This window comes from Isoptericola sp. NPDC056573 (assembly GCF_042793335.1).
Taxonomy (GTDB): Bacteria; Actinomycetota; Actinomycetes; order Actinomycetales; family Cellulomonadaceae; genus Isoptericola.
Genome location: NZ_JBHTUY010000003.1, coordinates 22,071 through 78,435, shown reverse-complemented (window position 1 = coordinate 78,435; position 56,365 = coordinate 22,071). Strand labels below are relative to the sequence as shown.

49 protein-coding genes, 1 tRNA gene and 1 riboswitch (1 of these 51 running past the window's edge) are annotated in these 56,365 nt (G+C 74.9%); of the genes, 24 read left to right on the top strand and 26 right to left on the bottom strand.

The window, feature by feature from the left end:
* Positions 1-515, bottom strand: partial view of an ABC transporter permease subunit gene (locus ACFQ8E_RS05465; protein ID WP_430549568.1) — the 5' portion only. The gene continues 379 nt to the left of window position 1, outside the view; 515 of the gene's 894 nt are visible here — the first part of the coding sequence; the start codon lies at positions 513-515; the stop codon falls past the left edge of the window.
* Positions 516-520: 5 nt separating this feature from the next.
* Positions 521-1,384, bottom strand: a complete 864-nt coding sequence (locus ACFQ8E_RS05460) for an ABC transporter substrate-binding protein (protein ID WP_430549567.1) — start codon at positions 1,382-1,384, stop codon at positions 521-523.
* A 219-nt stretch (positions 1,385-1,603) separates the two neighbouring features.
* Here ACFQ8E_RS05460 and ACFQ8E_RS05455 point away from each other — a divergent pair, with 219 nt between their 5' ends.
* From ACFQ8E_RS05455 to ACFQ8E_RS05445, 3 genes are read left to right on the top strand one after another with little or no spacing between them, the layout of a single operon-like run.
* Positions 1,604-1,984, top strand: a complete 381-nt coding sequence (locus ACFQ8E_RS05455; RefSeq protein ID WP_430549566.1) for a YciI family protein — start codon at positions 1,604-1,606, stop codon at positions 1,982-1,984.
* Complete coding sequence (locus tag ACFQ8E_RS05450) at positions 1,981-2,331, top strand: YciI family protein (protein WP_430549565.1); 351 nt, start codon at positions 1,981-1,983, stop codon at positions 2,329-2,331. The genes ACFQ8E_RS05455 and ACFQ8E_RS05450 overlap by 4 nt, the downstream gene beginning before the upstream one ends.
* Positions 2,332-2,352: 21 nt before the next feature.
* Complete coding sequence (locus ACFQ8E_RS05445; RefSeq protein ID WP_430549564.1) at positions 2,353-3,621, top strand: RNA polymerase sigma factor; 1,269 nt, start codon at positions 2,353-2,355, stop codon at positions 3,619-3,621.
* Between the two features lie 18 nt (positions 3,622-3,639).
* On the opposite strand, the gene ACFQ8E_RS05440 is transcribed toward ACFQ8E_RS05445, so the two are convergent.
* The 5 genes from ACFQ8E_RS05440 to ACFQ8E_RS05420 form a co-directional block, all read right to left on the bottom strand.
* Positions 3,640-4,131: a dsRBD fold-containing protein gene (locus ACFQ8E_RS05440; RefSeq protein ID WP_430549563.1), complete on the bottom strand. Its 492-nt coding sequence runs from the start codon at positions 4,129-4,131 to the stop codon at positions 3,640-3,642.
* A gap of 91 nt (positions 4,132-4,222) precedes the next feature.
* Positions 4,223-4,492 (bottom strand): Rho termination factor N-terminal domain-containing protein, encoded by a 270-nt coding sequence (locus ACFQ8E_RS05435; protein WP_430549562.1) that lies wholly within the window; start codon positions 4,490-4,492, stop codon positions 4,223-4,225.
* Between the two features lie 209 nt (positions 4,493-4,701).
* A tRNA-Met gene (locus ACFQ8E_RS05430) sits at positions 4,702-4,778 on the bottom strand.
* Between the two features lie 170 nt (positions 4,779-4,948).
* A complete protein-coding gene (locus tag ACFQ8E_RS05425; protein WP_430549561.1) occupies positions 4,949-8,017 on the bottom strand; it encodes a UPF0182 family protein in 3,069 nt (1,022 codons plus the stop codon).
* A 118-nt stretch (positions 8,018-8,135) separates the two neighbouring features.
* Positions 8,136-9,305, bottom strand: a complete 1,170-nt coding sequence (locus tag ACFQ8E_RS05420) for a PDZ domain-containing protein (protein ID WP_430549560.1) — start codon at positions 9,303-9,305, stop codon at positions 8,136-8,138.
* Between the two features lie 235 nt (positions 9,306-9,540).
* On the opposite strand from ACFQ8E_RS05420, the gene ACFQ8E_RS05415 reads away from it, so the two are divergent.
* Positions 9,541-11,025 carry a zinc-dependent metalloprotease gene (locus ACFQ8E_RS05415; protein ID WP_430549559.1) on the top strand — a complete coding sequence of 495 codons (1,485 nt, stop codon included), beginning with the start codon at positions 9,541-9,543 and terminating at the stop codon, positions 11,023-11,025.
* A gap of 51 nt (positions 11,026-11,076) precedes the next feature.
* Here the strand turns inward: ACFQ8E_RS05415 and ACFQ8E_RS05410 are convergent, their stop codons facing one another.
* The gene (locus ACFQ8E_RS05410; protein ID WP_430549937.1) at positions 11,077-11,616 is read right to left on the bottom strand and encodes a SprT-like domain-containing protein; all 540 of its coding nucleotides are present in this window, start codon (positions 11,614-11,616) and stop codon (positions 11,077-11,079) included.
* A gap of 143 nt (positions 11,617-11,759) precedes the next feature.
* On the opposite strand from ACFQ8E_RS05410, the gene ACFQ8E_RS05405 reads away from it, so the two are divergent.
* On the top strand, positions 11,760-12,857 hold the full coding sequence (locus tag ACFQ8E_RS05405) for a ThiF family adenylyltransferase (RefSeq protein WP_430549558.1): 1,098 nt from the start codon (positions 11,760-11,762) through the stop codon (positions 12,855-12,857).
* A gap of 130 nt (positions 12,858-12,987) precedes the next feature.
* Here ACFQ8E_RS05405 and ACFQ8E_RS05400 read toward each other — a convergent pair whose 3' ends face one another.
* From ACFQ8E_RS05400 to ACFQ8E_RS05390, 3 genes are all read right to left on the bottom strand, one after another.
* Positions 12,988-13,359 (bottom strand): WhiB family transcriptional regulator, encoded by a 372-nt coding sequence (locus ACFQ8E_RS05400; RefSeq protein ID WP_429762635.1) that lies wholly within the window; start codon positions 13,357-13,359, stop codon positions 12,988-12,990.
* Between the two features lie 489 nt (positions 13,360-13,848).
* Positions 13,849-14,355 (bottom strand): hypothetical protein, encoded by a 507-nt coding sequence (locus tag ACFQ8E_RS05395; RefSeq protein ID WP_430549557.1) that lies wholly within the window; start codon positions 14,353-14,355, stop codon positions 13,849-13,851.
* 110 nt (positions 14,356-14,465) lie between these two features.
* Positions 14,466-16,502, bottom strand: coding sequence for an ATP-dependent DNA helicase UvrD2 (locus ACFQ8E_RS05390; protein WP_430549556.1), 2,037 nt, complete (start codon positions 16,500-16,502; stop codon positions 14,466-14,468).
* Positions 16,503-16,575: 73 nt separating this feature from the next.
* On the opposite strand from ACFQ8E_RS05390, the gene ACFQ8E_RS05385 reads away from it, so the two are divergent.
* The gene (locus ACFQ8E_RS05385; protein WP_430549555.1) at positions 16,576-16,845 is read left to right on the top strand and encodes a mycoredoxin; all 270 of its coding nucleotides are present in this window, start codon (positions 16,576-16,578) and stop codon (positions 16,843-16,845) included.
* 21 nt (positions 16,846-16,866) lie between these two features.
* Here the strand turns inward: ACFQ8E_RS05385 and nudC are convergent, their stop codons facing one another.
* Positions 16,867-17,868: an NAD(+) diphosphatase gene (gene nudC / locus ACFQ8E_RS05380; protein WP_430549554.1), complete on the bottom strand. Its 1,002-nt coding sequence runs from the start codon at positions 17,866-17,868 to the stop codon at positions 16,867-16,869.
* 143 nt (positions 17,869-18,011) lie between these two features.
* Here nudC and ACFQ8E_RS05375 point away from each other — a divergent pair, with 143 nt between their 5' ends.
* The 3 genes from ACFQ8E_RS05375 (at position 18,012) to cynS (ending at position 20,490) form a co-directional block, all read left to right on the top strand.
* The gene (locus tag ACFQ8E_RS05375; protein ID WP_430549553.1) at positions 18,012-18,935 is read left to right on the top strand and encodes a macrolide 2'-phosphotransferase; all 924 of its coding nucleotides are present in this window, start codon (positions 18,012-18,014) and stop codon (positions 18,933-18,935) included.
* A 195-nt stretch (positions 18,936-19,130) separates the two neighbouring features.
* Positions 19,131-19,991, top strand: coding sequence for a formate/nitrite transporter family protein (locus ACFQ8E_RS05370; protein WP_430549552.1), 861 nt, complete (start codon positions 19,131-19,133; stop codon positions 19,989-19,991).
* 49 nt (positions 19,992-20,040) lie between these two features.
* A complete protein-coding gene (gene cynS / locus ACFQ8E_RS05365; RefSeq protein WP_430549551.1) occupies positions 20,041-20,490 on the top strand; it encodes a cyanase in 450 nt (149 codons plus the stop codon).
* Between the two features lie 3 nt (positions 20,491-20,493).
* Here cynS and ACFQ8E_RS05360 read toward each other — a convergent pair whose 3' ends face one another.
* Together ACFQ8E_RS05360 and ACFQ8E_RS05355 are read right to left on the bottom strand one after the other, a co-directional pair.
* Entirely contained in the window at positions 20,494-24,246 is a 3,753-nt protein-coding gene (locus ACFQ8E_RS05360; RefSeq protein ID WP_430549550.1) for a UvrD-helicase domain-containing protein, read from the bottom strand.
* Positions 24,243-27,653, bottom strand: coding sequence for a PD-(D/E)XK nuclease family protein (locus ACFQ8E_RS05355; protein ID WP_430549549.1), 3,411 nt, complete (start codon positions 27,651-27,653; stop codon positions 24,243-24,245). Before ACFQ8E_RS05355 ends, ACFQ8E_RS05360 begins: the two co-directional genes overlap by 4 nt.
* A gap of 254 nt (positions 27,654-27,907) precedes the next feature.
* Here ACFQ8E_RS05355 and ACFQ8E_RS05350 point away from each other — a divergent pair, with 254 nt between their 5' ends.
* On the top strand, positions 27,908-28,132 hold the full coding sequence (locus ACFQ8E_RS05350) for a DUF3107 domain-containing protein (protein WP_430549548.1): 225 nt from the start codon (positions 27,908-27,910) through the stop codon (positions 28,130-28,132).
* A gap of 6 nt (positions 28,133-28,138) precedes the next feature.
* Here ACFQ8E_RS05350 and ACFQ8E_RS05345 read toward each other — a convergent pair whose 3' ends face one another.
* The gene (locus ACFQ8E_RS05345) at positions 28,139-28,813 is read right to left on the bottom strand and encodes a ferritin-like fold-containing protein (protein WP_430549547.1); all 675 of its coding nucleotides are present in this window, start codon (positions 28,811-28,813) and stop codon (positions 28,139-28,141) included.
* A gap of 301 nt (positions 28,814-29,114) precedes the next feature.
* Here ACFQ8E_RS05345 and ACFQ8E_RS05340 point away from each other — a divergent pair, with 301 nt between their 5' ends.
* Together ACFQ8E_RS05340 and ACFQ8E_RS05335 are read left to right on the top strand one after the other, a co-directional pair.
* Complete coding sequence (locus ACFQ8E_RS05340; RefSeq protein WP_430549546.1) at positions 29,115-30,788, top strand: DEAD/DEAH box helicase; 1,674 nt, start codon at positions 29,115-29,117, stop codon at positions 30,786-30,788.
* A 117-nt stretch (positions 30,789-30,905) separates the two neighbouring features.
* Positions 30,906-31,202 carry a DUF1905 domain-containing protein gene (locus ACFQ8E_RS05335; RefSeq protein WP_430549545.1) on the top strand — a complete coding sequence of 99 codons (297 nt, stop codon included), beginning with the start codon at positions 30,906-30,908 and terminating at the stop codon, positions 31,200-31,202.
* A 10-nt stretch (positions 31,203-31,212) separates the two neighbouring features.
* Here the strand turns inward: ACFQ8E_RS05335 and ACFQ8E_RS05330 are convergent, their stop codons facing one another.
* From ACFQ8E_RS05330 to ACFQ8E_RS05315, 4 genes are all read right to left on the bottom strand, one after another.
* Positions 31,213-32,400, bottom strand: a complete 1,188-nt coding sequence (locus ACFQ8E_RS05330; RefSeq protein WP_430549544.1) for a CynX/NimT family MFS transporter — start codon at positions 32,398-32,400, stop codon at positions 31,213-31,215.
* Positions 32,397-33,161, bottom strand: a complete 765-nt coding sequence (locus tag ACFQ8E_RS05325; protein WP_430549543.1) for a FadR/GntR family transcriptional regulator — start codon at positions 33,159-33,161, stop codon at positions 32,397-32,399. Before ACFQ8E_RS05325 ends, ACFQ8E_RS05330 begins: the two co-directional genes overlap by 4 nt.
* A 64-nt stretch (positions 33,162-33,225) precedes the next feature.
* Positions 33,226-33,864: a MarC family protein gene (locus ACFQ8E_RS05320; protein ID WP_430549542.1), complete on the bottom strand. Its 639-nt coding sequence runs from the start codon at positions 33,862-33,864 to the stop codon at positions 33,226-33,228.
* Complete coding sequence (locus ACFQ8E_RS05315; RefSeq protein ID WP_430549541.1) at positions 33,861-34,724, bottom strand: PHP domain-containing protein; 864 nt, start codon at positions 34,722-34,724, stop codon at positions 33,861-33,863. The genes ACFQ8E_RS05320 and ACFQ8E_RS05315 overlap by 4 nt, the downstream gene beginning before the upstream one ends.
* A gap of 173 nt (positions 34,725-34,897) precedes the next feature.
* Between ACFQ8E_RS05315 and ACFQ8E_RS05310 the strand changes: the two genes are divergently transcribed.
* The 3 genes from ACFQ8E_RS05310 (at position 34,898) to ACFQ8E_RS05300 (ending at position 38,481) form a co-directional block, all read left to right on the top strand.
* Positions 34,898-35,764, top strand: a complete 867-nt coding sequence (locus tag ACFQ8E_RS05310; RefSeq protein ID WP_430549540.1) for an alpha/beta fold hydrolase — start codon at positions 34,898-34,900, stop codon at positions 35,762-35,764.
* Positions 35,765-35,822: 58 nt separating this feature from the next.
* Positions 35,823-37,382, top strand: a complete 1,560-nt coding sequence (locus ACFQ8E_RS05305; protein ID WP_430549539.1) for an aminopeptidase P family protein — start codon at positions 35,823-35,825, stop codon at positions 37,380-37,382.
* Between the two features lie 148 nt (positions 37,383-37,530).
* Entirely contained in the window at positions 37,531-38,481 is a 951-nt protein-coding gene (locus tag ACFQ8E_RS05300; protein ID WP_430549538.1) for a hypothetical protein, read from the top strand.
* 78 nt (positions 38,482-38,559) lie between these two features.
* Here the strand turns inward: ACFQ8E_RS05300 and ACFQ8E_RS05295 are convergent, their stop codons facing one another.
* Positions 38,560-39,357, bottom strand: coding sequence for a general stress protein (locus ACFQ8E_RS05295; protein WP_430549537.1), 798 nt, complete (start codon positions 39,355-39,357; stop codon positions 38,560-38,562).
* Between the two features lie 101 nt (positions 39,358-39,458).
* Here ACFQ8E_RS05295 and ACFQ8E_RS05290 point away from each other — a divergent pair, with 101 nt between their 5' ends.
* Positions 39,459-40,730 carry a magnesium transporter MgtE N-terminal domain-containing protein gene (locus ACFQ8E_RS05290; RefSeq protein ID WP_430549536.1) on the top strand — a complete coding sequence of 424 codons (1,272 nt, stop codon included), beginning with the start codon at positions 39,459-39,461 and terminating at the stop codon, positions 40,728-40,730.
* The gene (locus ACFQ8E_RS05285) at positions 40,723-41,226 is read left to right on the top strand and encodes a DUF1003 domain-containing protein (protein WP_430549535.1); all 504 of its coding nucleotides are present in this window, start codon (positions 40,723-40,725) and stop codon (positions 41,224-41,226) included. The genes ACFQ8E_RS05290 and ACFQ8E_RS05285 overlap by 8 nt, the downstream gene beginning before the upstream one ends.
* A 33-nt stretch (positions 41,227-41,259) precedes the next feature.
* Here ACFQ8E_RS05285 and ACFQ8E_RS05280 read toward each other — a convergent pair whose 3' ends face one another.
* The gene (locus tag ACFQ8E_RS05280) at positions 41,260-42,057 is read right to left on the bottom strand and encodes a maleylpyruvate isomerase family mycothiol-dependent enzyme (RefSeq protein WP_430549534.1); all 798 of its coding nucleotides are present in this window, start codon (positions 42,055-42,057) and stop codon (positions 41,260-41,262) included.
* A gap of 109 nt (positions 42,058-42,166) precedes the next feature.
* On the opposite strand from ACFQ8E_RS05280, the gene ACFQ8E_RS05275 reads away from it, so the two are divergent.
* The 4 genes from ACFQ8E_RS05275 to ACFQ8E_RS05260 all read left to right on the top strand — a co-directional run bounded on the left by ACFQ8E_RS05275 (position 42,167) and on the right by ACFQ8E_RS05260 (position 46,654).
* Positions 42,167-42,745 carry an AAA family ATPase gene (locus ACFQ8E_RS05275; protein ID WP_430549533.1) on the top strand — a complete coding sequence of 193 codons (579 nt, stop codon included), beginning with the start codon at positions 42,167-42,169 and terminating at the stop codon, positions 42,743-42,745.
* Positions 42,746-42,754: 9 nt separating this feature from the next.
* On the top strand, positions 42,755-43,909 hold the full coding sequence (locus tag ACFQ8E_RS05270) for a P-loop NTPase (RefSeq protein ID WP_430549532.1): 1,155 nt from the start codon (positions 42,755-42,757) through the stop codon (positions 43,907-43,909).
* Between the two features lie 74 nt (positions 43,910-43,983).
* Positions 43,984-45,222, top strand: coding sequence for a galactokinase (galK, locus tag ACFQ8E_RS05265; protein ID WP_430549531.1), 1,239 nt, complete (start codon positions 43,984-43,986; stop codon positions 45,220-45,222).
* Between the two features lie 121 nt (positions 45,223-45,343).
* Entirely contained in the window at positions 45,344-46,654 is a 1,311-nt protein-coding gene (locus ACFQ8E_RS05260; protein ID WP_430549530.1) for an alkaline phosphatase, read from the top strand.
* Between the two features lie 95 nt (positions 46,655-46,749).
* On the opposite strand, the gene ACFQ8E_RS05255 is transcribed toward ACFQ8E_RS05260, so the two are convergent.
* Together ACFQ8E_RS05255 and ACFQ8E_RS05250 are read right to left on the bottom strand one after the other, a co-directional pair.
* Positions 46,750-47,571 (bottom strand): exodeoxyribonuclease III, encoded by an 822-nt coding sequence (locus ACFQ8E_RS05255; protein WP_430549529.1) that lies wholly within the window; start codon positions 47,569-47,571, stop codon positions 46,750-46,752.
* A 57-nt stretch (positions 47,572-47,628) separates the two neighbouring features.
* Positions 47,629-48,111 (bottom strand): VOC family protein, encoded by a 483-nt coding sequence (locus tag ACFQ8E_RS05250; protein ID WP_430549528.1) that lies wholly within the window; start codon positions 48,109-48,111, stop codon positions 47,629-47,631.
* 126 nt (positions 48,112-48,237) lie between these two features.
* Between ACFQ8E_RS05250 and wecB the strand changes: the two genes are divergently transcribed.
* Both wecB and ACFQ8E_RS05240 read left to right on the top strand, forming a co-directional pair.
* Positions 48,238-49,629 carry a non-hydrolyzing UDP-N-acetylglucosamine 2-epimerase gene (gene wecB / locus ACFQ8E_RS05245; RefSeq protein ID WP_430549527.1) on the top strand — a complete coding sequence of 464 codons (1,392 nt, stop codon included), beginning with the start codon at positions 48,238-48,240 and terminating at the stop codon, positions 49,627-49,629.
* Entirely contained in the window at positions 49,626-51,035 is a 1,410-nt protein-coding gene (locus ACFQ8E_RS05240; protein ID WP_430549526.1) for a glycosyltransferase family 2 protein, read from the top strand. The genes wecB and ACFQ8E_RS05240 overlap by 4 nt, the downstream gene beginning before the upstream one ends.
* 3 nt (positions 51,036-51,038) lie before the next feature.
* On the opposite strand, the gene ACFQ8E_RS05235 is transcribed toward ACFQ8E_RS05240, so the two are convergent.
* The 3 genes from ACFQ8E_RS05235 to glyA form a co-directional block, all read right to left on the bottom strand.
* Positions 51,039-51,902 carry a polyphosphate kinase 2 family protein gene (locus ACFQ8E_RS05235; protein WP_430549525.1) on the bottom strand — a complete coding sequence of 288 codons (864 nt, stop codon included), beginning with the start codon at positions 51,900-51,902 and terminating at the stop codon, positions 51,039-51,041.
* An 85-nt stretch (positions 51,903-51,987) separates the two neighbouring features.
* The gene (locus ACFQ8E_RS05230; protein ID WP_430549524.1) at positions 51,988-52,848 is read right to left on the bottom strand and encodes a bifunctional 5,10-methylenetetrahydrofolate dehydrogenase/5,10-methenyltetrahydrofolate cyclohydrolase; all 861 of its coding nucleotides are present in this window, start codon (positions 52,846-52,848) and stop codon (positions 51,988-51,990) included.
* Positions 52,845-54,128: a serine hydroxymethyltransferase gene (gene glyA / locus ACFQ8E_RS05225; RefSeq protein WP_430549523.1), complete on the bottom strand. Its 1,284-nt coding sequence runs from the start codon at positions 54,126-54,128 to the stop codon at positions 52,845-52,847. Before glyA ends, ACFQ8E_RS05230 begins: the two co-directional genes overlap by 4 nt.
* A gap of 40 nt (positions 54,129-54,168) precedes the next feature.
* A riboswitch (ZMP/ZTP riboswitch) is annotated at positions 54,169-54,256 on the bottom strand.
* 598 nt (positions 54,257-54,854) lie between these two features.
* Between glyA and ACFQ8E_RS05220 the strand changes: the two genes are divergently transcribed.
* Positions 54,855-56,219, top strand: coding sequence for an ABC transporter substrate-binding protein (locus tag ACFQ8E_RS05220; RefSeq protein ID WP_430549522.1), 1,365 nt, complete (start codon positions 54,855-54,857; stop codon positions 56,217-56,219).
* Positions 56,220-56,365 lie beyond the last annotated feature (146 nt).

Here is a 56,365-nt window from a genome sequence, read left to right as displayed (position 1 = left end):
GCGAGGTACGCCGTGTAGCAGACGACGATCGACAGGCCGCCGAGGAAGGCGGCGCTCACCGGCAGCCACGGCAGGCGCAGGGCGGGCAGGCCGAAACCCACCAGCAGCAGCACGAGCAGCAGCGGCACGCCGCGGAACACGTCCACGTACGCGACGGCGAAGATCCGCAGCGGGAACAGCGCCGGCACCCGCGAGGTCCGCACGACGGCCAGCAGCAGCCCGACGACGAGCGCGACCACGCTCGCCACGACCCACACCCGCAGGTTGAGCCACAGCCCCGCCGCGACCTCGGGCAGCACCTCCCAGGCGCGCTCCGGGGAGAAGAACGCCTCGCGCGCCCGCTCCCAGCCGGGCGCCGTCGTCACCACGTACACGACGGCGGCCAGCACGAGGGCCGTGGCGACCCCGGCCACCAGCAGCGCGCGGCGGTGCTGCGCCCGCCGGTACGCCGTGCGGGCGCGTGCCCGCTCCGACGGCTGCCAGCCGCCGGTCGGCGTCGTCGCGGGTCCGGTCACGGGCGTCAGGACAGCTCGGGGACGTCGTCCGACTTGAGCCAGGTGGTGCGCAGCTCGTCGAGCGTGCCGTTCTCCTCGAGCGTGTCGACGGCGGCCGAGACGCACGCCGTGAGCGACGATCCCTTGTCGAGCACGAGCCCGAGCTGCTCCGGCTCGCCCACGGGCGGCAGCGTGCCGATCACGTGCGTGTCGGGGAAGTAGACGGTCGAGGCGGCGACGCCCTGGTCGACGTCCATCACCATGGCGTCGATGGTGCCCGAGCTCAGGGCGGTCATGCCGTCGCCGGCGGCGTTGAACGGTGTCACCTCGACGTCGTCGCCCCACGCGGCGTCGGCGACGGCGAGCGACGTCTGCGAGGCGGTGACGCCGATCTTCGCGCCCTTGAGGTCCGCCAGGCTGGCCGCCTCGGAGAACTCGCCCTCGTCGGCCACGATGACGCCCTGCCGGCTGGTGAGGTACGGGCTGGAGAAGTCCACGGCGTTCTTGCGCTCGTCGGTGATCGTCGTCTGGTAGGCGGCGACGTCGAACGGCTTCACGGCCGGGCTGATGATCTGCTCGAAGGTCACGGACGTCCACTCGACGTCCTCCTTCGCGAACCCGAGCTCGTCCGCGACGGCGTACACGAGCGCGGACTCGAAGCCCTCCCCGCTGCTCGGCTCGCCCACGTACCAGGGCTCGAACGGGTCGCTCGCGCCCACGGTCAGGGTGCCGTCGGTGAGGGTCTGCATGCCCTCGGGCGTGCAGTCGGTGGCGCTGCCGGACGCGGCGGGGGCACCGTCGCCGCCGTCGTCCGACGACGAGCAGCCGGCGAACGCGAGCGTGGCGGCCGACGCGAGAGCGACCGCGAGGACAGGACGGGAGGTGCGCACGGGTGGAGCCTTTCCGACGAGGGGGGACCGACGAAGACGGAGGGGTCACGCCGCCGACGAGCCTATGCCGACCACGGGTCCGTGCGGCATGGCGGTCGTCACAGGGCAACCTCGTCGCGGTTGTCGATCTTCCCCGGGTTGTCGAACTGCACGGTCCTCGCGCGTCATCCAGGTGCACGAGCAGGTGTACGACCCGCCACGAGGAAGGACGATGAAACCATGACCACGTACGTCGTACTGCTGCCCGGCGTCGAGGACGTCTGGGAACGCGCGAGTGCCGAGGAGCGCGCCGCCGTGTACGCGAGGCACGAGGAGTTCGCCCGGCTGCTGGCCGAGCGCGGGCACCGCGTCACCGGAGGTGCCGAGCTCACGCACTCCCGCACCACCAAGCAGGTGCGCCGCGACGCCGCGGGGCGGGTCGTCGTCACCGACGGGCCGTTCGCCGAGACGGCGGAGCAGCTGTCCGGGTTCTACCTGGTCGAGTCGGACGACCTCGACGACCTGCTCCAGATCAGCGCGACGCTCGCCGGGTCGTCCGGCGACGCCGACGGCGTCGTCGAGGTGCGCGCCGCCGTGGACCACGAGGAGGGCAGCGCATGAAGGTCGTCGTCCTGCTCACGCAACCGGACCACTACGAGATCTGGGGCGCCGCCGACGACGCGCACCGCGAGCGCTTCTACGCCCGGTTGGAGGCGTTCGACTCCGCGGTCGCCGAGCGGGGCGCGGTCGTCGCGGGCGAGGGCCTCGGCCACCCCGCCGCCGCCCGCACGCTCGGGCCGGGCGCGGGCGGCGACCGCGCCGTCACCGACGGCCCCTTCGCCGAGGCGGCCGAGCAGCTCGGCGGTTTCTACGTCGTCGAGTTGCCCGACCTGGACACCGCCGTCGAGCTCGCGCGGCTGCTCCCGGACGAGCTCACGGTCGAGCTGCGGCCGGCCGTGGCCGGGTAGACCGGCCCCGGAAGGACGCCCGTGACAGTCCTCGAGGACCTGATGCGCGACGAGTGGGGCCGGCTGCTGGCCCTGCTCGTCGCGCGGTTCCGTCGCCTCGACCTGGCGGAGGACGGGCTCGCGGACGCGTTCGAGGCGGCGGCCCGTACCTGGCCGCGCGACGGCGTGCCGGCGAACGGCCCTGCCTGGCTCCTCACCGCCGCCCGGCGCCGGGTGCTCGACCGGCTCCGGTCCGAACGGGTGCTGGCGCGATCGATGCCGCTGCTGGAGGTGGAGGCCGACCTGGCCACCCGCGCGCAGCGGGTGATGGCGGACGCGGGCGAGCCCCTGACCGACGAGCGGCTGCGCCTGGTGCTCCTGTGCGCCCACCCGCGGCTGTCGCGCGAGGCGGCCGCGGCGCTCTCGCTGCGCCTGGTGCTGGGCGTGCCCACCGCCGACGTCGCCCGCCTGTTCCTCCAGTCGACGCCGACGATGGCGGCACGCCTGACCCGGGCGCGCAAGAGGCTCGCGGGCGAGCGGTTCGCGCTGCCGTCCGCCCGGGAGCTCACCGACCGCCTCGGCGTCGCGGCCGACGTCGCGTACCTCGCGTTCACCGCGGGCTACGCGCCCACCAGCGGGGACGACGTCGTGCGGGGCGAGCTCGCCGGCGAGGCGGTGCGGCTCGTCCGCGTGCTGCGCGACGTCCTCCCCGCGCCGGGCAGCGCCGCGGGCGGGCGGGGCGCGCAGGACGACGGCGCCGGAGACGACGGCGTGGCGGCACGCGAGCTCGACGCCCTCCTCGCGCTCGTGCTGCTCCAGCACTCGCGCCGCGACGCCCGGGTGCGCGACGGAGCCCTGGTGCTGCTGCCGGACCAGGACCGCTCCCGGTGGCACCAGGGCGAGATCGCCGAGGCTCTCGACCTGCTCACGCCCCTCGCCACCGCTCCCCCGACGCCGTACCTGCTCCAGGCCCTCGTGGCCGCCGAGCACGCGATCGCCCGCACCCCGGACGCGACCGCCTGGGACCGCATCCTCGCCCGCTACGACGAGCTCCTGACGCTGACCGACACCCCGGTCGTGCGACTCAACCGCGCGGTCGCCGTGGCGGAGGTCTCCGGGCCGCACGCCGGCCTCGACGCCCTCACGGGGGTGGCGCTGCCCGGGCACCGGCTGCCCGCCCTGCGGGCGGAGCTCCTGCGCCGCGCGGGCGACGCGGACGGCGCCCGCCGGGCCTACGACGCGGCGCTGGCCCTGTGCGGGCACGGCGCCGAGCGCGACCACCTGCGCCGCCGTCGCGCGCAGCTCGCCTGACCGACCCGGGCCGGGCGGTCACGGGTGCACGTGCGCCTGGTGCCCCGTCTGCGCGGAGATGTCCTGTTCCGCCTGCTCGAGCAACGCGTCCGCGAGCCGTCGCAGGGCCCGCGCCGCGGCGACCTCGTCCCCGATGACCGGGACCTGCAGGTCGCCCGGGTCCTTGCGCGCGTGCCCGACGCCGCGCAACGAGCCGACGTCCGGGCCGGGCGTCAGCATCGCCTCCGCCGTCGTGCTCCCGGCCGACTCCACGAGCGAGACCCGCACGTCCCAGGTGAGCGCCCGCGCGGGCGACCGCCGCGGCGGCGCCGGCTCCGTCCCGCCGCCGTCGTGCTGCACCAGGGTGTCGGCGCCGGGGAAGACCAGCGTCTCCTCGCCCGTGTCCGACCAGCGCACCTGATAGGGCGGCGAGCCGTCCTCGTGCGGGCAGCCGACGACGACGCCGTCGCGCACCGCCCCGCCGACCACCCCGGACGCCACCACGATCCGGTCGCCCACCGTCGCTCTCATCGCCGCCTCCTCGCGTCGTCGTCGGGTGCCCGCCGTCCCGGCGGTGGCTCCTTCCATCATGCGCCCGGCACGGGCCCCTGGCACGGCGCGGTCAGTGCGAGCGCAGCGCCTCGACGAGCTCGGCCTTGCGCATCGACGACCGTCCCTCGATGCCGATCTCCGCCGCCCGCTTGCGCAGGTCGGTGACCGTCCAGTCGTCGTAGGAGCCGGACTTCCCGCCCTTGGCACCGACCTTCTTCCGGCCGCGCGCCGCGGCGGCGTTCGCGATCCGCGCCGACTTCTCCTTGCTGTTGCCCTCGTCGCGCAGCTCCTCGTAGAGCTCCTTGTCCTTGACGCTCGGCCCTGCGTCTCGTCGCGGCATCCTGCGGCTCCTCCCGATCACACCCGTCCGTCGGGTCATGGCGCCGCGCGTCGTCTCCACGCGGCGACTCCACCGTGGCCACGACCTCGCTCGGTCGCATCCCGAGGGCGACGAACCGGGGGGCATGGTGCCGGGGGGCGTGGCCCGGACACGACGAAGGCCCCGACCGGATCCCGGTCGGGGCCTTCGTGGATGTCGACGACATCCCGTGGTAGCGGGGGCAGGATTTGAACCTGCGACCTCTGGGTTATGAGCCCAGCGAGCTACCGAGCTGCTCCACCCCGCGTCGACTCCCTGAACATTACGGCGTCACCGGGCACGAATCAAATCGCATCGGGCGAATGGGACCGAGGTCACACCCGCGACCGCCTCCGGCCTGCGACGACGCCCGTCCGACGACGGCGGGGCCGCCGGTCCCGACGGACCGACGACCCCGCGCCTCGCACCACCCGCCGGTCAGCCGGCGGACTCGATCTCCTTCTCCGCCGCGACGGCGTCCTCGATCGCCTGCTGCAGGCGGTCCTGCGCCTCGCCGTACGCGGTGAAGTCGCCGGCCTTCAGCGCCTCGTCGCTGGCGGTCATCGCGTCGTTCGCCTCCTGGAGGGCGGCGTTCAGTCGCGACTGCGCGTCACCCGACGGCGTGGTGCCACCGCTCGGTTCCGTGCTCGGTTCCGTGCTCGGCTCCGTGCTCGGCTCCGTGGACGGCTCCGTGGCCCCGTCCCCGCCGTCGACCGGCGCGGTGGGCACCTCGGACTCGACCTCGCCGTCGGCGTCGCCGGCCGTCGCGCCCGAGTCGCCGCCGAACACCTGGTCCAGGGCCTCGTCGAGCGTCTCCGCGTACCCGGTCTGGTCGCCGAACGCGACGAGCACGCGGCGCAGCAGCGGGTACGCCGTGCCCCCGGCGGACTGGATGTACACCGGCTGCACGTAGAGCAGGCCACCACCGACGGGCAACGTCAGCTGGTTGCCGCGCACGACGTTCGAGGAGCCGCGCTCCAGGATGTTCAGCTGCTCGGAGATCGTCGGGTTCGAGTCGAAGTTGTTCTGCACCTGACCCGGGCCGGGCACCGTCGAGTCACGGGGCAGCTCCAGCATCCGTAGCTTCCCGTAGCCTTCCGCCACCTCGCCCGCGGTCGACCCGGCGTTGCCGTCGGCGGCCAGGTACCCCGTGAGGATCTCGCGGTCGGTGTTACCGCCCGGGATGAACGTGCTGGTCAACGAGAACGCCGAGCTCTGCTGCCCCGGCATCTGCAGCGACATGTAGTACGGGGGCTGCTTCGCGGCGTTCGCGCCGTTCGCGCCGCCGCTGGCCACCGGGTCCGCCGGGTTCGCCCAGAAGTCCTGGCCGGAGAAGAACTGCCCCGCGTCCTCGACGTGGTACTGCGTCAGCAGCGTGCGCTGGACCTTGAACATGTCCTCGGGGTAGCGGATGTGGCTCATCAGGTCGCCGGAGATCTCCGACATCGGCTTGACGGACGTCGGGAACACGTCGGACCAGGCCTTCAGGACGGGGTCCTCGGTGTCCCAGGCGTACAGGTCCACCGAGCCGTCGTAGGCGTCGACGGTCGCCTTCACCGAGTTGCGGATGTAGTTGACCTCCGGCGGCATCTCGACCGGCACGCCCTGGGCCGCGAGCGTCAGGGAGTCCGCCGTCGCCTCCTGCATCGGACGGCTGGTCGAGTACGGGTACGCGTCGGACGTGGTGTACCCGTCGACGATCCACTTGACGCGCCCGTCGACGACGGCCGGGTACATGCCCTGGTCGAGGGTCAGCCACGGGGCGACCTTCTGCACGCGGGTCATCGGGTCGCGGTCGTAGAGGATCTGCGACTCGTCGTTCACCCGCTCGGAGAAGAGCATCTCCTGGGAGCCGAACTTCAGCGCGTACAGGAGCTTGCTGCCGAACGAGCCGACCGACGGGCCCGCGGTCACGTCCTCGGTGGGGAAGGTGGTGTTGACCTGCTGGCCGCCCTCCTCGTCGTCGGCCTGGTAGTCGAGCTCCCACGGCGTCGCGTCCTCCGGCGCGCCCACGATGGAGTACTCCGACGTGGACGGGCTGAAGTAGATGCGGGGCTCGTACCCCTTGTCGGTGAGCGCGCCCTGCGTCGGGATGCCGCCCTCGTAGAAGGCCGGCTGGCCGTCCGGTCCGGGCTGGTTGCCGTACGCGGCGACGACGCCGTACCCGTGGGTGAACACCGTGTGGTCGTTCACCCAGTTGCGCTGGCCGTCGCCCAGGCCGTCGAGGTTGAGCTCGCGCACCGCGATCACGGTGTCGCGGGACTCGCCGTCGATGTCGTACCGGTCCACCGACAGGTTGTCGGCGAAGTTGTAGTACTGCTTGTTCTGCTGCAACTGGCGGAACGACGGGCTGACGATCTGCGGGTCGAGCAGGCGCACCGACGCGGTGGTGTCCGCGTCCTCGCGCAGCGCGCCCTGCTCCGCCTCCGTGGTGGCGTCGTAGGGCTGGGTCTCGATGTCGTCCAGCCCGTACGCCGCGTGCGTGGCGTCGATGTTGCGCTGGATGTAGTCGGCCTCGAGCTCCTGGGCGTTGGGGTTCACCTGGAAGCGCTGCACGACGGCCGGGTAGATGCCGCCGATCGCGATCGCCGACACGACCATGAGGCCGACGCCGATGGCCGGCAGGCGCCACGTGCCGCGGACCGCCGCCACGACGAACAGCAGCGCCACGAGCACCGCGACACCCGTGAGGATCTCCTTCGACGGGATGACGGCGTGCACGTCCGAGTAGGACGCCCCGTTGTAGGTGGCCGCCGTGCTGCCGCCGTTCGTCGCCGTCAGCAGCGAGTACCGGTCGAGCCAGTAGTTCGCACCGATCACCAGCATGAGCGTGGAGCCCAGCACGGCGAGGTGCACGCGGGACGCGCGGGTGGTGCGCGGGGTCCCCGCCGGCACGGGCCCGAGACGCAGCCCGCCGTACAGGTAGTGCGTCACCAGCGCGGCGATGCCGGCGATGATCACGACCGCCATGAGGAAGCTCACCGCGAACCGCAGCGCGGGCAGCGAGAAGACGTAGAACCCGAGGTCGATCCCGAACTGAGGGTCCTTCTCGCCGAACGAGGAGGGGTTGATCGCCAGGAGCACGCTGCGCCACTGCGCGGACGCCGCGACACCGGCGAAGAACCCGACGACGACCGGTCCGGCGATGGTGACGACGCGACGCAGGGGCTCGATGGCCTCCCGGTACTGGTCCAGGGTCGCCTGCTCGGGCGTCGACGGCGCGTAGACGGGGCGCACCCGGTACGCGACGGCGAACGACGAGAAGACGGCGGCCGCCATCACGAGGAAGCCGACGACGAAGAGGATGCCGCGGGTGATCCACTCCGTCCAGATCACGTTGCCGAAGCCGAGCGCGTCGAACCACATGATCTCGGTCCAGAACTGCGCGAGGAGCAGCAGCGCGACGACGACCGCGGCGATCACGACCAGCGTGATCGCCAGAGGGCTGCGGCGACGCTTGGCGGGCGGGCCGCCTGGTCGTCGACGGGGTGGGGCAGCGAAGGACACGGTGCGGGCACCTCACTCGTGCTCGGGACGGACGGACGTTCTGGTGTGGAACGTCCCTGTCATCCCTCAGGTTCCCACGCTTCGCCCGCGGGTGGGCGACCGGCCCTTCACAGGCCGGTCACGAGCACGTCGGCAGGCCCGCGCCCTCCCCCGCGCCGATCGCCTCGATCGCCGTCCGCGCGTCCTCGAGGGTGGCCACCCGGACCACCTGCAGCCCGTCCGGGACGTGCCCGACGACCTCGTCGCAGTTGCCCGCCGGGGCGAGGAACCAGTCCGCACCGGCGTCGACCGCGCCGAAGAGCTTCTGCTGGATGCCGCCGATCGGCCCGACGAGACCGTCGACGCTCATCGTGCCCGTGCCCGCCACGTGGGCGCCGTCCAGCTCGTCGTCGGGCGTCATCTTCGTGATGATCGCCAGCGCGAACATCGTGCCGGCGCTCGGCCCGCCGATGTCGCCCGGCCGGATGGTCACGTCGACCGGGTAGTCGTACGTCGGGTCGAGGAGCACGCCGAGCGCCGCGCGCCCGTCCCCCTCCGACGTCGTCACCGTGAGGTCCGCCGTCTCGCCGTCGCGCTCGACGCCCAGCGTGACGTCGTCGCCCGCCGGCACGTCGTCGAGGGCGGCGAGCAGGTCCTGGTGCGTCGTGACCTCCTGCCCGTCGATGCTGCGCACCACGTCCCCCGGCTCGACGACGCCGTCGGCACCGGAGCCGGGCACCGTGCCGGCCACCGTGAGCGTCGCGGGCACCTCGTACCCCAGCTCCGTCAGCGCCGCCACGGTCGCGGCCGACTCCGACCCCGCCATCTGCGCCTGACCGACCTCCTGCTGCTGCTCCCGCGTGGTCTGCTGCGGGAAGATCGCCTCGACCGGCTGCACCGAGCGCTCGCGCGATCCCCAGCCCCAGAGCACGTCCCCCAGCAGGACGTCGCCGCCCGGCCCGCCGTACACCGACACGGTGGTGAGGCGCAGCTCGCCCGTGACGTCGTAGGTCTTCGCGCCCTCGATCTCCACGACCGGCTTCGCGGTGGCGCTCTTGCCCCCGCTCGACGTCTCGCCCGCGCCGCCCTGCACGTCCGCGCCCTGCAGCCCGAGCGTGTCCTCGGTCGGCCCCGGCGCACGGATCGCGTAGGGCGTCGGGAGCACCAGGAGGACGGCGGCGAGGAGCGCCGTCACCAGCAGGGAGACGCCGAGCGTCACGCTGCGTCGCGACGCGCGCGAGGCGGGGAGCGTGTCCTCGTCGGGCGACGACGGGTCGTCGGGCGCGAGGATGTCGCGGTCGAAGGTCACCGGCACATCATCGCCGACGTTCCTGGACGTGGCGCCCGCTCACCAGCCCGGTCACCAGCTCGGTCACAGCCCGGTCACCGGCGCGCCCCTCAGGGTCTCCGGGAGATCTGCGCCCAGAGCGAACCGCCGGAACTCCACGGCCCGGCCGGACGTCGTCGGTGGTTACGGTGAACCAGTCGGAAGACGGCCGCCGTCGTCCGACGTCCCTCCACCGCACAGCCGAGGAGCCCCGCGCATGAGCAACCTTCCCGACGACCCCGAGGGTGCCGAGGAGCGCGAGCGCATGCTGCGCTCGATGCTGGAGGGCTTCTTCGGGGACCGCACCGACGAGGTCCTCGCCCAGATGCGCGCGCAGGGCATCGACCCGGCCGCGCTCGCGGGCATGCCCGGCGCCGGCACGCCCGACCCGGCGACCATGCAGCACGTCCTGGCCCAGGTGCAGCGGCTCCTGTCGGCGTCCGGGGACGGCCCGGTGAACACCGACGTCGCCCACGACATCGCCCGGCAGGTCGCCGTCGCCGAGGGCGACCCGTCGCTCACGGGCGGCCAGGCGAAGGCCGCGACCGACGCGCTCGGGGTCGCGGAGCTGTGGCTCGACGCGGTGACCGACCTGCCGCCCGCCGGCGGCCGCGCGCACGCGTGGAGCCGGTCGGAGTGGGTGGAGGCCACGCTGCCCGCCTGGCACCGCCTGGTGGCGCCGGTCGCGACGTCCGTCGCCGACGCCCTCGCCACCGTGCTGCGCGACCAGCTCCCCGGGGACCTCGGCGACACCGACGCGCTGGGCGTGCCGGGTCTCGCGGGGCTGCCTGCCGGCGCCCTGGGCGGCGAGCTCGGCGGCGGGTTCGATCCCGCGCAGATGATGCGCCGCCTCGGGTCGGCCGTGTTCGGCATGCAGGTGGGGCAGGCCGCCGGCACCCTGTCGCGGGAGGTGTTCGGCGCCACCGACGTCGGCGTCCCGCTGCTGTCCGAGCCCGCCACCGTGCTGCTGCCGACCAACGTCACCGCGTTCGCCGACGGGCTCGACGCGCCGCTTGAGGAGGTGCGCCACTTCCTCGCGCTGCGCGAGGCCGCGCACGCCCGGCTGTTCACGCACGTCCCCTGGCTCACGGCGCACCTGCACGGCCTCGTCGAGCAGTACGCACGCGGCATCACCATCGACCTGGACGTGCTCGAGCAGCAGGTGCGCGAGATCGACCCCAGCGACCCCGAGGCGCTGCGCGGCGCCCTGACCGGCGGCGTCTTCGGGCTGCAGCACACCCCCGAGCAGGAGGCCACCCTGCTGCGCCTCGAGACCGCGCTGGCGCTCGTCGAGGGCTGGGTCACCGAGGTCGCGGCCACCGCGGCGCTCCCCCACCTGCCGCACACCTACCCGCTGCGCGAGATGATCCGGCGCCGCCGTGCGGCCGGAGGGCCCGCGGAGCACACCTTCGCCACGCTGGTCGGGCTCGAGCTGCGTCCGCGGCGCTCCCGCGACGCCACCGCACTCTTCGCGCACGTCCTCGCCGAGGGCGGCCCCCAGGCGCGCGACGCCGTCTGGGAGCACCCCGACCTGCTGCCCGGCACCGCGGACCTCGACGACCCCGCCGGCTACTTCACGCGACGCCAGGAGCAGGCGGAGGAACAGTCCGACGTCGACGCCGCGCTGGCGCAGATCCTGGACGCGGCGGACCGCTCGGGGAAGGACGACGGCACCGGCGACGGGGACACGCCCTCGTCCTGACCCGGCCCGTCCGACCCGTCGCCTCGGCCCGCGCCGCCGACACCGGCCGGCTCAGCCGGCGGGCTTGTCGTCGGCCGGGCCGGGCGACGCTCCGCCGTCGTCCTGGACGAACGAGACGCCCTCGAGGAACCCGCGCGCCCGGTCCGTGCGCGGGTAGGCCTCGAGGAGCTGCCAGAACGCGGGGCCGTGCCCTGCGTGCAGCAGGTGCGCCAGCTCGTGCAGCAGCACGTAGTCGAGCACCCACTCGGGCATCCCCTGCACGCGCGTGGAGATCCGGATCGAGCCGTCGACCAGCGTGCACGACCCCCAGCGCCGGCCCTGGTGGGGGGACCAGGCCACGCTCGTCGGGTGGGCACGACCGTCCAGGTACCGCTCGGAGAGCTCCTTGGCCCGCTCGACGAGCTGGGCGTCGGACGGGCGCCGACGCCGCTCCTTGTCCTCGAGCCGCGCGAGCATCTTCGCCACCCACTCGCGCTCCTGGGCGCGCGAGAAGCGCGCGGGAATGGCCACGACGGTACGCTCCCCGTCGCGGTACGCGCTGACCGTGGCGGTCCGCCGACGGCTGCGCCGGACCTCCACCGACGTCATCATCGTGTCGTGGGCCACGGCACGACGGTACCGGGGAATCGTGAACTTTGTGTGTCAGAACTCACGAACCGGGCGCCCGGGAATCCGCCCGAGGGACCTGTGGACGACGCCCCGACCGTCCCTGACTCGCGTGCCAGGGTGGCCGCATGGCAGACGCCGACGACCCGACCGCCGCGACGTGTCACCTCCTCACGCTGCGCCCGGCGACCCCCGTCCTCGACCACGGCGACGGCGAGGTCCAGCTCGGCACGGACCCCCGCTGGAGCCTCGTCCTGTCCGGCCTGGACGACCACGAGGCGCGATGGCTGCGCGACGCCGGGACACGGCGGCACCGCTCCCTGGATCGTGGCGCCCGGCAGTGGGGCGTGAGCCCCGAGCGTCAGGAGCAGATCGAGCGCGTGCTGGCCGACGGCGGGTTCCTCGTCCGCACCGCCACGGACCGGCCGGCCGCGGCCGCCGACGCCGCGCCGCCCTGGACGCCGGACGCCACCGTGCTGGGTGCCCTGCGCCCCGACGGCGCCGGCGCGGCCACGCTCGCCCGCCGCGACGCCGGCGTCGTCGGGGTGCGGGGCCTCGGCCGGACCGGCACGGCCCTGGCCGGCCTCCTCGCCGGTGCAAGCGTCGGCGCCCTCGTGCTCGACGACCGCGACCCCGTCCAGGTGGGCGACCTCGGGCTCGGCGGCCACGGTCCCGGCGACGTCGGCCGTCCGCGGGAGCAGTCCGCCGCCGCTCGGCTCGCGTCCGCCCACCCGCGGCTCCGGGTCGGCAGCGCACTGGGGGTCGCGGAGACGGGCGGGCCCCGCCTGCCGGACGCCGTCGTGGTGGTGGAGGCGCACGCCGCGCGCCCGGAGCGCTACGAGCGGCTGCTCGGGGCCGGGGTCCCCCACCTCCCCGTGGTGGTGCGGGAGGCCGACGTCGTCGTCGGACCGTTCGTGCTGCCGGGCCGTTCGCCGTGCGTGGGGTGCTGCGACCGTCACGCCGCCGACGCGGACCGGGGGTGGCCGTTCGTCGCGGCGGACCTCGCGCTCCGCCCGGCCGACGACGTCGCCCACGAGACCATGCTCGCGGCGACGGCCGCCGCGCTGGCGGCCGGGCAGGTGCTCGCGCTGCTCGACGGCGCGACGCCCGCGACCGTGGGGCGGCGCCTGGAGGTCGCGCTGCCCGAGGCGGTGCCGCGCGTGCGGGACGTCGCGCCGCACCCGGCGTGCGGGTGCGTCCGGCTGCCGGCCCGGCTGCCGACATGAGGACAGGCCCCCGGCGAGACGGCGAAGAGCCGGCCGCACGTGATGCGGGCGCGCTCTCCGGGGTCTCGCCGGAGGCCTGTCGTGGGTCCTGCCTGTTCAGCACGCCGGGCAGCCCGGGCGCACTGCGCGGTCATGCTGCGACGGTCTCCGACTTCCGGGGCCGGCCGCGACCGCGCTTGCGGGCCACGACCTTGCCGTCGACGAAGACCTCACCACCCCAGACGCCCCAGGGCTCCTGCCGCTCGAGGGCACCGGCGAGGCAGCCGGCCTGCAGCGGGCAGCCGCGGCACAGCGCCTTGGCCTCCTCGACCTGGGTGGTGTGCTCGGCGAACCAGAGCTCCGGGTCGTTGGTACGGCACGGCAGCAGCGCCGCGAACTGGCGGTCGAGCTCGGCCACCTCGGCCGGGCTCTGGGTGAGGGGTTGATGCGGGGTCCAAGGGCCGTTTCCGCCCTGGGGGATCGTGTCGAGCAGCCGCTCGTCCAACAGCTGTGCGAGGCGCACGAGTTCCTCCGTCAGGTCCTGGGTATTGATGTGAACGTCGGTGTTCAGGACCTGCGGGTGGACCTCTGGAGTCAGAGGTCCGGCTCGAACGACCTGGTGAGGTCTTCTTCCCTGAGCGGAAAGACGAAGGCCGCGGGTCCCGGGGGGACTCCGCGGCCTGGATCCGGTTCTAGACCGAATGTCTCCAGGAGGCGGAGTCGGGTGCGATGTGGAGATCGGCGTTGCCTGCTCCGTGCTGACGCGCGCGGAACGGACGGACGGCGTCGAGCTCGCCACGGGCAGACGTGTACCCGGGCGCGCCAGCAGACGCGGTCGCCATCACGATCTGAGTCATCGTGTCCATCTTGTGCACCCACCTCCTCACTGCTCTCGGACCTCCGCCTCTCGGCAGACGCCACTCCGTCTGGGACTCTCCGAGCATAGACGGCCTCGCCCAGGCCGCCACATCTTTTTTCGAGATTTCTTCGACGAGTTTTTTCGGGCACCCGTTCAGGCCCCCGACGACGCCGCCGCCTCCAGCGGTCCGATGACCACCAGGTCGCCCAGGCAGCCCTCCACCGCGGCTGCCACACCCGCGTCGTCGAGACCGTCCGGGACCGCCCGGACCTGCAGTCCGCCGTCGCCGCGGCTCGCGTCGAACCCCTCGCCGACGAGGCAGTCCACCTGGACCTGCTGCAGGTCCTGCACCTCGGCCTTGGTGATCAGCCCGTCCTCGAGGATCTCCGTGCCGCGGTCGGTCGTGACCCTCTCGAGGGCCTCGGTGAAGCCCGCGGGCAGGTCGTGCGCGGCGTGGCCGCCGGCCCCGGCGGCCCCAGGGGATCCGCCGTGCTCACCGTGTCCGCCGCTGCGCGGACCGTTGCCGTCGCCGGGGCCGGTGCCGCCGGCGGAGCAGGCCGCCAGCAGGACGGCGAGGACGAGGCCGGCGCCCGCGGCCGGCGCCCTGCGGGCGCGGCGACCGGTTGGGGCGGTGGGGCGGGAACGCCCGGGCGGGACCATGGAGGGCACCTCTCGTCGGGGACGGACCTCGACAATCTGGCACCCCGGCAGTCGGCCCGACAAGGGTCTTCGTCAGGTCCGCTCACAAATACGGGTTTTGCCGTACGTGCTCAGCCGGCCTGCTCCGCCACGATGGCGAGGATCGTCTGCCCGTAACGGTCGATCTTCGCCGGGCCGACGCCGTTCACGCGCGCGAGCTGCGCCACGGACGTCGGCTTGAGCTCCGCGATGGCGGCCAGCGTGGCGTCGCCCAGCACCGTGAACGCCGGCTTGTCCGTCTCGCGGGCCACCGACAGCCGCCACTCGCGCAGCGCGTCGAACAGGGCGACGTCGTGCTCCCCGGTGAGCTGCTGGCGCGCCTGGCCGCGCACCGCACGTCCGCGGCCCCGCCGGTCCGAGGGATCGTCCGGCCACAGCCCGTCGAGGAAGCGGGTGCGCTTGCGCGTGGCCCGGCCGCCCGGGTTGCGGGACCGCGCGAAGGACAGCTCCAGGTGCTCGCGGGCGCGGGTGATCCCCACGTAGAGGAGGCGGCGCTCCTCCGCGACCGCCTCGTCCGTCTCCGCCAGCGAGATCGGCATGAGGCCCTCGCTCACCCCCGCGAGGAAGACGGCGTCCCACTCGAGACCCTTCGCCGCGTGCAGCGAGGCCAGCGTGACGCCCTCGACCGTGGGCGCGTGCTGCGCCGAGGCCCGCTCCTCCAGCTCGCCGACCAGGGTCGCCATCGTGGCCGGCGCGTCCTCGGGCGCCGCGGCCGCGACGTCGTCGGACAGCCCGACGAGCGCCTGCATCGCCTCCCACCGCTCGCGGGCGGCGCCCCGGGCGGCAGGCGGCTGCTCGGTCCACCCGGCGGTGACGAGCACGTCGCGCACCTGCTCGGGCATGGGCTGGTCCGGGTCGGCGGACCGCGCCGCGCCGCGCAGCAGGACGATCGCGTCGCGCACCTCCTTGCGCTGGAAGAACCGCTCGCCCCCGCGGACGAGATAGCTGATCCCGGCGTCCGCGAGCGCCGACTCGAACGCCGCCGACTGCGCGTTGGTGCGGTAGAGCACCGCGATCTCGCTGGGCCGCACGCCCGACGCGATCAGCCGACCCGCCCGGGCGGCGATGCCCGTGGCCTCCGCGTCGTCGTCGTCGTACGCCGTGAAGCTCGCGGGCGGGCCCGCGGGGCGCTGCGCCACCAGCTCCAGCGCCCCGGGGACCCGGCCGCGGCGCAGCACCTGGTTCGCGAGGTGCACGACCTGCGGCGTGGACCGGTAGTCGCGGACCAGCCGCACCACCTGGGCGTCGGAGTAGGTCCGCGTGAAGTCGAGCAGGTAGTGCGGGGTCGCGCCCGTGAAGGAGTAGATGGTCTGCGACGGGTCGCCCACGACGCACAGCTCCTTGCGGTCGCCCAGCCACTGGTCGAGCAGGAACTGCTGCAGCGGCGAGACGTCCTGGTACTCGTCGACGACGAAGTGGCGGTACTGCGAGCGGACCTCGTCGGCCACCTGCCGGTGGGAGTTGAGCATGTCGGCGAGCATGAGCAGGACGTCCTCGAAGTCGATGACGCCGCGCTCGGTCTTGACGTCCTCGTACGCGGTGATGAGGCGCGCGACCGTCTGGTGGTCGTAGCCCGAGGGCGCGGGCCGGTCGTCGACGAGGGCCGCCTTCACGTAGTCCTCCGCCGTGACGAGCGACACCTTGGCCCACTCGACCTCGGACGACAGGTCGCGCACGGCGACCCGGTCGACGCTGACGCCGACACGGCGCGCGGCCTCCGCGACGGCGGAGGCCTTGTGCTCGAGGATCCGCGGCGGTGCGCCGCCGACGACGCGCGGCCAGAAGTAGCCGAGCTGGCGCAGCGCGGCCGCGTGGAACGTGCGCGCCTGCACGCCGACCACGCCCAGGTCACGCAGCCGGGTGCGCATCTCCCCCGCCGCGCGGGCGGTGAACGTCACCGCGAGCACCGACGTCGGCTTGTAGGTGCCGGTGCGCACGCCGTAGGCGATGCGGTGGGTGATCGCCCGCGTCTTGCCCGTACCCGCACCGGCGAGCACGCACACCGGCCCGGTGAGGGCCAGCGCCACGTCCCGCTGCTCGGGGTCGAGGGCGTCGAGGATCGCGTCGGGATGAAGCGGGGCGCTCGGGGAGTTGGTGGTGGTCGACATCGTCTGCGATTCTCGCAGCCGTCGCCGACACCCCGCTCCCGTCGTCCCCAGCCACCGTCACAGGAGGATCCCGATGACCGTCGTCACGCCGCAGCTCCCCGCCCCGGGCACCGTCACCATGTACTCGACCGCGTGGTGCGGGTACTGCCGGCGGCTGCGCACCCAGCTCGACTCCGAGGGCATCGGGTACACGGTGATCGACATCGAGGAGCAGCCGGGGACGGCCGCGTTCGTGGAGCAGGTCAACGGCGGCAACCAGACCGTCCCGACCGTCGTCTTCCCCGACGGCACCGCGGCGACGAACCCGTCGCTGCTCGACGTGAAGGCACGCCTGACCGCCTGACGGGACCGGTCGGCCGACCGGTCAGCCGGGCAGCTCCTCCCCGTACCACTCCTCCACGAGGGCACGGGCGATCGAGGGCCGCCCCGGCAGGCCCACCTCGCCGGCACGGACCCCCGCGGCGAGCTCGTCGCGGGTGAACCAGCGCGCCGCTGTCACCTCGGCGCCGTCCACCTCGACGTCCGTCGCCACGGCGCGCGCCCGGAAGCCGAGCATGAGCGACGCCGGGAACGGCCACGGCTGGCTGCCGCGGTAGACGACGTCGCCGGGCGCGTCGCCGATCACGACCGACGTCTCCTCGACGACCTCGCGGCGCACCGCCTGCTCCAGCCCCTCCCCCGGCTCGACGTAGCCGGCGAGCGTGGAGTACCGGCCCTCCGGCCAGTGCGCGGCGTGCCCCAGCAGCAGCCGGTCCTCGTCGTCGACCACCGCCATGATCACCGCCGGGTCGGTGCGCGGGTACACCTCGACGTCCTGCACCGGGCACCGCCGCACCCAGCCCGCCTGCTCGACGACGGTCGGCTCGCCGCACCGCGGGCAGCGCTCGTGCGACGCGTGCCACGCGGCGAGGGCCACCGCCTCCGCGGCGAGCGCGTCGCCGCGGCGTCCGCCCACCTCGCGCAGCCCCGCCCAGGCGTGCTCGCGCGCCAGCCGCGACGCGGGCGCGGCCGGGGAGACGCCCTCGATCCCGACCGCGTCGGCGTCGGCCTCGTCGGGCAGCACGAGGGCGAGCAGCCCCGCACCGTCCTCCCCGCCGAGGAACAGCCACCGGTGCCCGGGCACATGCGCGTCGGGGCGGTCGGCCCGCTCGGGCTCGGCCGGGAGGCCGTCCGCCTCCGCCGAACCGACCAGGAGCAGGTCTCCCTCGGCGTCGACGGCGACGCGGCCGCGCAGCACCAGCACGACGCGCGTCGTGGGGTCGGCCAGCAGGCGCGGGAGCAGCCCCGGGTCGGCGCGGCGCTCGGCCGCCCGGTCGTGGGTGGCGTGCGTGTAGGAGAGGTCGGGGATCGCGAAGGGGGCCGTCACGCCTCGACCGTACCCGCGGCGGCGGCCCTCGGGTGCCCGCCCTGACGACGGGCGCGCGCCGGGCGGGACGGCGCGCAGGACGTCGGCGGACACGCGCGCGGCGGTGCTCCCGGGCGGGACCCGGCACCGTCTACGGTGGGCGGGTGCCACGCAGTCCGCTCGCCCTCGCCGCCCTCGCGACGGCCGCCGTCCCGGGCCTCGACGCCCGCTCGGTCCGCCCCGAGGAGCTCCCGGGCGACTACGACGTCGCCGTCGTCACCGCCGACGACGGCGTCGACTGGCTCGTGCGCGCCCCCCGCACCACGATGGCCGGGGCCGCCCTCGAGGCCGAGACCGAGCTCCTCGACGCGCTGCACCTGTACGTGGACGCCGGCGTGCTGCCCTTCACCGTCCCGCAGGTGGCCGGCTTCGCCCTGCTGCCCGAGGGTGGGCGCGCCGTCGTGCACCGGCACGTGACCGGCACGGCCCTCGACCTCGAGGCCCTGCGCCCCGGGCCCGGCCTCGCCGCCGACCTCGGCCGCACCCTCGCCGCGGTGCACGAGCTGCCCGCGTCCGTGGTCGAGTCGTGCGGCCTGCCGTCGTACACCGCGGCCGAGTACCGCGAGCGCCGCCTGGTCGAGCTCGACGAGGCGGCCGCGACCGGCAAGGTGCCGCCCACCCTGCTGCGCCGTTGGGAGGCCGCCCTGGAGGACGTCGCCCTGTGGCGCTTCCAGCCCGTCGTCGTGCACGGGGACCTCGCCACCGACCAGATGCTCGTCACGGGCGGACGGGTCACCGCGATCAGCGGCTGGTCCGACGCCCGCGTGGCCGACCCGGCCGACGACCTCGCCTGGCTCCTCGTCGCCGCCCCGCCGGACGCGGTCGACTCGATCATGGAGGCCTACCAGCTGCGCCGCACCGAGCTGCACGACGCGCGCCTCGTGGACCGCGCGCTGCTCGTGGGCGAGCTCGCGCTGGCCCGCTGGCTGCTGCACGGCGTCCGCCGCGGGCTCGACGACGTCGTCGCCGACGCCGAGGCGATGCTGGCCGACCTGGACGAGGCCACCCGCGAGGACGCCCCCGCCTGACCAGGGCGAGGGGGCGGTCTCGCAGCCGCCGGTCTCACAGCCCTTCGACCCGGCCTGCGAGGTCGGCGAAACCCCGGGCTCACGGCTTCGGGAGGTACCGAAACACGACCTCAACGTCGTGGCGACGTGGCCACAACCTGCGACGACGAGACTCGGCGGCACACCAGCGCCTCCACTCCCGCCGAAGGGTCCGCCATGTCGTACGTGATGCCGCAGGACTTCGTCTCGCAGATGATCGCCACCGGCGAGAAGAAGCTGTTCATGTCCACCCGGGACACCCTCATCCGCTCGTTCATGGGCGGGGCCATCCTCGCGCTGGCCGCCGCGATGGCGGTGACCATCTCGACGAACACCGGGAACCCGCTGCTGGGTGCGGCCTTCTTCCCGATCGGCTTCATCATGCTGTACCTGATGGGCTTCGACCTGCTCACCGGCGTCTTCACGCTGGTGCCGTTCGCGGTCATCGCCCGCCGCCCCGGCGCCACCTGGGCCGGCATGTGGCGCAACTGGGGCCTCGTGTTCTGCGGCAACTTCGCCGGCGCGTTCACGGTGGCCGTGCTCATGGCGATCACCTTCACCTACGGGTTCTCCACACCGCCCAACGAGATCGGGCAGGCCCTCGGGCACATCGGCGAGGGGCGCACCGTCGGGTACGCCGACCACGGCGCGGCCGGCATGCTCACGCTGTTCGTCCGCGGCGTGCTGTGCAACTGGATGGTCTCCACCGGCGTCGTCGCCTTCCTCATGTCGAAGGACACGATCAGCAAGGCCGTCGTGATGTGGATGCCGGTGTTCCTGTTCTTCTACATGGGCTTCGAGCACTCCGTCGTGAACATGTTCCTGTTCCCGTCCGGCCTGCTGCTCGGCGGCGACTTCACCGTCATGGACTACCTCGTGTGGAACGAGATCCCGACCGTGCTCGGCAACCTCGTCGGCGGCCTGACCTTCGTCGGCCTCCCGCTCTACCTCACGCACTACCGCACCCGGCCCGAGCGCCGTCGTCCCGCGCCGGCCGAGCCCGTCGCCGAGGACCGCGTGGCCGCGCCGGTCGGCTGACCCGCCGCACCACGTCGACGCCAGACCTCCCTCCGACCGAAGGACACCCGTGGACCCGATCATGACCAAGGCCGCCGCGGCCGAGCAGGTCGTCACCGCCCGCCTCCGCTCCGGCCTCACCTGGCAGGAGATCGCCGACAAGGTCGGCGCACCGGTCGTCTGGACGACGGCCGCGCTGCTCGGCAACCACCCGATGAGCGCGGAGCAGGCGTCCGCGGCCTGCACGCTGCTCGGCCTGGGCGAGGACGTCGCCGAGGCCCTGCGGCTGCAGCCGTACCGGGTGCGCGACGAGGCGGTGCTCACCGACCCGACCATCTACCGGTTCACCGAGGCGCTGGCCGTGTACGGGCCGGCGCTCAAGGAGCTCATCCACGAGGAGTTCGGCGACGGCATCATGTCGGCGATCAACTTCCAGGTCGACATCGCCCGCCGCGCCCACCCGGACGGCGACCGCGTGGTGGTGACCCTCGACGGGAAGTTCCTCGACTACCGCTGGTGAGGCCTACCGCTGGTGCGGCTCGCCCCGCACCAGCGCCTCCAGCTCGGCCTCGTCCAGCAGGCGGCGCGGGCGCACGGTGGTACCGCTCGCGACGTAGACGAACGCGGCGGACACCTTGTCGAGCGGCAGCCCGGTGTACCGGGACCACGCGAGCCGGTAGACGGCGAGCTGCACCTCGCGGGCGGAGCGGGCGCCCGCGTCGCGCGGCTCGTGCCCGGTCTTCCAGTCCACGACGACGACCGCCGGCGCCTCGCCCTCGGCGGGGGGCGGGGCGTCGTCGTCGGGGAACACGGCGTCGATCCGGCTGCGCAGCATGACGCCACCCACCGGCGTCTCGACGTCGACCTCGACCGCGAGCGGGGTGCGGGACGCCCACGCGGACTCCGTGAAGCGCTGCCGCAGCGTCTCCAGGTCGACGTCGGGCGCGATCTCGCCGTCCTCGGCGCCGGGCAGGTCGTCGACGTCGACCAGCGACGACGACGTGAAGAACCGCTCCACCCACTCGTGGAAGTGCGTGCCGCGGCGGGCGTGCACGGTGGGCTCCTGCGGCACCGGACGGCGCAGCTGGAGCGCGAACCCGGCGCGGTCGCCGGCGAGCCGGACCAGGCCCGACGCCGACACGTGCGCCGGCAGCTCCACCTCGCGCGACCCCCGCTCCCCCCGCTCCGTGAGCAGCGTGCGGGCCAGCAGCACCAGGTCGCGGCCCGCCGCGTCGCGCAGCACACCGGTCGCGGCGCCGCCCTCCGACCTCGCGGGGTCCCTGCGCGCACGGTCGGCGCGCGCAGCCTCGACCCGGGCTGCCGACGCCCGCAGGACGTCGCGCGGCGTCGGGGCCTCGCCCGGCCCGGTGTCGGTCCCGGGCTCGGGGTCGTCCGCGCGTCCGCCCCCCGCGGACTGCTCGGGCGGGGGCCACGGCGCGGCGTGCTCGACGTCGTCGCGGGGGTTGCCCGCCGCCGGGTCGGGCTGCTCGGCCCAGCCGCCCGCGTCGACCACCCCACCCTCGACGAGCTCGGCGAGGAAGGGCGAGACGCGCCGCGGCGTGCTGCCCGTGCCCCACCAGTGCGCCGTGAGGAACAGCTCCCGGCGGGCGCGCGTGAACGCGACGTAGGCCAGGCGGCGCTCCTCGGCGAGGCGGTGCGCGCCGCTGTCCGCGCGGAACCGGTCGCGCCGGGCGGCGAGGTCCTTGGTGTCGGCGGCCTCCGCCCAGGTGAACTCGGGCAGGTCGGGCGCGTCGCCGCGCAGGTGGTACGGCAGCGCGGAGACGTCGGTGAGCCACCCGCTGTCCAGCCGCCCCTGCGCCGACTCCGCCTGGCTGGGGAACACGCCGTCGACCAGCCCGGGCACCGCCACCACGTCCCACTCCAGCCCCTTCGCGGCGTGCGCGGTGATGACCTGCACGGCGTCGGGGTCGGGCTCGCGGACGGGCATGTCGAGGCCGCGCTCCTGGTCGCCCGCGACGCCGAGCCACGCGAGGAACGCGCCCAGCGTCGCGACGTCGGCCGACTGCGCGAAGCTCGCGGCGACGTCGCGGAACGCGTCGAGGTGCTCCCGGCCGCGCAGGCTCACGCCGGCGGCAGCACCGCCCCCGGGGCCGGTGGCCGGGGTGAGCGTGTCCGCGAGCACCTGCGCCGTGGCGACCTCGACGTCGAGGCCGAGCGCGCGCTCGGCCACCACCACGAGCTCCGGCAGCGAGAGGTACGTGAGGCCCCGCAGCTCGCGCAGCAGCCGGGCCAGCGCCGTCAGCCGGCCGTGGCCCGCGGCGGACAGCACGCGACCGTCGCGGGCGGGGCGGCCCGGGGCCGGCAGGTCGTCCAGCGCGTCGACGATCGAGCGGTGGTCCACGACGTCGCCCTCGACGACGACGTGGGCGTCGCCGTCCTCCTCCGGGCCCTCGCCCGGCGCGGCCGCACGGTCGCCCGGTCGGGCGCCGTCGGCGCGGGCCAGGTCCGACGCCCACGAGCCGAGGGCGTGCAGGTCGGAGGCACCGAGGTTGACCCGGGGACCCGTGAGCAGCCGCAGCAGCGAGTCGCCGCGCGAGGGGTCGTGCACCGCCTCGAGCAGCGCGACCACGTCCACCACCTCCGGCGTGGACAGCAGCCCGCCCAGGCCCACGACCTCCACCGGCAGCCCGCGGCGCCGCAGCGCCACCTCGACGGCGGCGAACTGCGACCGCGCCCGGCACAGCACGGCGGCCGTCACCCGGTCGGACCCGTCCCGGCGGGTCGCGCGGTGCCAGCGCGCCGCGACGAACTCCGCGGCCGCCTCCGCCTCCTCCTCGCTCGTCGCGGCGACGTGCGCGCGCACGACGCCCGTGCCCGCGCCGGGGCGCAGGTCGAGCGGCGGCACGTCCACGCCGGTGCCGGTGTGCCGTGCGCGCTCGCGCAACGGGGCCGCGGCGACGTTCGCGGCCGCCAGCACGGCCGCGTCGTTGCGCCACGACGTGCTGAGGTAGCGCACGGCCGCCGGCGCGCCGGCGCGCGTCCGGAACCGCTCGCCGAAGCGGGCCAGCCCCGACGCCGAAGCGCCCCGCCAGCCGTAGATCGACTGGTGCGGGTCGCCCACCGCGGTCACGGCGTGCCCGCCGCCGAACAGCCCGGCGAGCAGCTCCACCTGCGCGTACGACGTGTCCTGGTACTCGTCGAGCAGCACCACGGGGAAGCGGGAGCGCTCCGTCGCGCCGACCGCCGGGACCGACCTGGCGAGCTCGGCGGCGAACGCGATCTGGTCGCCGAAGTCCAGCGAGTCCGCGACCCGCTTGCGGCGGCGGTACTCCGCGACGAGGTCGAGCAGGCGGGCCCGCTCCGCCACCGAGTCGATCAGCCCCTGGACCTCCTTGGTCCGCTTCTTCTGCCGGGGGCCGAGCGGCAGCGCGTCGAGGCGGGCGACGACGTCGGCCAGCGCGTCGCGCGCTTCGTCCACGGGGAGCAGGTGCTCGCCGAGCTCGCCCGACAGCGCCAGGACCGCGCCGACGACCGTGCTCACCGCCTTGTCGGTGCCGAGGTCGTCGGCCCACGACTCGACGACCTGCGCCGCGAGCTGCCACTGGTTCGCCTCGCCCAGCAGCCGGGAGCCGGGTTCGATGCCGAGCCGCAGCCCGTGGTCGGCGACCAGCGCGGCCGCGTACGCGTTGTAGGTCGCGACCGTGGGCCGGGCGAGCAGGTCCAGGCCCGACGTCGCGCGCCCCTGCGCCCGGGCGAGCTGCGCGAGGCGGGACTGCACGCGCTGGGTGAGCTCGGCCGCCGCCTTGCGCGTGAAGGTCAGCCCGAGCACCTCCTCGGGGGCGACCAGCTCGTTGGCGATCAGCCACACCACGCGTGCCGCCATCGTCTCCGTCTTGCCCGACCCGGCCCCGGCCACCACGAGCACGGGCTCGAGCGGCGCCTCGATGACGGCGACCTGCTCGTCCGTGGGCGACGGCCGCCCGAGCAGCTCGGCGATGTCGCGGGCGGACAGCCGCGGCTCCGCCGGCGCGGGGCGCGCCGTCGCGCCGGGGCCGCCGTCGGCCGCCGGGCCGCCCACCAGCGCGGAGTCGCCGAAGAGCGCCGCATCGTCGAACAGGACCGCGTCCGGCGAGGCCGGGCCGACGCCGGCGAGCTCGGGGAACCCGAGGTCGGCCTCGCGGCCGGGCTCGCCGAGCGCGGCCCACGTCTCGTCCGCGAACGCCGCGGCGAGGTCGTCGCGGCCGCCGTGGGGACGGTCGTCCCCGGGCTCCGGCGCGGCAGCGCCGTCGGTGCCGGTGGTGCCGTCGCCGGTCACTCGATCACGTTCCTTCCCTCGGGCTGCACGGGGCACGACCGGCGCACGGGGCACATGGGGCACAGGTCGTTCTCGTGCGCCGTGAAGCGGCCCGCCGCCATCGTGTCGGCGGCGCTCTCCACCAGCGCCCGCGCCCAGCTCGACCCGTCCTCGCCGACCTGCAGCGCGGGCTGGTCGCGCAGCGTCGGCGCCACGGTCGGCGTCCCGACGTACACGAGCCGAGCGCCCGCGCTGGGCGTGCCCGGCGGGAGGTCGAGCGCGCCCTCGGACACCGCGAGCTGGTACGCGCCGAGCTGCGGGTGCTCGGTGGCCTTCGCGCGGGCGGGCGCGCTGCGGCCGGTCTTGAGGTCGGCCACGGTCACGCCCTCGTCGCCCGCGTCCTCGACGCGGTCGATCTTGCCGCGCAGGCGCGCACGGCCCACGGTCAGCTCGAACGCCGGCTCCACGAGCAACGGGTCGCCCGCCTCCGTGTAGTAGGCGGCGAGGCGCTCGATCATCTGCTCGGCGCGGCGGCGCAGCTGGCGCGACGGCCAGCCGTCGGGGAGCGCGAGCTCGGGCCAGCGACGGTCGAGCTCGGCGCGCAGCTCGGACAGCGACGTCTTCGGCAGGTCCTCCGCGATCGCGTGGACCAGCGTGCCGAGCGTCTGGTGCGTCGCGTCGGGTGCCGTGGCGCCCGCCGACTCGAACGCCCACTTCAGGGCGCACGTGCTCACCGTCTCCACCTTGGACGGCGAGACCGTCACCACGTCGTGGGGCCCCCACAGCGGCGCGTCGCTGGACGTCGCGGCGACGCCGTACCACGTGCGCGGGTCGGCCTCCGCGATCCCCGCGTCGGCCAGGTCGGCGAGCAGGGCGGCGGCGACGCCGACCGGGCCGTCGTCGTCCCCGTGCCCGGCCGCCCTGACGAGGGTCGCGCGCGCCTCGGCGACCACGCCGCGCAGGTCGAGCGGCGGGCCGACGGTCACCCGCCGCGGGTCCGGCCCCTCGGCCCCCGCACGGTCGCCGTCGGGCGGTTCCACGAGGTCGAGGAACACGGACGGCGCGTCCTCGGCGTCCTCCACGGCCGTCACGACCAGCCGGCGCCGTGCCCGCGACGTGGCGACCGCGAACGCCCGGAGCTCGTCCGCCAGCACCTGGCGCCGAGCCTCCGGGCCCATGCCGTGCGCGTCGTCCGAGCGCCCGGCGAGCAGCTCCACCAGCGCCTGCGACCCCAGCAGCGAGTCACGCAGCCGCAGGTCGGGCCACACGCCGTCCTGCACGCCCACCACGACGACCACGTCCCACTCGCGTCCTGCCGCACCGGCCGGGGTGAGCGCCTCGACCGCGTGCGCGCCCACCGCGGACGCCGCGAGCGAGTCGGCGGGCAGGTCCTGCGACGCGAGGTAGTCCACGAACGCGGCGACGGGGGCGCCGGGCATGCGGTCCACGTACGTCTCGGCCGCACGGAACAGCGCGAGGACGGCGTCGAGGTCGCGGTCGGCGCGCGCCCCGGCGGGTCCGCCCGCGAGCGCCGCGTCGCGCCACCGGTCGGCGAGCCCGGTGGCCGCCCACACCGCCCACAGCACGGTCTGCGCGGTGGCGCCCGGCTCGGCGGCCGCGGCCCTCCCCGCGGCCAGCACGCGCGCGACGGCGACGGGGCCGCGCCGCACCGGCGTCGGCAGGGTCTCCGCGCGCGCCGGGTCGTCCAGCACCTCCACCAGCAGCGCGTCCGACGACCGGCCGCCCCCGCCCGACAGCTCCTCCGCCCGCAGGGCGCGGCGCAGGCGCCGCAGCGCCACGGCGTCGAGACCGCCCACCGGCGAGGTGAGGAGCAGCGCCGCCGTCTCGGCGTCGAGGGCGGAGCCCGCGCCTGGCCCGGGTTCCCCGAGCTCGTCCGCGATCAGCCGGTCGACGCCGCCGCCGGCCGCGCACACGCGCAGTGCCGCCAGGAGGGGCGCCGCGGCGGGCTCGTCGCGCAGCGGGAGGTCCGAGCCGAGCAGCGCCACGGGCACCGACGCGGCGACCAGGTCGCGGCGCAGCGAGGCCAGCCGGTCGCCGCTGCGCGCCACGACCGCCATCCGCTCCCACGGCGTGCCGTGCAGCAGGTGCTCGGCGCGCAGCTCGCGCGCCACGAACGCGGCCTCCTGTGCCGGCCCGGCGAGCACCGCGACCTGCACGCCCGACGGTTCCGCGCCAGCAGGTTCCTCCCCCGCCGTCCCGTCCGACGACGTCCCGTCCGACGACGGCGCGGCGTCGGAGCCGTGACCGGTGGCTCCGTTCTCTGCGTCCTCGCCGTCCTCCACCGGGCGGACGCCGGGACGCGGACCGGCGCCGCGGTGCAGCGCGCCGGAGACGGTCGCGATGCGCGACGTCACGGCCCGCGTCACCGCGCGCAGCCCCTCCGGCTGCCGCCAGGCCGTTCCCAGCACGACGGTGCGCGCGTCGAACGCCCCCACGACGCCGGCGCGCGCGGGGGCCGCAGCGCGCCCGACCAGTCCGGGGGACGCGCCGCGGAAGCCCTGCACCGCGGAGTCCGGGTCGGCCAGCAGCACGAGCCGCGCGCCCGCGTCGTGCAGCACGTGCAGCAGCCGTGCCGTGGCGACCGTGGCCTCCTGGTAGTCGTCCACGACGACGAGGTCCCACGACGGTCTCGGCACGTCCGGCAGCTCGTCGTCCCAGCCCGCGAGGGCGTGCGCCGCCTCGTCGATCACGCCGGCCGGGTCGTACCGGGCACCCGCGTCCGGGGTGCCGAGGCGCAGCGTCGTGACGTCCAGGTACTCCTCGTAGAGCTGCGCGGCGAGCACCCACTCGGGCCGGTCGTGCCGGCGGCCGAGCTCGTCGAGGTCCACGGGCCCCAGCCCGCGCTCCGCCGCACGCATCAGGAGGTCGCGCAGCTCCTGGCGCAGCCCGCGCAGTCCGAGCGACTCCTCCGGCAGCCCCGGCGGGAGCACGAGGTCGGTGCCCTCTCCCGACAGGTGCCCCTCGAGCAGCTCCGCCAGCACCAGGTCCTGCTCCGGCCCGGAGACCAGCGTGGGCGCCGCGTCGCCGTGCGCGGCCGCCCGCGCCCGCAGCACCGCGAACGCCGCGGACGCGGGCGTGCGCACCATCGGGGCCCCCACGGTGCGCCCCGCGCGCGCGGTCACCTCGTCCCGCAGCCTCGCGGCCGACCGGCGCGACGCCGCGAGCACCAGCACGCGCGACGGGTCGACGCCCGGCGCGTCCCCCGGGCCGCGCATGGCCCGCACCGCCACCGTCGTCGCGACCGTCGTGCGCCCCGTGCCCGGGGCGCCGACCACGAGCGTGACGTCGCCCCCGAGGGCGGCCGCGACCGCGGCCTCCTGCGTCGCGTCGAGCACGACGTCGTCGCTCGCGACGCCGGCAGGCTCCGGCACCACGAGGCGCACGGCGGTGAGGGGTGCTGACGTCACGGGACCGATTCGACCATGCCCCACCGACAGCCCCACCGACAGCCCCACCGACAGCCCCAGCGACGGCCCCGGTCCCCGGCGCGCGGCGCGCCGGTTTCACCCTCCGCTGACAAACGCGTCCCGGGCCCTTCCCCGCGCGCGGGCGTGGCTAGGATCGAGCAGACGTCCGGGAGACCGGGATCGACCGACGGCCGGGAGACGGCCGACAGACGCGCGCCGGCACGACCGGCGCGGCTCGCGAAGGAGACAACAACGTGGAGATCACGATCGGTGTGCAGAACCTGGCCCGCGAGCTGGTCGTCGAGACCGACCAGACGGCGGAGGAGGTGACCGCCGCGGTGCGCGGCGCCATCACCGACGGGGGGCTGCTCGAGCTCACCGACTCGCGGGGGCGCACCATCCTCGTGCCGACCGCCACGATCGGGTACGTCGAGGTGGGCGCCACCGAGCAGGCCAGGGTGGGCTTCGGCGCCCTCTGACGCCCGTCAGGCGGCGAGGCCCAGGCGGTCCATCCGGCGCGTGTGCTCGGCGGTGAGCCGCGAGACGAGCCACGCCTGCGTGGACGCGCCGCCGTCGTCGACGGCCTCGCGCGCGCGGGCGGCCAGCGCGGCCAGCGGCGGGTGCGCCGCGAGCAGCACGGGCACGAGTCCCAGCGCCTCGCCCACGACGCGCCGCCCCCACAGCGCCAGGCGGGCGGCGAGCACGCCGTCCGCCGCGGCGGCCCCCGCCAGCGCGGCGGTCGCGGGGTCGTCGGTGCGAGGCTCGCCCACGGCGGCCACGAAGTCCCCCGCACCGCCGGGCAGCCCGGCGGCGAGCTCGCGGCACAGGTCCTGCGCGACGCCGAGCCCCACGACGCTCTTGAGCAGCCCCTCCGCCCAGCCGGACGGGGGCGTGCGCGCGTCGAAGTCGGCGAGCACCCCGTCGAAGGGCGCCATCGCCGCGGCCGCGCCGTCGGCCCCGGGTGCGGCGGTGAGGGCGAGCAACCGCTCCTGGCGGCCGAGCGACTCCCCCGCCGCCGTCGCCAGGGTCTGGCGGACGGCGAGGTCGGGCGCGTCCACCGACCGGGCCGAGAGCAGGCCGAACGCCGCCAGCTCCGTGTAGGCCGCGAGCCCCACGAGCGTCGTCAGGGCCGGGTCCGGGGTGCTCTGCTGCTGGCTCACGCGCCTCAGGATAGAGGCGACCGTCGACGTCACACCCCGACCGGGCGCCCGTCGCGTACCATGGACGTGTACTTCGGTTGCCCGGTCGTCACGCCATGGGTCTCAATCCACTGACTCGACCGCAGCGGCCCGGCGGGATCCCCGCCGAGCCTGAGCGACGTTCTTCCGCGATCGGCTGCCGACCACCTCGGCGCTCCTTGCGACCCGACGAGTGTGACCTTGAACGGTGCGGCCCGTCGACGGACCCGCCCGTTCGGGAGCCCCTCGGTTCGCGCGCGCCGACGAGCAGACGAAGGTACCCGTGACCACGACCGAACCCGCCGCCACCGCGGCCCCCACGGCTCCCGCCACCGGCGAGCCCGACTACTCCACCCCCGCAGCCATCCAGGCGCAGGACGTCTCCTTCGCCGACTTCGGCGTGCGCCCCGAGATCGTCGAGGCCCTGCGCGAGTCCGGCATCACCCACCCCTTCCCCATCCAGGCGATGACGCTGCCGGTGGCGCTCCAGGGGCACGACATCATCGGCCAGGCCAAGACCGGCACGGGCAAGACGCTCGGCTTCGGCGTCCCGCTGCTGCACCGCGTCGTCGCGCCCGGCGAGCCCGGCTACGACGAGCTGCCCGCCCCCGGCAAGCCGCAGGCGATCGTCGTGGCGCCGACCCGCGAGCTCGCGGTCCAGGTCGCCAACGACCTCGCCACCGCCTCGAAGAAGCGCTCCGTGCGCATCGCGCAGATCTACGGCGGCCGCGCGTACGAGCCGCAGATCGAGATGCTGAACAACGGCGTCGAGGTCGTCGTCGGCACGCCGGGCCGCATGGTCGACCTGCTCAACCAGGGCCACCTCAACCTCACCCGTGCGGCCACGGTCGTGCTGGACGAGGCCGACGAGATGCTCGACCTGGGCTTCCTGCCCGACGTCGAGAAGATCCTCGCCCGCACTCCCGCGGTGCGACACACGATGCTGTTCAGCGCGACGATGCCCGGCCCGGTCGTCTCGATGGCCCGCCGCTACATGTCGCAGCCCACGCACATCCGCGCGGCCGAGCCGGACGACGACGGCGCGACGGTGAAGAACACCCGCCAGGTGGTCTACCGCGCCCACGCGCTGGACAAGGTCGAGGTGCTGGCCCGCCTGCTGCAGGCCGAGGGCCGCGGGCGCACCATCGTCTTCGCCCGGACCAAGCGCACGGCGGCGAAGGTCTCCGACGAGCTGCGCGACCGCGGCTTCGCGGCCGGCGCCATCCACGGCGACCTGGGCCAGGGCGCCCGCGAGCAGGCGCTGCGCGCGTTCCGCCACGGCCACATCGACGTCCTCGTCGCGACGGACGTCGCGGCGCGCGGCATCGACGTCGACGACGTCACGCACGTCGTCAACTACCAGTGCCCCGAGGACGAGCGCACCTACCTGCACCGCATCGGCCGCACCGGTCGCGCGGGCAAGCAGGGCACCGCGGTGACGTTCGTCGACTGGGACGACGTGCCCCGCTGGCAGCTCATCGACCGCACGCTGAACCTCGGGTTCCCGGAGCCGGTCGAGACGTACTCGAGCTCGCCGCACCTCTTCTCCGACCTGAGCATCCCCGAGGGCACCAAGGGCCGCCTGCCCAAGAGCAAGCAGCAGCTGGGCGGCCTCGAGGCCGAGGAGCTCGAGGACCTCGGCGAGACGGGCAAGCGCACCAGCTCGTCCGGCCAGCGCGACGGCCACCGTGGCGGTCGTGACGGCGGTCGTGACGGCGGTCGCCGGGACGGCGGCTCGCGCGGCGGCCGAGGCGGCTCGCGCTCCGGCCAGGGCTCGCGCTCCGGCCAGGGCTCGGCCGACGGCGCCGGCGAGCGCGCCGAGGCCCCGGCGTCCGGTGCGGGCGAGCAGGGCGACGGCGAGCAGCGTCGCCGCCGCAACCGCAACCGTCGTCGTACCCGCGGCGGCCGCCCGGTCGAGGGCGGCTCGTCGGCCCCGCAGGCGCCGTCGGAGGGCTGACCCGCCAGCACGACCACAGGTACGCATCGAGCGTGCTGACTCGTTCCTCAGGCGAGACGTCTGAGGAACGAGTCAGCACGCTCGATGCGTGTCCGGGGCACGACGTACCGTGCGGGGATGCGTCTGACGTTCTCGGCCCCGCTGTGGCAGTGGCAGGTGCGCACGGACTCGTGGTGGTTCGTCACCGTGCCGCCCGAGGAGTCCGACACGCTCGCCGAGCTGCCGCTGCCGCCGCGCGGGTTCGGGTCGATCAAGGTCACCGTGACCGTCGGCACGACGACGTGGTCGACGTCGGTGTTCCCCAGCGACGAGCAGCAGGGCTACGTGCTGCCGATGAAGAAGGCGGTGCGCGTGGCCGAGGGCCTCGAGCCCGGCGCGACGGTCCGCGTCACGCTCGAGCCCGTCGGCCTCTGAGCACGGGCGGTCAGCGGACGATCTCGTCCCGCCCGGCGAACCACGCCGCGACGCCCTGCACCAGGGACGCCACGACGAGGAGCACCAGCGGCGCCGTCCAGGAGCCGGTGGCGTCGTGCGCGACGCCGAGCCCGAGCGGGCCGCAGGCGGCGAGCACGTAGCCCGCGCTCTGCGCCATGCCCGACAGCTCGGACGTGCGCGCCGCGTTCTCGGTGCGCAGGGCCATGAGGGTCAGCGCCAGGCTGATGCCGCCGCCCTGGCCGAGGCCGAGCAGCACCACCCACAGCACGGCGGCGCCCGGGGCGACGAGGAGCCCCAGCAGGCCGGTCAGGATGAGCGCGACGATGACCACGCCGAGCGCGCGCTGCCGCCGCAGGCGACCCGCGAGCACGGGCGTGACGAACGAGCCCACGATGCCGAGCAGGTTGGTCAGCGCCAGCATCCACCCGCCCACCGCGATGCTCCGCCCGGAGGCGACGAAGATCTCCGGCAGCCACGCGTTCACCGCGTAGAACGACAGCGACTGCGTGCCCATGAGCACGGTGACCGCCCAGGCCAGCGGGCTGCGCCACACCGACCGCACGGCGTCGGCGGGCGTGGCGCCCGGCGGCCGCAGCGTGCCGACGGGGCCGGCCGAGCGGAGCGCGCGCGGCGCCCAGACGACCGCGCCGAGCACGGCGAGCAGCCCCCACGACGCGAGGGTGGCGCGCCAGTCCATGCCGGTGGCCGTCGCGATCGGCACGGTGAGGCCCGCGGCGAGCGCGGCGCCGCCGGACAGGGCCATCGAGTACAGCCCGGTCATGAGCCCGACCCGGTCGGCGAAGTCGCGCTTGATGAGGGCGGGCAGCAGCACGTTGCCGAGCCCGATCGCGGAGCCGACGGCGAGCGTGCCGACCAGCAGCGGCACGATCCCGGGCACGAGCCGCAGGGCGAAGCCGAGGCACAGCAGCACGAGGCTGCCGAACAGCGCGCGCTCCAGGCCGACCCGGCGGGCCAGCCCGGGCGCCACGGGGGCGAGGATCCCGAAGCACAGGACGGGCAGCGTCGTGAGGACGCCGCCCGCGGTGGCGCTCAGCCCCTCCTCGGCGAGGATCTCGCCCAGCAGCGGTGAGACGGCGACCACGCCGGGGCGCAGGTTGAGCGCGGCGAGGACGATGGCGAGGACGGCCCCCGCCCCGAGCGGGCGACGCAGGCTCACGCGTCCACCTCCGTCGTCGTGCCGGACGTCGACCCCGTCGCGGCGCCGGCGGCCTGGTCGACGAGGTGGGCGCGGACGGCCGCCATCGTGGCCTCGACGGCGCGCTCCGCGGCGTCGGGGTCACCGGCGGCGACGGCGTCGACGACCTCGCGGTGGCCGGGCACGTCGCGGTGGTGGCGGCCGTGGGCGTCGGTGGCGAGGGTGCGGACGAGCACGTGGTCGATGCCGTCGTAGAGCTCGGCGAGCAGGGCGTTGCCGGCGGACCGCACCAGCTCGGCGTGGAACGCGACGTCGGCGGCCCGGAAGTCGTCCTCGCCGCCCTCGCGGGCGGCGGCCTCCTGGGCGGCCAGCGCGCCCCGCAGCGCGGCGAGGGCGCCGTCGTCGTGCCGGCCGGCGGCGGCGCGCGCGGCCCCACGCTCGAGGACGGAGCGCACCTCGAGCACCTGCAGCGCGTCGGAGGTGCGTGCCCGGCGCCTGATGGCGGCGTCCAGGCCGCTGGCGGCGCGCACGTAGGTGCCGTCGCCGCGCCGCGGCTCGAGGATCCCCGCGTGCTCGAGGGCGCGCACGGCCTCGCGGACCGTGTTGCGGCCGACGCCGAGCCCGGCGACGAGCTCGGGCTCGGCGGGGATACGGGACCCGACGGGCCACTCCCCCCGCTCGACGAGGTCGGTCAGGTGCTCGACGACGAGCTCGGAGACCTTGCGGGGCGGGGAGATCGGCGACGTCATGGGCATGGCCGGGGGCTGGACGGACTCGGGCACCGAAAGACCCTAACATCCCATGTTTGCGATCCCGGGGCATCGACCGCGGCCGGCCCCCGGGGCGCTACTGCGCCATCTTGACGAACTCGGTGACCGCCGTGGCGATCTGCTGCACCGCGATCGCCGCGAGCAGCAGGCCCGCGATCCGGGTCACCAGCGTGACTCCCGACTCCCGCAGCACCCGGTGGATGACGTTCGCGAACCGCATCGACAGGTACAGGCACACGTGCACCAGCACGATCGCCACCGCGATGGCGATCAGCTGGGGCGCTCCGCCGGAGTCCGACACCCGGGTCTGCTGGACGAACACCATCGTGGCGACGATCGCGCCCGGCCCCGCCAGCAGCGGTGTGCCCAGCGGCACGAGCGCCACGTTGACGCCCTTGTTGCCCGACGGCGAGGGCTCCTCCATCTTGCCGGTGAGCAGCTCCATCGCGATGAGGAGCAGCAGCAGCCCGCCGGAGGCCTGGAGCGCCGGCAGCGTGATGCCCATATAGTGCAGCACCTGCTGGCCGAACAGCGCGAAGACCACGATGACGCCGAACGCGACGAGGATCGCCTGGCGCGCGGCGCGGTTGCGCTGCTTGGCCCCCATCGCCGACGTCAGCCCCAGGAACACGGGCACCGTGCCGGGCGGGTCCATGATGACGAACAGGGTGACGAACACCTCGGTGAACAGCGCGGTGTCGAGCACCGCGCTCACGGGCGGATCACGTCCAGCAGACCTCTTTCCTCGATCTGGGCGAGCACCTCGGGAGCGGTCGTGCGCTCCCCGATGCGGTTGAGCTTCCCGGTGCCGTGGTAGTCGCTGGAGCCCGTGACGAGCAGCCCCAGCTCCCCTGCCAGGCCGCGCAGCCGGTCGCGGGTGGCGGCGTCGTGGTCGCGGTGGTCCACCTCGAGCCCGGCGAGACCGGCGGCGGCGAGCGCCGCGATCGTCTCCTCGCTCACGGTGCGACCGCGCGCCCCCGCGCCCGGGTGCGCCATCACGGGCACCCCGCCCGCACCCAGCACCGCGCGCACGGCGGCGTCGGTGTCCGGGGCGTAGTGCGGCACGTAGTACCGGGCGCCGGGGTGCAGCATCGTCGCGAACGCCTCGTCCCGCGACGCCACCACGCCCGCCGCGACCAGCGCGTCCGCGAGGTGCGGGCGGCCGACCGTCGCGTCGTCGCCCGTCTGCGCGACGACGTCGTCCCACGTCAGCGGGAAGTCCTCCGCGAGGCGCTCGGTCATGCGCCGGGCCCGCGTGAGGCGGTCGTCGCGGGTGCGGTCGCACTCGGCGCGCAGGACGGCGTCGTCGGGGTCGTGCAGGTAGGACAGCAGGTGCACGCTGATGCTGCCGCCCTCGGTCGTGACGCGCGTGGAGATCTCGGTGCCCCGCACCAGCGCGACCCCGGTCGTCGCGACGGCGTCGGAGGCCTCGGCCCAGCCCGCGGTCGTGTCGTGGTCGGTGAGGGCGACCACGTCCAGCCCGGCCCCGGCCGCCGCCTCGAGCACGCCGCGCGGGGAGTCCGTGCCGTCGGAGGCCCGCGAGTGCGTGTGGAGGTCGATCCGGGGCGGCGTCACGATCACCGATTCTAGGGAGCCCTGCGCGCCCGCACGCGCGAAACGGCGTCCCCGCGGTGCGACGTCGGACACTCCCGCCGACCGCGCCCGTGAAGATCTCGGCACAACCTCTCCACCCCGCCCGCCGCCGTCGCCCCCGACACGCCCCGACCGGCAGGGCACCATCGTTCGCGATGAACCTCCCCAGCGCCGACGTCGCCCTGCCTCCCGCCCTGGCCTCCGCCCTGCCCTCTGCCCTGCCCGCCGAGCCCGGCACCGACCCCGCACCGCAGCGGGCCGGGATCGTCTTCGTGCACGGCATGCGCACGTCGTCGGCGATCTGGGAACGGCAGGTCGAGCACGTGCGCGACGCCGGGCACGACGCCGTCGCCGTCGACCTGCCCGCCCACGGCGCGCGCCACCGGGAGCGGTTCTCCATGCCGCGGGCGTTCGACGTGCTCGACGAGGCGGCCGGGTCGTTCGGCGCCGGCCGGCCAATCGTCGTCGTGGGGCTGTCGCTCGGCGGGTACACCTCCCTCGCGTGGGCGGCGCACCACGCCGCCGCCGCCACCTCCACCCCTCTGTCCGGCGTCGTCGCCGCGGGCTGCAGCTCCGACCCCAAGGGCAAGCCCGTCGCCCTGTTCCGGGACGTCGCGCACCTCGCCGTCACCGGCACGACGGCGGTGCGCCGCGGGGCGCGCGACGCCGCCCGCGCCTGGCGCACCGCGCTCGCGGGCGGCCGGTCGCCCGCCGGCGGTCTCGAGGTCGCGGGCCTCCTGGGCGACGCCGCCCCGCGGCCCGGCTGGGACATCGTCACCGACGCGCTCACCCACCTCGCGGGCCGCTCGTCGGTGGCCAGCACGCGCGCCCTGCGCGTGCCCGTGTGGTTCGTCAACGGCGCGCGCGACCGGATGCGGCTCGAGGAGTCGCGGCACGTGGCGGCCGCCGAGCGAGGGGCGCTCGTCGTCGTCCCGGACGCCGGCCACGACGTCAACTCCGACGCCCCGGACGCCTTCAACCGCGTGCTCACGCGGGCGCTGCACGACTTCGCGCGCGCGTGACGAGCGCCGCCGCCGACGGCCGTCCCAGGCCCTCCCTGCGGGTGGGACACTGGGAAGCATGACCGACACCACCCCCGTCGACGAGACCGCGCCCGCCGCCCCTGCGAGCACCGAGGACCGCGGCAGCAACCGTTCCCAGCGCCCCGTCTCGGAGGCGTTCAAGTCGTTCATCACCTCGCAGTGGGGCGAGCGCCCCGACCTCGGCGTCGAGCCCGGCGAGGCCGTGCCCTACACGGCGGAGCGCCGCGCCAAGCTGTCGGCCCGCTTCCCGGGCGCCCGGCTCGTGGTGCCCGCCGGCCCGCTCAAGGTGCGCTCCAACGACACCGACTACCGGTTCCGCCCGCACTCCGCGTTCGCGCACCTCACCGGCCTGGGCACCGACCAGGAGCCCGACGCGGTGCTCGTGCTGCACCCCGTGGCCGACGGCGAGGGCGACCCGGACGGCAACGGCAACGGCACGCACCACCACGCGGTCCTGTACGTCCGTCCGCTCGCCGCGCGCGACACCGAGGAGTTCTACGCCGACTCGCGCTACGGCGAGTTCTGGGTGGGCGCGCGGCCGTCGCTCGACGACGTCACGACGCTCACCGGCGTCGAGGCCCGCCACGTCGACGAGCTGCGCGACGCGCTCGCCAAGGACGTCGGCGCGGACGGCGTGCGCGTGCTGGTCGTGACCGGCGCGGACGAGAACGTCGAGACGCTCGTCGAGGCCATCCGCGAGGAGGCGGGCGTCGAGGCGGAGGCGGACGACGAGTCCCTCGTCGAGGCGGCGTCCGAGATCCGCCTGGTGAAGGACGCCCTCGAGCTGGAGCACCTGCGCGAGGCCGTGGCCCGCACCATCGAGGGCTTCGAGCAGGTCGTGCCGGTGCTGCCGAAGGCCGTCGCGCACCGCCGCGGCGAGCGCGTCATCGAGACGACGTTCGACGCGCACGCCCGGCTCGAGGGCAACACCGTCGGCTACGAGACCATCGCCGCGGCCGGCGAGCACGCCACCACGCTGCACTGGATCACCAACGACGGCGTGGTCCGCTCCGGCGAGCTCGTGCTGCTGGACGCCGGCGTCGAGGTCGACTCCCTCTACACCGCGGACATCACGCGCACCCTGCCCGTCGACGGCGAGTTCACCGACGTGCAGCGCCGCATCTACACCGCCGTGCTCGACGCCGCCGACGCCGCGTTCGCCGTCGCCAAGCCGGGGACGAAGTTCCGGGAGATCCACGCCGCCGCGATGGAGGTCATCGCCGCCCGCCTCGAGGAGTGGGGACTGCTGCCCGACGGTGTCACCGCCGAGGTGTCCCTCTCCCCCGAGGGCCAGCAGCACCGCCGCTGGATGGTGCACGGCACCAGCCACCACCTCGGCCTGGACGTGCACGACTGCGCGCAGGCGCGCCGCGAGCTCTACCTGGACGGCGTGCTCGAGCCCGGCATGGTGTTCACCATCGAGCCCGGCCTGTACTTCAAGGCCGACGACCTCGCCGTGCCCGAGGAGTACCGCGGCATCGGCGCGCGGATCGAGGACGACGTCCTGGTCACCGCCGACGGCAACGAGAACCTGTCGGCCGCGCTCCCCCGCCGTCCCGAGGACGTCGAGGCCTGGATGGCCCGCCTGCGGGGCTGACCCTGCCCTGTCTGTTCGGCAACGGGTAGATCAGTTCGGTACGTGACCATGCCGAAGTGATCCACCCGTTGCCGAACTGAACCCGGACCCACCGACCTTGTCCACAGGCGGACGTCCGGACCTGGTCCGATCCGGCACCCTCGTCGGCATGGTTCATGACGACCAGGTCGTCCTCGCCGGCGAGCTGCAGAGGCATGTGCTCGACCGGGCGAGGCAGGAGGGCGAGCTCGAACGGCTGCGCCGCGGCGCGTACCGCCTTCGCGAGGAGCCCCGGGACGAGCACCGGTCCCGCACGGCGCGACGACGCGCCGAGGCGGTCGCCCGGGCGGCCCACCGGCAGCTCGACGCCGATCACGTGTTCAGCCACGAGACGGCGGCGATGCTCCACGGCCTGCGTCTGTGGCGTCCGCCGGCCACCACGCACGTGGTCCAGGACTACCGACGGTCGGGGCGCGCCGCCGAGGACCTGCGGCGACACCTCATGGTCCTGCCGCCCGAGCAGCGCGAGGTCCGGGACGGGCTGCCGGTCACCACCCTGGCCCGCACCGTGGCGGACTGCGCACGCTCGATGCACCCGCTCGAAGCACTCGTCCTCGCGGACGACGCCCTGGCGCGAGGGCTCGACCCGGAGGAGTCTCGCGCCGTGACCGCCGTCGCGCGCCGGCGCAACGGCACCCGGCGGGCGGCGTGGGTGCTGGATCACGCAGACGGAGGCGGCGACTCCGCGTGGGAGACCTGGCTCCGGTATGTCGCGCTGCGCTCCGGGCTGCCTCGGCCGGTCACCCAGGCGCCGATCATCACGTCACGCGGCGTCTTCCACTGCGACCTCGGCTGGCCGGACTGGTCCGTGTACGCGGAGTTCGACGGCCTGGCCAAGTACCGCGACGGCGGTGTCCGGCCCGGCCACGACGCCGCGCGGGAACTGCTCCAGGAGAAGGCACGGTTCGACGCCATCCGCGCCACCGGTGTCAACCCGGTCCGGGTGACCGCGGTCGGGAACGCCCGACTGGGTGAGGTGGCGAACGCGCTGGCGGCGAGGTTCCCAGAAGCTCTGCGGCGGAAGCTCCGCACGCATCCGCTGTTGCCTCCGCCGCCCTGACTGACCTATCAGTTCGGCACTGGCTGGATCAGTTCGGCACGTCGAGGTACCGAACAGATCCACCCGGTGCCGAAGAGATCAGGGCCGGGGCGGGCGGTAGGGGTCGTCCTGCTCCGGCGACTTCGGCTCAGCGCCTTCGGCACCCGACGGCTGCCCCTGCTGCTCCGGAGCGTGCGGCTCCGTCGGCGGGGCCGGGGGCTGCGGCGCCGGGGCCGGCTCCTCCGGTCGCATGGCGCCGTACCGCGGGGCGCCGCTGGGAGTGGTCCAGCGCGGGTCGGGAGTGCGCGGCGCGGCAGGGGCCGCGGGGGCGGCGGGGGCGCCGGCGGCGGGCGCGCCGACCGGCGGGGTCGGGGTGGTGGTCGCGGCGGTCGCACCGTGCCGGGCCTTGCCCAGCCCGCCGGGGGACTCCCGGAGCATGGACCGCGCCTCGCCGGCCTGCTCCGCCGCGCAGAGGATCGCGTAGGTCGACGCGACGATCTGCGACGAGGACGTGAAGTCGCGGCGCCCGCCGGTCAGCGCGTACGAGAGCACGGAGAAGAGCAGCCCGAAGCCCGCACCGAGGCCGATGCCGACGAGCAGCACGCCGCCCATGCCGGTGCCGCCGAACAGGCTCAGCAGCAGGCCGACGAAGAAGCCGAACCACGCACCCGACAGGGCGCCCGCGAGCGCCACCCGGCCGTACGAGAGGCGCCCGGTGACCCGCTCGACCATGCGCAGGTCGGTGCCGACGATGGTCACGTGCTCGACGGCGAACTTGTGGTCCGACAGGTAGTCGACGGCCTGCTGGGCCTCGAGGTACGTGTCGTACGCGGCGACCTCGTCCCCCGCCGGGAGGGTCGGGACGCGGGGCACGGCGTTCGGGCGGCTGAAGCTCATTCGCCCAGTCTGGCCCAGTCGTGGCCCCTGCACCACCACACCGTCCTCGCCGCACGCCCGCTACCAGGACCGACGGGCCCGCCCCGCGTAGGCTGACCGACGTGAGCGCGGCAACCAGGGTCTTCGTGGCACGGCTCGCCGGCACCCAGGTCTTCGACCCGATCGGTGACGAGGTGGGGCGCGTGCGCGACGCCGTCGTGCTGATCCGCGCCAAGGGCGCGCCCCGCGCGGTGGGGCTGGTCGTCGAGGTCCCAGGACGCCGGCGCGTCTTCCTCCCGCTGACGCGGGTCACCGCGATCGACGCGGGCCAGGTGATCTCGACGGGCCTGCTCAACATGCGCCGGTTCGAGCAGCGGGCGATGGAGTCGCTGGTGCTGGGCGAGCTGCTGGACCGCACGGTCCGCTTCGCCGACGGCTCCGGCGAGGCCACCGTCGAGGACCTGTCGATCACGCGGCAGCGCACGGGCGACTGGTTGGTGGACCAGCTCTTCGTGCGCCGCAAGCAGCCCTCCCGCGGGCTGTCGCTGCGCCGGCGCGGGGAGACGCTCGTCGTGCCGGTCGACGCGGTCACGGGGCTCGCCGGTTCCACCCAGGAGCAGGGGGCCACGAAGCTGCTGGAGGCGTACGAGGACCTGCGCCCGGCGGACCTCGCGGACGTGCTGCACGAGCTCGGCGACACCCGGCGTCTCGAGGTGGCGAGCGCGCTCGACGACGAGCGCCTGGCCGACGTGCTCGAGGAGCTGCCGGAGGACGACCAGGTCGCCATCGTGTCCCGCCTGGACTCGGGACGAGCGGCCGACGTCCTCGAGGCCATGCAGCCCGACGACGCCGCCGACCTGCTCAACGAGCTGCCCGACGAGCAGGCGGCCCGCCTCCTGGAGCTCATGGAGCCGGAGGAGGCGAAGGACGTGCGTCGGCTGCTGTCCTACGACGAGGACACGGCGGGCGGGCTCATGACCACCGAGCCGGTGATCCTCGGCCCGGAGACGTCGATCGCGACCGCGCTGGCGCAGATCCGCAAGCAGGACCTGCCGCCGGCGCTGGCGTCGATGGTGTTCGTGGTGCGGCCGCCGCTGGAGACGCCCACGGGCCGGTTCCTCGGCGTCGCGCACTTCCAGCGGCTGCTGCGCGAGCCCCCGCACGCGTCCGTGGGGTCGGTGCTCGACACGGACACGGAGTGGCTGACGCCGGACGCCCCGGTGGGCCGGGTGACCCGCCTGCTGGCGGCCTACGACCTGCTCGCGCTGCCCGTCCTCGACACCGAGAAGCGGCTGCTGGGCGCGGTCTCCGTGGACGACGTGCTCGACCACATCCTCCCGGACGACTGGCGCGAGCACATCGACGAGAACCTCCAGGAGGTGCCGCGTGGCTGACCGCCTGGACCAGCCGAAGGAGGCCCGGCGCACCCTCATCCCGCGGCCGCAGATGGACCAGGACGCGGTGGGCCGCGCCACGGAGGGCATCGCCCGCTTCCTGGGCACGCCGCGCTTCCTCATCTATCTGACGGTGTTCTGCGCGCTGTGGCTGGCGTGGAACTCCTGGGGCCCGGAGTCGCTGCGGTTCGACTCCGCGTCGAACGGCTTCACCGCCCTGACCCTCATGCTGTCGCTCCAGGCGAGCTACGCCGCGCCGCTCATCCTGCTCGCGCAGAACCGGCAGGACGACCGCGACCGCGTCACCGCCGAGCAGGACCGGCAGCGGGCGGAGCGCAACCTCGCCGACACGGAGTACCTGGCTCGCGAGATGGCGGCGCTGCGGATCGCGCTGGGCGAGGTCGCGACGCGCGACTTCGTCCGCTCGGAGATCCGGAACCTGCTCGAGGAGCTGGACGAGAAGGAGTCCGAGCGCAGCCGGGACGCCTCGTCCTGACGGGGCGGCGTCGCTCCCCGGGCTCCGCACCCGTCACTGCATGGCGTCGACGGCGGCGGCGCGCAGCACGTCCACGGCCCCGGCGTCGCCGGTGACGCGCAGCCCCCCGGACCCGCCGCGGCCCCACAGCCACAGGTCGAGGTCCGCGGCGGCGCCGGCGACGACGGCGTCAGGCTCGCCGTCGGGCGGGACCAGCCGCCCGGCGGGCACGTCGTACTCCCGGCCGGACTCCGGCCCGGTCCCTCGCACCCGCCCGAGCTCGACGTCCCAGCGGTGCGGCGCCTCGCCGTGGGCGTCCACGACGACGGCGACGGTGCCGCCCGCCGGGGCGAACGCCGTCCAGGCCGGGTGCCCGCCGAGCAGGACGTCGAGCACCTCGTCGACGCCGTCCGCCGCGACGTCGGGGTCGAGCGGCGTGACCCGGCCGCCGGCCGCCTGCTCGGCGTCGACGCGGTGGACGAGCGCCTCGTGCTGCTGGCGCCGTGCCACCCACCCGACCGTGTGGCCGTCCGGGTGCCAGGACCAGCACGGCTCGCGCGGGTCACGGCCCGCGAGCGCGGCGACGAGGTGCGCCGTGGCGTCGTGCACCAGCCCCACGAGGGCGGCGTCGTCCGTGGGCCGCTCGAGCGGGACGACGTCGGCGCCCGGCAGGCCGGCACCCGGCTCGCGGCCCACCACGGACGCCCAGAACGCCTGCACCGACGCGACGTGGAAGGCCAGGTCGCGGGCCGTCCAGCCCGGGCAGGCCGGCACCTCGGCGTCGGCGGGCGCGGCACGCACGGCCGCCACGAGCAGGGCCGAGTCTCGTGCCAGGGAGGCCAGGGCGTCCATGCACGTCAACGTAGCCCCGGGCACCTCGGACCGCGCGACGCCGTGCCGTCGCGCTGCCCGGTATCCTCCCGCTCGCGGGGTTCGGTCGACTGCCGGAGGAGGCGACGGCGTGGCGCGGCAGGTGGTGCTGGTCAACGGGCTGCCCGGGGCGGGCAAGACGACGCTGGCGCGCCCGCTCGCCGCGCGTCTCGGTGCGCCGTGGCTGGGGAAGGACGCCGTCAAGGAGGCCCTGGCCGACGCCGTCGGGCCGGGCGCCCCGTCCCTGGTCGGGGCGCCCGCCGTCGGGGCGGCGGCCATGGAGGCGGTGTGGCGCCTGGCCGCGGCGCCGCTGCCGCGCGTCGTCGTCGAGTCGTGGTGGTTCCGGCCCCGCGACCTGGACCACGTGCTGCGCGGGCTCGCGGTCGCGGGCGCGGACGCCGTCGTCGAGGTGTGGTGCGACGTACCGCCCGACGTCGCCCGCGCGCGCTACGAGGCCCGCACGGGCCGCCACCCCGTGCACGCCGACCGTCGCGACCTGACCGCCGAGTGGGCGGCCTGGTCCGCCGCGGCCGCGCCGCTCGCCCTCGGCCCGGTGGTGCGGCAGGACACGACCCTCCCGGTCGACGTCGGTGCGCTGGCCCTCCGGGTGACGACGGCGCTGTCGGGCCGTGACCCACGACGCACCGGCGTCACCGCCCGCCGCACCTAGGATCGAGGCATGACCTCCGGCTCCCCCGACGGCTCCGCACCGCTGACCGACCGCGTCCGCACCGCCCTGACGTCGGTGGTCGACCCGGAGATCCGCCGGCCCATCACGGACCTGGGCATGGTGCGCTCGGTGGACGTGCACGACGGCGGCCACGTGACCGTGGGGGTGGACCTCACGGTGGCCGGCTGCCCCATGAAGGGCACCCTGGTGCGCGACGTCACCGCCGCCGTCGAGGCGCTCGACGGCGTGACGGGCGTGGACGTGCAGCTCGGCGTCATGACCCCGGAGCAGCGCCAGTCGCTGCGCTCGCAGCTGCGCGGCGGTGCGGGCGACCCGGTGATCCCCTTCGCCCAGCCCGGCTCCCTGACCAAGGTGTACGCGGTCGCGTCCGGCAAGGGCGGCGTGGGCAAGTCGAGCGTCACGGCGAACCTCGCCGCCGCGATGGCGGCCGACGGGCTGAGCGTCGGCGTCGTGGACGCGGACATCTACGGCTTCTCCATCCCCCGCATGCTGGGCGTCGACCGCCAGCCCACCCGCGTCGACTCGATGCTGCTGCCCCCGATCGAGCACGGCGTGAAGGTCGTGTCGATCGGCATGTTCGTGCCCGCGGGGCAGCCGGTGGTGTGGCGCGGGCCGATGCTGCACCGCGCGCTGGAGCAGTTCCTCGCGGACGTGTTCTGGGGCGACCTCGACGTGCTGCTGCTCGACCTGCCGCCCGGCACCGGCGACATCGCGATCTCGGTGGCGCAGCTGCTGCCCGGCAGCGAGATCGTCGTCGTGACGACGCCGCAGGCCGCCGCGGCGGAGGTCGCGGAGCGTGCCGGCTCGATCGCCACGCAGACGTCGCAGGGCGTCGTCGGCGTGGTGGAGAACATGTCGTGGCTGGAGCAGCCGGACGGGTCGCGGCTCGAGGTGTTCGGGTCCGGCGGCGGGCAGCGCGTCGCGGACCGGCTGGGCGCCACGCTGGGCACGCCGGTGCCGCTGCTGGGGCAGGTGCCGCTCGACGTCGCGGTGCGCGCCGCGGGCGACGACGGCACGCCGGTGGTGCTCAGCGACCCGGACTCCGCCGGGGCGCGCGTGCTGCGCGACGTCGCCCGCTCCCTGGCCGGCCGCTCGCGCGGCCTCGCGGGCATGCGGCTGAACCTCAGCCCCGTCCAGGGCTGACCCGCGATACCCTCCCCCGGGCGCCGCGCCGGCGCCCGCACCTGCCGTCCCGCCCGCGAAGGAGCTGTCCCGCCATGAGCACGCCCGAGTGGCTCGAGTCCTGGTCCGACGACGAGGGGGCGCGCCGCGTCCGCGACCTGTTCGCTCGGGTCTTCGCCGACGGCGGTGCACCCGACGGCGTCTGGTCCGCCCCCGGCCGGGTCAACCTCATCGGGGAGCACACCGACTACAACGGCGGCCTCGCGCTGCCGACCGCGCTGCCGCACCGCACGTTCGTCGCACTGCGGCACCGGGACGACGACGTCGTGCGCCTCGGGTCCGCGCAGGCGCCGGGCGAGGTCTGGTCGGCGCGACTGGCCGACGTCGCGCCGGGCGCGGTGACGGGCTGGGGCGCGTACGTCGCGGGCGTCGCGTGGGCGCTCGCGCAGGACGGGCACGAGGTGCGCGGCTTCGACGCCGTCGTCGACTCGTGCGTGCCGTTCGGCGCGGGGCTGTCGTCCTCGGCCGCGCTGGAGTGCGCCGTCGCCGTGGCCCTCGACGAGACGGGCGGCCTCGGGCTCGCGGGGGACGACGCCGGCCGCGCGGCCCTCGTCACGGCCTGCGTGCGCGCGGAGAACGAGATCGCCGGCGCCCCGACGGGCGGCATGGACCAGGCCGCGTCGCTGCGCGCCACCGCGGGTCACGCGCTGCTCGTCGACTCGCGGCCCGGGCTGTCCCCGCTGGAGTCCGGCACACCGGTGCCGTTCGACCTGGCGGCCGCCGGCCTCACGCTGCTCGTCGTCGACACCCGGGCGGAGCACGCCCTCGTCGACGGCCAGTACGCCGAGCGGCGCGCCACGTGCGAGCGCGCGGCGGGCCTCCTCGGCGTGGAGACGCTGCGCGAGGTGGACCCGGCCCGCCTGGACGAGACGCTCGCCGCGCTCGCGCCGCAGGACCCGGACGGCGTGCTGCGCCGCCGCGTGCAGCACGTGGTCACGGAGATCGCGCGCACGGCGCAGTTCCGCGACCTGGTCGCGGCAGGCCGGACGGACGAGGTCGGCCCGCTGATGGTCGCGTCCCACGTCTCGCTGCGGGACGACTACGAGGTCTCGGCCCGCGAGCTGGACCTGGTCGTCGACGCCGCGCTGGCCGCGGGCGCGCTGGGCGCCCGCATGACCGGCGGCGGGTTCGGCGGCTCGGCGATCGCGCTCGTGCGGGCCGACGAGGTCGAGCAGGTCGCCGACGGCGTCGACAAGGCGTTCGCGGACGCCGGGCTGCGGGCCCCGGGCTTCCTCCTCGCCCCGCCGTCCGCCCCGGCGGGCCGGACCGCCTGACCGGGCCGCCCGACCGCGACCTGCGACGTCTCCTCCCGGATGCCGGTGACGCGGGCACCTGCCTACGGTGCGAGGGCCCGGCGGCAGCAGCGCCGCCGGCCCGATCGTTCGAGGAGGAGCGATGGCAGCACGCACCACGATGCGCCGCGTCGGAGCGGCGGCGCTCACGGCGATGGTCGCCGCGGGGACGGCAGTCGGCGCGACGGCCGGCGGTGACGACGACCGCGGGTACGGCGGGCACGACACACGACACGACGCACGGCATGACAGGGACCGGGCACGGAACGTCATCGTGCTCCAGGGCGACGGCATGGGCCTGGCGGCCCGGGAGCTGATCCGCCTCGCGACCGTGGGCAAGGACGGCCACCTCGTGATGGACACCCTGGACGAGGCCGGCTGGACCGCGACGGACTCCGCCGACCCCGAGGAGGCCGTGACCGACTCCGCCGCCGGTGCGACGGCGTTCGCCACGGGCGTCCGGACGTTCAACGGGGCCGTCGGCGTCGACGCCGACGGCAACCCCGTCCCCACCCTGCTCGAGGACGCGAAGCGCGCCGGCAAGGCCACCGGCCTCGTCTCGACGGCGCAGGTCACCGACGCGAGCCCGGCCGCGTTCGGCGCGCACGTCACCGACCGGTACGACCAGAGCGAGATCGCGCGGCAGTACCTGGAGGAGTCCCGGCCGGACGTCCTGCTGGGCGGGGGCGAGGACTTCTGGTACCCGGAGGGCGAGCCCGGCGCGTGGCCCGACAACCCCCCGGAGGACCCGGAGGAGCAGAGCAAGGGCACGGAGGGCAATCTCGTCGAGCGGGCCCAGGAGCTCGGGTACACGTACGTGAGCGACGCCGAGGGGCTCGCGGACGCCGACGGCCGGAGGCTGCTCGGGCTGTTCGCGAACGAGGAGATGTTCCAGCAGGCGAACGAGGGCGAGGGGGACGTCTACGCCCCCGAGGTGCCGCTGGTCGACATGGCCGCCAAGGCCCTCGAGGTGCTGCAGCGCGACCGCGACGGCTTCTTCCTCTTCCTCGAGGAGGAGGCGATCGACGAGTTCGCGCACCAGAGCAACGCGACGCGCACCGTCGAGGCCGGCCGGTCGCTCGACGAGACCGTCGCCCTCGCCCTCGACTTCCAGAAGAAGCACCGGGACACGCTGGTGCTCGTCGTCGGCGACCACGCCACGGGCGGGCTCGCGATCGAGAACGTCGACCCGGAGGACGAGTCGGGCGAGGGCGCGACGGCGGAGGACGGCCCCTTCCCGGTCCCGGGCACCGACCTCGAGTTCACCGTCGACTGGACCACCGGCGGGCACACGGGCGAGGCCACCCCGATCACCGCGCAGGGGCCCGGCGCCGAGCGGCTGTCCGGGCCGCAGCTCAACACCGACGTGCACGACGCCGTCCAGCGGGCGATGTTTCCGCGCGGCCACCGCTGACCTGTAGCACCGACCGCGGTGAGCATGATCCTGGCCCTGTTCTGGTGGCAGAACAGGGCCAGGATCGTGCTCACCGCGCCACGGCGGGCGGCGGGCTACAGGTCGTAGGTCGCGACGACGGCGGCGTGGTCGGACCAGCGCTCCTCGTAGGTGGGGGCGCGGTCGACCTCGACCTTGACGGCGCGCGACGCGAGCGCGGCGTTGGCGAGCTGGTAGTCGATGCGCCAGCCGCGGTCGTTGACGTACGACTGCCCGCGCCAGGACCACCAGGTGTAGGGGCCGGGGCCCTCGCCCCCGTGCGCGCGGCCGAGGTCGGCCCAGCCGAGCTCGTCCAGCCAGCGGTCCACGTAGGCCCGCTCCTGCGGCAGGAAGCCGGCGCTCTTGAGGTTGCCCTTCCAGTTCGCGATGTCCTCGTTCCGGTGGGCGACGTTGAGGTCTCCCGCCACGACGGCGGGGTGCTCGGCGGCGGCGAGCTCGGCCAGGCGCGCGGTGACCTTCTCGAGGTGGGCGTACTTGGCCGCCATGGTGTGCTCCTGGCCCGGGGCGTTGGAGCCGGAGTGGAGGTACGCGGAGACGACGGTGAGCAGGCCGCCGCCCGGCAGCTCGACGTCGGCCTCGACCCAGCGGCCGGTGTCCACGGGCGGCTCGGGCTCGCCGTCCGGGCCGTGGGCGGCGAGGCCCGTCCGGACGGCGCGCAGCGGCAGGCGCGACGCGACGGCCACGCCCGCGCGTCCCTTGAGGTCGCTGGGCAGGTGGGCGACGTGCCAGCCCTCGAGGTACTCGTGGACCAGCTCGTCGGGGGCCCGCACCTCCTGCAGCAGCAGCACGTCGGGGGTGCGGGCGGCGATCCAGGCGTCCATGTTGCGGCGGAAGGCGGCACGGATGCCGTTGACGTTGGCGGTGGCGACGGTCAGCACGCCAGACATCCCACCACAGGACGCCGACACCCCACGGCCGCGCCGGCGTCGGGTGCGTCACTCCCCGCGGTAGGCGGCCTCCAGCCCGGCGACGTCGATCTTGCCCATCTTCAGCATCGCGTTCATGGTGCGCAGGTTCGCCTCCGTCGTGTAGTCGCCGGACAGCTCCTCGAGCTGCTTCGGGATCACCTGCCACGAGATGCCGAACTTGTCCTTGCACCAGCCGCAGGGCCCGGGCTCGCCGCCGTCCGACGTGAGCACCTCCCAGTACCGGTCCACCTCGTCCTGCGAGTCCACCCGCAGGTAGAAGCTGAACGCCTCGTTCAGCCGGAACTCCGGGCCGGCGTTCAGGCCCGTCACAGGAAGCCCCGCTACCGTGAACTCGACGACGAACGGTTCGCCGGCCTCCGCCCCCGGCACCCCCTCGGGCGACGTGAGCACCGACTCCACCGACGACCCCGGGATGTGCTCGGCGTAGAAGGCCGCCGCCTCGTGCGCGCGGTTGTTCCCGAACCACAGGTGCGTGCGTGCGGTCACCATGGCCGCTCCCTCCTGACGGGCACCGTCCCTCACGGCCGGTGCGTGCACCCTTCCGACCGCCGGACGGACCGTCACTCATCGGTGCGAGCGCGCCGCACCCGCACCCCGCTCGACGAAGGTAGAGAGATGCCGCTTCCCGTCAGCCCCGAGATCCTGGTCGTGCTGGGCACCCGCCCGGAGGCGATCAAGCTGTTCCCCCTGATCCAGCGCCTGCAGGACCATCCGCGCCTGCGCCCGGTCGTCGTGACGACCGGGCAGCACCGGGAGCTCGTGGACTACGTGCTGCAGGAGGCCGGGTGCGAGGTCGCCGGCGACCTCGGCGTCGGCCGGCCGGGGCTGACGCTGAACGAGCTCTCGTCGTCGGTGATCGCCGGGCTGGACGAGTTCGTCTCCGACCGGTACGGCCCTCCGCCCGAGCGGATCAGCGGGCGCGTCCGCGAGGACCACTACCCCGCGGCGTGCATCGTGCACGGCGACACCTCCAGCGCCGCGGCGGCCGCGGTCGCCGCCTTCCACCTGCGCATCCCCGTGCTCCACGTCGAGGCCGGCCTGCGCACGGGGACCACGCTCTCGCCGTTCCCCGAGGAGCTCAACCGCCAGCTCGTCGCACGCATCGCCTCCTTCCACGCCGCGCCCACCCGGAGCAACGTGCAGAACCTCGTGCGCGAGGGCGTCGACATCGGCCGCACGTACGTCACCGGCAACACCGGCATCGACGCGCTGCGGTGGGCCGCCGCGCGCAAGATGCCGTACGGACGGCCCGAGCTGGCCTGGCTGGAGGACGACGGGAGCTCGCGCGTCGTCACCGTCACCGCCCACCGGCGGGAGAACTGGGGCGGCGGCATCGCGAGCATCGCGCGGGCGGCGCACCGGCTGGCCGACGCCCACCCGGACGTCCGGTTCGTGGTGCCCGTGCACCCGAACCCGCGGGTCGCACAGGCCGTGCGCGACGAGCTCGGCGCCGTCGACGCCGTGACCCTCACGGCGCCCATGGAGTACCACACCTTCGCCCGTCTGCTGGCGCGGTCGACCCTGGTGATCACCGACTCCGGCGGCATCCAGGAGGAGGCGCCGGCGTTCGGCGTCCCCGTGCTCGTCGCCCGCACCACCACGGAGCGCACCGAGGGCGTCGAGGCGGGCACCCTCGAGCTGGTGGGCACCGACGCCGACACGATCGTCGCCGCCGCCACCCGCGTGCTCACCGACCCCGCCGCCCACGCCGCGTTCTCCCGGCAGCCCAACCCGTACGGGGACGGGCACGCCGCGGAGCGCATCGTCGACGCGCTGGAGCACCTGGTCTTCGCCTCCCCCGTGCCGCAGACGTCGGGGCCCGGCTTCGTGCGCGGCCAGGTGCTGGAGTGGGCGGGCTTCCACCGCACCGACGCCGTCGACGGGCCGGAGTACGTGCGCGAGCCCACGCCGGTGGACCGCGTGCCGGCGGACCTCGAGGGCGTGGTCATCGCCCCGCGGTCGACGGTCGCCCCCTACGGTGCCCCGGCCGACGGGGCGGCCGGGTGAGCGGCGCCGCAGCGGCGGCGACGGTCGCCGCGACCGCCCCCTGGTGGGACCCGTACCGCGGCATGCCGGTGGGCGTGCAGGTGCTCATGTGGTTCCTGCTCGCCCTCACGCTCGTCACCGTCGGGGTGATCGTGTGGCTCGTGGTGCGCGCGTGGTTCGAGCGCCGCCGGCAGCGCCGCGCCGTCGAGCGGGCGCGGGAGGACGAGTACCTGTGGGTCTTCGTGGTCCCCGCGCTGAACGAGGAGGTGACGATCGCCGACAGCGTCAGCCGCCTCGTCGCCGTGCAGGCCACGCACAAGGCGATCGTCGTCGTCGACGACGGTTCCGACGACGGCACCCCCGAGGTGCTCGCCCGGCTGCGCGCCGAGGTGCCCGAGCTGAAGGTGCTGCGCCGCGAGCTGCCGAACGCCCGCGTGGGCAAGTCCGCCGGCCTCGACGACGCGTGGGAGTTCGTCCACGACCAGGTCCTCACCGGCCGGTACGCCGGCTGGCCGACGACGCGCGTCGTCGTCGGGGTCGTCGACGCCGACGGGCGCATCCCGGCCGACGCGCCGCGCGCGCTGGCCGGGGCGTTCACGGACGAGCGGGTGGGCGGCGTGCAGGCGCTGGTGCGCATCTACAACCGCCGGCACTACCTCACCTGGGGCCAGGACGTGGAGTTCGGGGTGATGGCGTACGTCTACCAGCTCGGGCGCTCCGCCTGGGGGACGGCGAACATGGGCGGCAACGGGCAGTACGTGCGCCTCGCCGCGCTGGACGACGTCGTCGTCACGGAGAACCTGCCGCCCGGCGTCGAGCGGGGCCCGTGGCGCGACCGCCTCACCGAGGACCAGGACATCGGGGTGCGCCTGATCCGCGCCGGCTGGCTCGGCCGGCAGACCGTGCTGACGAGCGTGGACCAGCAGGGCGTGACCCGCCTGCGCCGCCTGTTCACGCAGCGCGTCCGCTGGGCGCAGGGCAACTGGCAGGCGTTCTCGCTGCTGCGCGGGGCGCTGCGCGCGCCCGTGTCGCTGGGCGCGCGGCTCGACCACGTCGCGTACCTGCTCATGCCCCTGCTGCAGCTCCTCATGGGGCTCGGCCTGGTGCTCTCGCTGGCGTTCTGGCTGTTCGGCGGCGTCCCGTTCGTCTCCGGCTGGTGGCCGTCGCTCGTGTTCTTCGCGACGCTCACGCTGGTGCCGAGCTTCCTCACGCTGCTCATGACGACCGAGCCCGGGCGGCACCCGTTCCTGCGGGCGGTGTTCGGGCTCGTCCCATACATGCTCTACACCTGGCTGCTGTGGCCGGTCGTCACCGTGGCGTTGGTCCGCGAGCTGGCCGGGCGGCGCAGCTGGACCAAGACGGACCGCGAGCCGCTCGACGCCAACCTTCCCGACGAGGCCGAGCAGCACCCCGCGCCGACGACCTGACGGTCACGACGCCGCGAGGCGCGCCTTCTCCTTCTCGACGTCGAACGTGGCTGCGGGCCACTGCGGGTCGATGTCCTCGAGCGCGTCCAGGAGGAGTGCCTGGACCGCCAGGCGGGCGTACCACTTGGCGTTCGCGGGGACGACGTACCAGGGCGCGTGGTCGGTGGAGGTGCGCTCGAAGACGGTCTGGAACGCGTCCATGTACCGGGGCCACTCCAGGCGCTCGTCGACGTCGCCCGGGTTGTACTTCCAGTGCTTGTCGGGGCGATCCAGCCGCTCGCCGAGCCGCGCCTTCTGCTCCTCGGGCGAGATGTGCAGCATGACCTTGACGATCCGCGTGCCCCGCGCGACCAGCTCGGACTCGAACGCGTTGATCGCGCCGTACCGCCGCTCGATCTCGTCCGGCGACGCGAGCTCGCGCACCTTCCCGATGAGCACGTCCTCGTAGTGCGAGCGGTCGAAGACCCCGATGTAGCCGGCCTCGGGGACCTCCTTCTCGACGCGCCACAGGAAGTCGTGGGCCAGCTCCTGCGGCGTCGGCTTCTTGAACGCCACGAGGTGCACGCCCTGCGGGTCGGTGGCGCCGATGACGTGCCGCACGATGCCACCCTTGCCCGCGGAGTCCATCGCCTGGAGCACCAGCAGCACGGCCGGCGCGGACGGGTCCTCGCGGCTCTGCGCGTACAGGCGTTCCTGCAGCTCGTCGAGCTCCTGCTCGCCGGCGAGCAGGTCGGCGGCGCCGTCCTTCTTCTTCCCGTCGTACCCGGGCTTGGAGTCCGGGTCGACGTCCGCGAGCCGGAACCCCGGCCCCACCTTCAGGAGCTCGCCCGGCTCGCCCGACCATCCACGCTGGCTTCTCGCGACCATGCGCACATCATGGCGGACGCGACCGGGCCCGTCGCCCCCAAGGGGACGACGGGCCCGGTCGACGCTCGCGAGGTGCGGGGCGGGGCTACGGCCGCGCGGCGCGCTCCGCGGCTTCCACCGCGTTGCGGAACAGCATGGCGATCGTGGTGGGGCCCACGCCGCCGACGCGGGGCGTGATCGCCCCGGCGACCTCGGCGCACGACTCGTCCACGTCCGGCAGCAGCTTGCGGCCCTCGTACCGGACCCCGCCACCGACCACCGTGACGCCCGGCGTCAGGTGCTCGGGCTGCAGGATGCCCGGGACGCCGGCGGCCGCGATCACGATGTCGGCCCGCCTGGTGTACTCCGGCCAGTCCGGCACCCCGGTGTGGACCACGGTGACGGCCGCGTTCGCCGTCGGGCGCTTCTGCGAGAGCAGCAGGGCCAGGGGCCGCCCGAGCGTCGTGCCGCGGCCGAGGATGCAGACCTCACGACCGGCGACCGGGATCTCGTAGTGCGCCAGCAGCGTCTCGATCCCCGCCGGCGTCGCCGGCACCGGGCCGGGCATCCCGAGCGCGAGGCGCCCCATGTTCACGGGGTGCAGGCCGTCGACGTCCTTGTCCGGGTCCAGCGCGAGCATGGCCGCGTCGAAGTCGATCTGCGGGGGCGTCGGGTTCTGGATGAGGACGGAGTCGACGTCGTCGGCGTCGTTGATCTCCCGCACCGCCGCCAGGACGTCCGCCTGGGTGGCGTCCTGCGGCAGGTGGATGTGCGGCGAGGTGAACCCGAGCTCGGTCGCCTTGTCCATCTTCATCCGGATGTACCCGGCGCTCGCCGAGTCGTCCCCGACGAGGATCGTGCCGAGGCCGGGGCGGTGCCCCGCGGCGACCAGCGCGTCGATCCGCGGGGCGAGGTCCGCGAAGACCGCGTCCGCGACCGGCCTGCCCGGCAGCAGGCGGGCCGTCACTGCTGCAGCCCGGGGTAGAGCGGGAAGTCCGCCGTCAGCTTCGCGACGCGGGCCGCGAGGCCGTCGACGTCGGCCGCCGCGCCGTCGCGCAGGGCGACCGCGATGATGTCCGCGACCTCGGTGAACTCGGCGTCGCCGAACCCGCGGGTGGCGAGCGCCGGCGTGCCGATGCGCAGGCCGGAGGTGACGCGCGGCGGGCGCGGGTCGAACGGCACGGCGTTGCGGTTCACGGTGATGCCGGCGTCGTGCAGGAGGTCCTCGGCCTGCTGGCCGTCGAGCGACGAGTGGCGCAGGTCGACCAGCACGAGGTGCACGTCGGTGCCGCCGGTGAGGACGGAGACGCCCTGCTCCGCGACGTCCGCCTGCGACAGGCGCTCGGCGATGATCTGAGCACCGCGCAGCGTGCGCTCCTGGCGGTCCTTGAACTCGTCGGTGCCCGCGACCTTGAACGCGACGGCCTTGGCCGCGATCACGTGCATGAGCGGGCCGCCCTGCTGGCCCGGGAACACGGCCGAGTTGATCTTCTTGGCGTGCTCCTCCTTGCTGAGGATGAAGCCGGAGCGGGGGCCGCCGATGGTCTTGTGCACCGTGGAGGACACGACGTCGGCGTGCGGCACCGGGCTCGGGTGCAGACCCGCGGCGACGAGGCCCGCGAAGTGCGCCATGTCGACCCACAGCTTGGCGCCGACCTCGTCCGCGACCTCGCGGAAAGCGGCGAAGTCGAGGTGGCGCGGGTACGCCGACCAGCCGGCGATGATGACGTCGGGGCGGTGCTCGAGGGCGCGCTTGCGCACCTCGTCCATCTCGATCCGGTACGACTGCGGGTCCACGCCGTAGGCGCCGACGTCGTAGAGCTTGCCGGAGAAGTTGATCTTCATGCCGTGCGTGAGGTGGCCGCCGTGGGCCAGCTCGAGGCCGAGGATCTTGTCGCCCGCGTTGATGAGGGCGTGCAGCACGGCCGCGTTGGCCTGCGCGCCGGAGTGCGGCTGCACGTTGGCGGCCTCGGCGCCGAACAGGTCCTTGGCGCGGGCGATCGCGAGGTTCTCCGCGATGTCGACCTGCTCGCAGCCGCCGTAGTAGCGGCGGCCCGGGTAGCCCTCGGCGTACTTGTTGGTGAGGACGCTCCCCTGCGCCTGCAGGACGGCGCGCGGCACGAAGTTCTCGCTCGCGATCATCTCGAGGGTGTCGCGCTGACGGGTCAGCTCGCCCTCGAGGACGGCGGCGATCTCGGGGTCGAGCTCGGCGAGGGGCGCGTTGAACGTGGGGTCGGGAGTGCTCATCTGGCGTTCTCCAGCTGTGTCGGACGGACGTGTCGGACGACGACCGGGCCCAGGCGAACGACCCGTCGTCTGCACAGCGCGTCGCTCCCCGGTGGTGATCCACCTGTACGCCAGTCGCGACCCTCGCGATCCTAGCAGCGCGCCCTCCGCCCCGGTCGAGACCTGCACGCCGCGCGCCCCGAACGGCCGGCGAGGCACCCGGGCGCCCGCGAGGTAGCTGCAGTCACCGCGAGGTAGCTCGAACCTCGGCGAGGTAGTTCGGGTCACCGCGAGGTAGTTCGGGTCACCGTGAGGTAGTCCTGGAGCCGACGAGGTAGTGGTCGATCTGCCGACAGACGTCTCCGATGACACCCACGTCCGAGCTACCTCGCGGGAACTCGCACTACCTCGCGGCCGATCGAACTACCTCGCGGGATCGCGGACTACCTGGTGGGAGCTCGCACTACCTCGCGGCCGATCGAACTACCTCGCGGGATCGCGGACTACCTGGTGGGAGCTCGCACTACCTCGCCGGGGCTCGGACGACATCGCCCTGGGCTCGACGATCGTCGTGCCTCCTTGATCCGCCGCGACTTCTTCATCGTTGCAGGGCCGTGACCTGGGCCACTTGACCGCGCCCGTGAGGCCGTGCCAGATTGGGCGCCGTCGATGGCTCTTCATCGATGTAAACCGCATCGGGGCGACGCCGCGCCGGAGCGGACCGGATCTCCCCGAGAGGACCCCGTGATGAGGAAGTCACGCCTGATCGCCGGCATCGCCGCCGCGCTGGTGGCCACCAGCACCCTCGCCGCCTGCGGCTCCGGCGGCGGGAGCGGCGCCGACGACGGCACGCTCACGTTCATGTTCCGCGGCGGCGACGACGAGAAGAAGGCCTACCAGGAGGCCATCGACCGCTTCACCGAGGACACCGGCGTGAAGGTCAAGATGATCGTCACCTCGGCCGACCAGTACGCACAGAAGCTCCAGGCGGCCGTCGCGGGCAACAAGGTGCCCGACGTCTTCTACATCGAGCAGGCCAGCCTGCAGTCCTACGTCGGCTCGGGCGTCCTCATGGACATCACGGACCAGGTCGCCGAGCAGGGGGTGGACCTCGACAACATCTGGCCGTACGGCGTCGACTCCTACCGTTTCGACGGCACGACCCAGGGCACCTCCGAGGGCCAGCTGTACGGCCTGCCCAAGGACATCGGCCCGTTCGCGTTCGGCTACAACGCCGACCTGCTGAAGGAGGCCGGCGTCGAGCGACCGGACCCCGACGAGCCCCTCACCTGGGACGAGTGGCTCGAGATCTGCAAGAAGCTCACCCAGGACACGGACGGCGACGGCGAGACCGACCAGTGGGGCACCGGCCTCAACGTGCAGTGGAACTCGCAGTCCTTCGTCTGGAGCAACGGCGGCGACTGGACCAACGAGGACCACACGCAGGTCACCGTCGACACCCCCGAGTTCGCCGAGGCCATCCAGTTCATCGCCGACCTCACCGAGGAGGGCGTCACCCCGAACCCCGAGCAGGCGCAGACCCTCGACACCTACCAGCGCTTCATGGCCGGGGAGATCGGCTTCTTCCCCGTCGGCCCGTGGGACATGAGCGTCTACAACGACCTCGACTTCGAGTACGACCTCATGCCCTGGCCCGTCGGCAAGACCGGCGAGACGGCCACCTGGGTCGGCTCGCTCGGCATCGGCGTCTCCGCCACGACCGCCCTGCCCGAGGACGCCGTGAAGCTGGCCACCTACCTGTCCACGGACGAGACGGCGCAGCAGACCCTCGTCGACGCCAGCATCCAGATCCCGAACCGGATCGACACGGCGCAGGAGTGGGCCGGCGAGGTCGAGAAGGACGACTCGCTGAAGCCGAAGAACCGCCAGGAGTTCCTCGACATCGCCGAGGACTACGGGCGCGAGATGCCCGCGTCGTTCACCTACGGCGCCGAGTGGTACGACGAGCTCTGGGTCGGCATCCAGCCCGTGCTCGACGGCAAGCAGCAGGCGGCCGACTACCTCGCCGAGGTGCAGCCGCGCATGCAGGAGCTGCTCGACCAGTCGAACGCCCAGGCGGAGCAGGCCGCGGCGGCGGGCTCCGCGCCCTGATCCGGCCCCTCCCCTGACCTCGCGGTGCGGGCGCCCCCCCCCCCCCCCCCCACCCCCCCCCCCCCCCCCCCCCCCCCCCCCCCCCCCCAGCAGCCCACCCCCGCCCCCCCCACGCCCCCCGAGGGCACCACCGCGACGCCCGCCAC

Coding starts and splice junctions, on each gene's coding strand:
- ACFQ8E_RS05455 (WP_430549566.1), top strand. CDS start 1,604: ATGACCACGTACGTCGTACTGCTGCCCGGCGTCGAGGACGTCTGGGAA.
- ACFQ8E_RS05310 (WP_430549540.1), top strand. CDS start 34,898: ATGAACCTCCCCAGCGCCGACGTCGCCCTGCCTCCCGCCCTGGCCTCC.
- ACFQ8E_RS05300 (WP_430549538.1), top strand. CDS start 37,531: ATGGTTCATGACGACCAGGTCGTCCTCGCCGGCGAGCTGCAGAGGCAT.
- ACFQ8E_RS05435 (WP_430549562.1), bottom strand. CDS start 4,492: ATGCCGCGACGAGACGCAGGGCCGAGCGTCAAGGACAAGGAGCTCTAC.
- galK (WP_430549531.1), top strand. CDS start 43,984: ATGAGCACGCCCGAGTGGCTCGAGTCCTGGTCCGACGACGAGGGGGCG.
- wecB (WP_430549527.1), top strand. CDS start 48,238: ATGCCGCTTCCCGTCAGCCCCGAGATCCTGGTCGTGCTGGGCACCCGC.
- ACFQ8E_RS05385 (WP_430549555.1), top strand. CDS start 16,576: ATGACCGTCGTCACGCCGCAGCTCCCCGCCCCGGGCACCGTCACCATG.
- ACFQ8E_RS05335 (WP_430549545.1), top strand. CDS start 30,906: ATGCGTCTGACGTTCTCGGCCCCGCTGTGGCAGTGGCAGGTGCGCACG.
- ACFQ8E_RS05405 (WP_430549558.1), top strand. CDS start 11,760: ATGGCAGACGCCGACGACCCGACCGCCGCGACGTGTCACCTCCTCACG.
- ACFQ8E_RS05250 (WP_430549528.1), bottom strand. CDS start 48,111: ATGGTGACCGCACGCACGCACCTGTGGTTCGGGAACAACCGCGCGCAC.
- ACFQ8E_RS05410 (WP_430549937.1), bottom strand. CDS start 11,616: ATGATGACGTCGGTGGAGGTCCGGCGCAGCCGTCGGCGGACCGCCACG.
- ACFQ8E_RS05270 (WP_430549532.1), top strand. CDS start 42,755: ATGACCTCCGGCTCCCCCGACGGCTCCGCACCGCTGACCGACCGCGTC.
- ACFQ8E_RS05390 (WP_430549556.1), bottom strand. CDS start 16,502: ATGTCGACCACCACCAACTCCCCGAGCGCCCCGCTTCATCCCGACGCG.
- ACFQ8E_RS05305 (WP_430549539.1), top strand. CDS start 35,823: ATGACCGACACCACCCCCGTCGACGAGACCGCGCCCGCCGCCCCTGCG.
- ACFQ8E_RS05220 (WP_430549522.1), top strand. CDS start 54,855: ATGAGGAAGTCACGCCTGATCGCCGGCATCGCCGCCGCGCTGGTGGCC.
- ACFQ8E_RS05395 (WP_430549557.1), bottom strand. CDS start 14,355: ATGGTCCCGCCCGGGCGTTCCCGCCCCACCGCCCCAACCGGTCGCCGC.
- ACFQ8E_RS05295 (WP_430549537.1), bottom strand. CDS start 39,357: ATGAGCTTCAGCCGCCCGAACGCCGTGCCCCGCGTCCCGACCCTCCCG.
- ACFQ8E_RS05370 (WP_430549552.1), top strand. CDS start 19,131: ATGTCGTACGTGATGCCGCAGGACTTCGTCTCGCAGATGATCGCCACC.
- ACFQ8E_RS05415 (WP_430549559.1), top strand. CDS start 9,541: ATGAGCAACCTTCCCGACGACCCCGAGGGTGCCGAGGAGCGCGAGCGC.
- glyA (WP_430549523.1), bottom strand. CDS start 54,128: ATGAGCACTCCCGACCCCACGTTCAACGCGCCCCTCGCCGAGCTCGAC.
- ACFQ8E_RS05450 (WP_430549565.1), top strand. CDS start 1,981: ATGAAGGTCGTCGTCCTGCTCACGCAACCGGACCACTACGAGATCTGG.
- ACFQ8E_RS05260 (WP_430549530.1), top strand. CDS start 45,344: ATGGCAGCACGCACCACGATGCGCCGCGTCGGAGCGGCGGCGCTCACG.
- ACFQ8E_RS05235 (WP_430549525.1), bottom strand. CDS start 51,902: ATGGTCGCGAGAAGCCAGCGTGGATGGTCGGGCGAGCCGGGCGAGCTC.
- ACFQ8E_RS05440 (WP_430549563.1), bottom strand. CDS start 4,131: ATGAGAGCGACGGTGGGCGACCGGATCGTGGTGGCGTCCGGGGTGGTC.
- ACFQ8E_RS05280 (WP_430549534.1), bottom strand. CDS start 42,057: ATGGACGCCCTGGCCTCCCTGGCACGAGACTCGGCCCTGCTCGTGGCG.